Below are 56,588 nucleotides of genomic sequence, written 5' to 3'. Positions count from 1 at the left end.
CGGCGCGCCCAGCGCGGCCATCAGGTTCAGATGCGTCTCGGTGCCGAGCACCGTCGCCCCGGTCTTCTTCGCCAGGTACGGCACGTCGGCGAGGTGGTCGTAGTGGCCGTGGGTGACCAGGATGTGATCGGCGCGCAGTTCGCCGCTGTCGACATAGCGGTCGATCAGCGCGGTGTCCACGGTGATCGGAGTCTGCGGATCCGCGCCCTCGGCAGTGTAAGTTCCGGTATGAAACCTGGTCAGCCACGGGTCGATGAGCACGGTCTTGCCGCCGGGCAGGCGGATCTCCCAGCTGTTGTTGCCCCACCACCGCAGCGTCACAGCGCCGGACGATCCACCCGCCGAGGCCGGAGCCGCCGCATCGCTGTTCACGGAATCAGTTGTACCGCAAGCCATTAGGCCCGCAAGCGTAGCCGCACCCGCGGTCGCGCCGAAGAATTCACGCCGTCCGAGACCTGTCACGCAGGCACCACACCACACCCGTGACATCCGTGTCCAAGACCTACGCGCGCGCTCACTGATATCGGAACGGATATCGTCGCAGCGTGGATCAGTTGCGCCAACTCCGGTACTTCGTCGCCGTCGCGGAGGAATTGCATTTCGGGCGGGCGGCCGAACGCCTCGGCATCGCCCAGCCGCCGCTGAGCCAGCGCATCCGCCGCCTGGAGGCCGACCTCGGCGCGCGGTTGTTCGACCGGGACAGCCGCCGGGTCGCGCTCACCGAAGCCGGGCAGATCCTGCTCGCGGAGTCCAGGGACCTGCTCGCCCGCTGGGAACGGACGAAATCGCTGGTGGGCAAGGCGCATCGGGGCGAGATGGACGCGGTGCGGATCGGCGTGCCGCCCGAGCTGGCCGGGCGTTTGCTCGCCGCGCTGCTCACCGCGTTCGAGGCCAGGGACGTCCGGGTGGACCTGCAGGAACTCACCACCGCCGAGCAGGTCCGGCTGCTCGCCGACCGTCAACTCGACGCCGGGTTGCTGCAACATCCGGTCGACGCGGTCGGCCTGGAACTCGGCCCGGCGGTTCAGACGCCACTGGGCGTGGTGCTGCCCCGCGATTCGCCGCTGGCGGCACGGTCGACGCTCGAACTGGCCGACCTCGCCGGGCACGGCTTGGTGATCTTCCCGCGCGCCGCGGCGCCCGGACTCTACGACGCCACGCTGCGCCGATGCTGGGAACACGGCTTCCGTCCGACGTCGGTACAGCACGCGCGCAACCCGGAATTCGTGCTCGGGATGGTGCTCTCCGGCCGCGGCGTGGCCTTCGACCAGGGCATGGTGGCGCAGAAGGAACCACGGGTGGTCTGGCGGCCGCTGCCGGAGGGAGCACTGAGTCACCGGCTGTCACTGGCCTGGCCGGTGGGCGTGGCGCATCCCCTGGTGGGTGAACTGGCCGAACTGGTCGTGACGGTCCTGCAGGACGACGGCTCGTCGCGGCCCGCAACGGTCGCGGATTCGCCGCAACGGCCGTGGAACGTCGTCTACGGCAGGCCGTGAACGATGCGTCCGATCGCCTCGACGGCGGCGGCGCCGATGGCGCGATCCACCTCGGGCAACCGCTGCGCCAGCGACGCCGCACGCGTGAAAACGGCGACGGCATACCGGGTTCGGTCCGGATATTCGACGACGCCGATCTCGTTGCGCACCCCGGGCAGCGTCCCCGTCTTGGCCCAGACCTGGACCTCCGGCGGAAAGGCCGCCGCGAGGCGGTACCAGTTCACCTGCTGGCGCATCAGGTCGCGAACCCACCGGCACGCCTCCGGGGCGCCTGCTCGATCGAGGGCGATCAGGGTGAGCAGCCGGACCATCTCACGCGGGGTGCTCGCGGTGGTTTGCCGCGGGTCCAGCGCCCTGGTGCGCAGCACCTGCTCGGCGGTCAGCTCGGGGAACCGGCGGGCGAACTCGGCCGCGTCGTCCGCGCCGATGTCCTCGGCCATGGACCGCACGACCGCGCGTGGCGGACCGACGACCCGGGTGGCGGTGAGACCGAGTTCGCGCAGGAGCGAGCGCACGTTGTCCAGCCCCACCCGGTCGAACAGCAGGTCGGCGGCGGTGTTGTCGCTGACGGTGAGCGCGAGGTACGCCGCGTCGCGCAGGCTGAGCTCGACATCGTCGGCGCAGCCCGCGGTACCGACGCCACCGAGCCGGTCCGACGCCCGCGCCCGCACCCGGTCGGTGGGGTCCAGTTGTCCCGCCGCCACCTGCCTGGCGAACTCCAGCACCAGCGGCACCTTCACCACCGACGCCAGCACCACCGGCTCGTCCGCCCCCGAGCCCGCCTCGGCGCCACAGCCGACGCATCGGGCATAGACCCACCCCTCGACGCCCTCGGCCCGAAAGATCTCCTGCACCGATGCAGCATCCCCGTCCCGAGTGGCGGGTACCGCACCGGGGTCGCGCGAGCGGGCGGGACCCCTCAGAGCTCGCCGAGCCGGGTCCGCGCGAGCCGCTGTTCGAGCTCGGCGATGCGCTGCCGGTAGCCGGCCAGTTCGCTGAGACGAGAACCCATCTCGTCGGTCAGCTGCGCGATCCGCCCGAGGTAGCGGTGCGCGGGGCGATCGGCCCAGTGGGCGCCCGCGCGGCCGTACTCCACCGCACGCTCGACGTCGCCCGCGGCGACTCCCGCCGCCTTCGCGTCCGTCATCGCCGCCGTGAGCGCCGCCTCCAGCTGCTCGGTGCGCAGTCGCGTCGCCTGATCGTGGCCGCCGGTCCCGAGCGCGGCGCGTTCGGCGGCGAGGTCCTGGATCTCCCGCAGGTACCCGGCGTTCTGGGCGTCCTGTACGGCCATCAGCTCGTAGTCGTGCTTGATCGGCGCGGATCGGACCCGGTCCGGGATGAGAGCGGCGCGCGGCTGCATGTCGTTGCCGAAGACCGGAATCCGCTCTCCCATTGCGGAATTCGGCTTCTTCCTGATCACCGGCACCGTGTATTCCGCGCTTCCGGCATAGACGTTCGTCATCGTCGCTCGACCTCACCTATGGCTGCCGCGCGGTGGTTCGGTGCGGCCTGCCATGCTCTGCCCCTCTGTCCGCACGCGACGGACAGGTCATCGGTTCCGCGCGGCGTCCCGCGCCGGTTGCTGCGGTGCAGCATGGGGATATCCTGGCCAATTCCTCCGGCTTCGGCGCGTGCCACTATCCTCACTGGCGAGAAGATCACTCGGACAGCTTCTTTCGCGCGGTGCGGTGCTGAAGTCCGGCCCGGCACAGCCACTGTGCGGGACGCCGAGCGCATCCGGAACACGCGGCCGGAGGCCCCGGGCTCGTCAGCATTTCATCCGCAATCTCGGTGGCACACGTCCGCGATCCGGCGGTCGCCGTCCGAACGCTCTCGGCGACCCGGCCCGGACGGGCGCCCGGTTCGATCGGCGATCGCCCCGCCGCGTCGACCCACCGCGCACCGGCAGGTGGGCCGTGCCGCACCGCGATCCGCATCGTCGCAGGTGGCGCCGCAGAGCGGCGGTGTGGTCCGGAATGCGGGGGCGGCAACGGCTCCGGACGGGGGGACCACAACACGAGGCTCCTCCGGACCGGCAACTAGGCTGAAGCGAGTGAACACGCACGCACGGCTCGTCCATGACTACGAGGCCGGTATCGGTGTCACCGCCTCGCGCATCTCCCCCTCGCCCGATCCGGGTAGCAATCTCGCCGCGACGCTACCGGTCTGGGCGCTGGCCGCCGGTTCGGTGACAGCGCTGACGGCGGCCGCGAACCGCATGCGCACCGCGCGCGGCCTCGACCCGGTGGCGCACCGCATCGATCCGGCCCGGATCACCGCGGCCTTCTCCAGCGAGCGTCTGTTACGCATCGACGGCCGATTCCCGACGCCGTTCGCCGAGCTGTCCGGTTTCTTCCCCACCTTCGACGGGTGGGTTCGCACGCACGCGAACTATCCGCACCACCGGTCGCTGCTGCTGTCCGCGCTCGGCCTGCCCGAGTCCGCGCCTGCCGACCTCGTGGTCGCCCAGATGGCCATGATGCGCGCCGCGGACCTGGAGGAACAGGCCGCCGCGCACGGCGCCGTCGCGGTCCGCGTCCGCACCGAGGCGGAATGGGCCGCCAGCCCCGAGGGACAGGCCGCCGCGGCGGGTCCGGTGGTCGCGATCACCTCGCGCACCGACCGCGGCGAGCTCGGATTGCCGTCGGGCGCCGCGCCCTTGCAGCCGCTGCGTGGCTTGCGAGTGCTCGATCTGACCAGGGTGATCGCGGGGCCCGTCGCGACGCGGGCACTCGGGCTGCTCGGCGCCGAGGTACTGCGGATCGATCCGCCGCAGCTACCGGAGATTTCCTGGCAGTTCGCCGACACCTGCCAGGGCAAACGCTCCACACTCGTCGACCTGCGCGCACGCGGCATCGACGACCTGATCGCCGCCGCAGACGTGCTGATCACCGGGTACCGGCCGGGTGCGCTGGAGCGCGCGGGCGTGCGCGCCGCCGCCCGGCCCGGCCTGATCCACGGACGGGTCTCCGCCTGGGGTGAGTCCGGTCCGTGGGGCGAACGGCGCGGCTTCGACAGCATCGTGCAGGCGGCCTCCGGCATCTCGATCCTCGAGGGCGCGCCCGCGGTGCCGGGGGCGCTGCCCGCGCAGGCGCTCGACCACGCGTCGGGTTACCTGCTCGCCGCGGGCGTGATCGACGCCTTGGCCGCGCGGGCCGACGACGGCGTCGGACGGGACGTGCGGGTGGCTCTGGCCCGCACGGCGGCCTGGCTGCTCGACGCGCCGGACCGTACACCGGGTCATCCCAAGGCCGCGTTGCCGAGCCCGGCGGAGGTGGTCCGGCACGGGCAGGTCGTCACCGCGCCGCCCGTACTGGCCGAGTACCCGGACTACGCCTGGCCCGCACCTGCCTACGGCGCGGATAGTCCCGCCTGGCCGCTGCCCGCGCACTGACCGTCCCACCGGGGCGCCGCGAAAATCCTTTGCGGCGTCCCGGTCGCGGGCGATGAAATGGCGCTCCTCGTGTCGTCAGAACCGGCATGACGCTCATCGACACCGTTTCCGAAGGGACCCGCGCCGTGGACACCACGCTCGACCGCGTCGCCCAACCGCAGGCGGGCAAGCGCGAGTGGGTCGGGCTCAGCGTGCTCGCCCTCGCCTGCCTGGTCTACGCCATGGACATGACGGTGCTGCACCTCGCCGTGCCGATGATCAGCGCCGAACTGCGTCCGACCAGCTCGCAACTGCTGTGGATCATCGACGTCTACGGGTTCATGGTGGCCGGGTTGCTGGTCATCATGGGCACCCTCGGTGACCGCGTCGGCCGGCGCAAGCTGCTCATGGTCGGCGCGGCGGCGTTCGCGGTGGTCTCGGTCGTCGCGGCGTTCGCGCCGAGCGCGGAACTGCTCATCGCCTGCCGCGCGCTGCAGGGCATAGCGGGCGCCACACTCGCTCCGTCCACGCTGTCGTTGCTGTTCAGCATGTTCCGCGATACCCGGCAGCGGTCGGTGGCGGTCGGGGTGTGGGTCGGCGCGTTCTCCGCGGGCGGCGCGGTCGGCCCGCTGTTCGGCGGCGTGCTGCTGGAGCGGTTCTGGTGGGGCTCGGTGTTCCTGCTCGCGGTGCCGGTGATGGCATTGCTGCTGGTCCTCGGGCCGAAGGTGCTGCCGGAGTATCGCGATCCGGATGCCGCGCGGCTGGACCCGCTCAGTGCCGCGCTGTGCGTGGCGGCAATGATCGCGCTGGTGTTCGGCATGAAGAAGATCGCCCAGGACGGGCTCGGCGGCGCCGCGCTGCTCGCGATCGCCGGTGGCCTCGCCGTCGGCGTCGTGTTCGTGCGCCGACAGCTCGTCGGCCGGGATCCGATGCTCGATCTGCGGCTGTTCCGGCTGAGCACGTTCCGCGTCGCGCTGCTGATCAACATGGTCGGAGTCTTCGTCGCCTTCGGCTACTTCCTGTTCGTAGCTCAGTACTTCCAGCTCGTGCTCGGCCTGTCACCGCTGGCGGCGGGCCTGGTGATGGCGCCGTCCGGGCTCGGCTTCATCGTCGGCTCGCAGCTGGCTCCCCGGATCGTCCGGGTGGTGCGCCCGGCCTACCTGATCGGTTCGGGCCTGGCGACCTCGGCTGTCGGCCTGCTGCTGATGACGCGGATCGGCGTCACCGGCGGGGTGCCGCTCGCGCTGGTCGCCTCGGTGATCATCGCGCTGGGCCTGGCACCGGTGTTCGGCATCACCACCGAGCTGATCGTCGGCTCGGCGCCTCAGGAACAGGCGGGCGCGGCCGCGGGCGTCTCCGAGACGGGGGCGGAACTCGGTGGCGCCCTGGGCATTTCGGTGCTCGGCAGCATCAGCGTCGCGCTCTATCGCGGCGATCTCACCGGCTCGCTACCCGCCGATCTGCCCGGCGAGGCCGGGCGCTCGGTGCGCGACACCCTGGGCGGCGCGGTACACACGGCGGCGGGATTACCCGGCGATCTGGGCGAAGCGGTGCTGCGGGCCGCGCGGGAAGCGTTCCTGCACGGAGTCCACGTGACGGCCGGCGTCGCCGGGGTGGCGGCTCTGGCGGTTTCGGTGGTCGCCGTGCTTCGTTTGCGTCACATCCCGGCCGGGGAGCTGTCGAGCGAGCACTGATCCTCGGTTCCGGCCAGCGCGGCGACCGCCTTCGCGAGGCGGTCGCCGTCCGGCAGTCTCGTTTCCGGAACGATGGTCTGCAGCACCCCGAGTCCCTGGACGAGCACGAAGTACAGCTCCGCGATCGCCTCGGCTTGGTCTTCACTCAGCCGCGGGTGCGCCTCCCGCAGCGCGTCCGCCATGTCGTGATAGGCCCCGGGCAGGCTCTGGGCGAAGAACTTCTGCGACTCCGGCGACCGGGCGACGCGCACCAGGTTCTCCATGCTCGCCAGCATGCTGTCGCGGTTCTCGGTGAACACCGTGGGCATTCCGTTCCACAGCGCGGCGAACGCCGCCAGCGGAGCGGCGCCGCTGCCCTCGCGAATCTTCGCCTCCATGCTGTCGCCGATCGCGGTGCCGAGGGTGTCGGTCAGCGCCTCGGTGATCAATTGCTCCTTGGAGCCGAAGTGGTAGCCGATGGCCGCCAGGCTCACACCGGCCGCCGAAGCGATGTCGCGGGCGGTCGCCTTCGCGACGCCGCGTTCGACGATGACTTTTCGTGCTCCCGCCAGTAGATCCTCGCGATTTCCCATGACCACAGGCTACAACGTCTTAGACAAACGTACTAGACGTATGTACTACCCCGTGCGATCGCCGAGCTACCGGCAACCTCGGCGTCGTGCCCGTCCACCGGCTCGCTAGTCTCGTGCCGTGCGGCAGAAGATCATCCTCGACGTCGATACCGGCATCGACGACTCGCTCGCGCTGCTGTACCTGCTCGGCTCCCCGGAGGCCGAGATCGCCGGAATCGCCGCCACCGCGGGCAACGTCGCGGCGGCGCAGGTGGCGGCGAACAATCTGGCCTGGCTGGACGTCTGCCACGCGCCCGAGATCGAAGTAGCGCTCGGCTCCCCCGTTCCATTGGCGATCCCGCTGCGCACCACCGAGGACACGCACGGACCGCAGGGCATCGGATACGCCGAGCTCCCTGTGTCGGCCCGCCGTGTCTCGGCCCGATCGGCCGCACAGATGTGGGCGGATCTGGCGCGGGCCCATCCCGGCGAAATCGTCGGACTCTGCACCGGCCCGTTGACCAACCTCGCTCTCGCGTTGCGGATGGAACCGGACCTGCCGCTGCTGCTGGACCGCCTGGTGATCATGGGCGGCGCGTTCAACCATCCGGGCAACACCACGCCGACCAACGAGTGGAACGTGCACGTCGACCCGGAGGCCGCCAAAGAAGTCTTCGACGCGTTCGCCACGGCTCCGGCGCGACGCAGGCCGATCGTCTGCGCGCTCGACATCACCGAGACCATCGAGATGCGCCCCGAGCACTTGGTCCGCCTCGCCGAGCGCGCGAAAAGCTTTCCGGTGGAACTCGTCTCGCCGTCCGATCCGCCCTGGGCCCGCTCGGCCGCGAGCAATCCGATCGTCCGGCACGTCACCGACGCCGTGCGGTTCTACTTCGATTTCCACCATGGCTACGAGCTGGGCTATCTGGCTCATATGCACGATCCGTTCGCTGCCGCGGTGGCGCTGGATCCGGCGCTGGCCCGCGTCCGCCCGGCGACGGTGGACGTGGAGCTGGCGGGCACCATCACCCGGGCGACCACGGTCGCCGACTGGACGGGCATGTGGGGCCGGGAACCCAACGCCGACATCGTGATCGGCACCGATCCGGCGCTGTTCTTCGATCGCCTGATCGCCCGGATCGGCGACTTCGCGCGGGCCGTGCACCCGCCCGCGGCTCAGGAGGTCCGGTGACCGGCGCAGACGACACGGCCTACTTACCTGCCTTCCGCGCCCGGCTCGGGTTGCCCGGCATCATCGACGTCCACACCCATTTCATGCCCGACCAGGTGATGCGGAAGGTGTGGGCGTATTTCGACACGGTAGGCCCGCTGACCGGCCGCGCCTGGCCGATCACCTACCGCGCCGACGCGGAGGTCCGGTTGAAAATGTTGCGTGACTTCGGGGTTCGCGCGTTCACCGCACTGGTGTATCCGCACAAACCGGACATGGCGGCCTGGCTGAACGAATGGACCGCCGATTTCGCCGCCCACACCCCCGATTGCCTGCACACCGCCACGTTCTTTCCCGAGCCGCAGGCGGCGGGCTATGTCCGCACAGCGGTCGAGGATGGGGCTCGGGTCTTCAAAGCGCATGTTCAAGTCGGCGGCTACCATCCGGGCGACCCGCTGCTGGACCCGGTGTGGGGCTTGCTGGAGGACGCGCGTATTCCGATCGTCATCCATTGCGGTTCCGGCCCTGCGCCCGGAGTCCACACCGGACCGGAGCCGATTGCCGGTGTGCTGCGCCGCTTTCCGCGCCTGCGGCTGATCGTCGCGCACATGGGCATGCCCGAATACTCCGAGTTCCTCGATCTTGCCGAGGACTACCCGGAGGTACGGCTGGACACCACAATGGTGTGGACCGATTTCGCCGAGGCCGACGTGCCCTTCCCGGTCCACGAGCACGGCAGGCTGAGCGCCTTCGCCGACCGCATCCTGTTCGGCAGCGACTTCCCCAATATCCCACACTCCTATGGTCATTCGATCGAGGCGCTCGAACGCCTCGATCTCGGTGACGACTGGTTGCGCCGGGTCTGCTACCGCAACGCGGCGGCGCTGTTCGGCATCGAATAACCTGGTTCCGAACCGGCTCGGACGGCCTGCGGCACCGTCGCGCGGGCGGAAACAGGTCACATTCCCGCCCGCGCGCCGACTCGTTCAGCTGATGCGGTCGAAGTGGAACGGGCAGCGCGTGCCGCCGAGACCGATCGTGGTCGCATCGCGCGGGTGCCCGCGCGCACGGCGTCGCCGAGCGGTTCCACGAACGCCCGGCGCAGGGCGAACACAGCCACGCCTGACGATCGGGAGCGGGCCGCACTCGACCACCTCCGGCAGCCTCCCGCCACGGACGCCGTTCGCCGCCGGTGTGTTTGAGTATCGAGTGTGATAGCGAAGTCGATTCTGGCCGGAGTCCATCTGCTGGCCTGGATTGCGGCACTGGCCGGTGCCGTGGGGGTCGCGTTGCACTTCAATGGGTCGTCATCCCGAACGCTGGTCTTGGCGGCTTCGGGTGCGCCGTATCTGATGATCTCCGCCTTCGTGGCAGCGGTGGCGTTCGCAGCCATGCGGCACTGGAGCGGTGCCGGAGTCGCAATCGTCGTCGTCGCCATCGCGGCGTGGACGCAAGCTCCGCTGTACGTCGGTCGCTCGGGCGCCGAGGACGGACGCCTGGTGACGGTGATGCAGGCCAATCTTCTCTTCGACGGAGCTGATCCCAAGGCACTGGTCGACGAGGTGCGCACGCGGAACATCGGTGTCCTCACCGTCAACGAGCTCACGCCTGCGGCAGTCGAGGATCTCGGCCGCGCGGGACTCGACCGACTGTTGCCGTATCGATTCGTCTCACCGGGAAGGACAGCGACCGGGACGGGAATATGGAGCAGCTACCCCCTGTCGGAAACCGAAGAGTACGACGGCTTCGTGCTGAATCAGATCTCGGCAACAGCAGACATTCCCGGCACCGGGCCGGTCACGGTCTACGCCTTCCACCCGGTACCACCGGTGTTCGGCACTCCGGTCTGGGCCGACGAGTTGTCCCGCCTGCACGACATTCTCGAACGATCGCCGGCAGATCGACCGGCCATCGTCGGCGGCGACTTCAACGCGACCTACGATCATCGGCAGTTCCGCGCGATGCTCTCCGGCCGCTTCGGCGACGCCGCCGAACAGGCCGGTGCCGGACATCTCGTCACCTATCCGACCGACAAGCGGTGGCCGGCCCTGGTCGGTATCGACCACATCCTCGTCGCAGGCGGGCGCGCGGTCGCGGTGGAGACGGTGCGCCTCCCCGGTGCGGACCACCATGCCTTGGCGGCGCGGGTCCATTTGAACAGCGAGCGGCGGTAACGCACGCAGCGGTGCTGAGCGCGGTATCGTCCGGTCGGCCAGGTCCGGATCCGGCTCGATCAGCGGCCGTCGAAGGCGCGCAGGAGTTCCTCGGCGGCGAGCGCGGCGGTCAGGGTGCCGTCGCGGACCTGCTTTTCCACCTGCGCCCGAATGGCTTTCACCTCCGGATTGTCCGCGAGCCTGCGCAGCAACTGATCGTGCACCATGGTCCACGTCCAGTCGACCTGCTGGCGACGCCGCTGCGCGTCGAATTCCCCGGCGTCGGTGAGCACGCGGCGGTGTTCGAGCACCGTGTCCCAGAACCGGTCCAGGCCGTTGCCTTCCAACCCGCTCATGGTCAGCACCGGTGGCCGCCACAGCGCGTCGTGCGGGTGGATCAGGCGTAGCGCACCGGCGAGCTCCCTGGCGGCGGCTTTGGCCTCGACCTCGTGTTTGCCGTCGGCCTTGTTCACCGCGACCAGATCGGCGAGTTCGAGCACGCCCTTCTTGATGCCCTGCAACTGGTCACCGGTCCGGGCCAGGGTGAGGAAGCAGAACACGTCGACCATGTTCGCGACGGTGACCTCCGACTGGCCCACCCCGACGGTCTCGACCAGGATCACGTCGTATCCGGCCGCCTCGAGCAGCACGATGGTCTCGCGCGTCGCCTTGGCCACGCCGCCGAGTGTGCCCGCGGTGGGCGAAGGCCGGATGTAGGCGTCACGTTCCACCGACAGGCGCGCCATCCTCGTCTTGTCGCCCAGGATCGATCCGCCGGTCCGGGTCGAGGACGGGTCGACCGCGAGCACGGCGACCCGGTGCCCCTGCCCGATCAGGTACATGCCGAGCGCGTCGATGAAGGTCGACTTGCCGACGCCGGGAACGCCCGTGATGCCGACGCGGTTGGACGGAACGCTCCCGGAGCCCGCCTCCGGCGAAACCTTCAGCAGCAACTGCTGCGCCAGCGCCCGGTGATCGGCCCTGGTGGACTCCACCAGCGTGATCGCCCGCGCCAGGGCGGCCCGCTCGTTGGCGCGGACCGCCGTGGCGAGGGCGTCGACATCGATCGTCCGGCGCGCGGCCACCTTCGGGGTGTCCCGCGCCGCGGAACCCGCGTCGCTCATTCCGGCGCGGCGTCGCTGCCGAGTTCGTGACCGAGTTCGGCGCCGAGCTTCTTCAGCAGGTCGATGGCCGCGTCCGCGATCACCGTGCCGGGCGGGAAGATCGCCGCCGCGCCGGCCTGGTAGAGCTCGTCGAAGTCACCGGGCGGGATCACGCCGCCGACGATGACCATGATGTCGGGACGTCCGACATCGGCCAGTGCCTGCCGCAGGGCGGGCACCAGCGTGAGGTGGCCGGCCGCCAGCGACGACACCCCGACGACGTGCACGTCGTTGTCGGCCGCCTGCTGCGCCACCTCTTCCGGGGTCTGGAACAGCGGGCCCACGTCGACGTCGAAGCCGAGGTCGGCGAAGGCCGTGGCGATCACCTTCTGTCCCCGGTCGTGGCCGTCCTGACCCATCTTCGCGACGAGGATGCGCGGCCTGCGACCCTCCGCCTCGGCGAATTCCTCGACCAGCTCGCTCGCCTCGGTGATGTTCGTGACCTTTCCGGCCTCGTCGCGGTACACACCGGAGAGCGTACGGATCTCCGCCTGGTGCCTGCCGTACACCTGCTCCAGCGCATCGGAGATCTCGCCGACGGTGGCCTTGGCCCTGGCCGCGTCGATGGCCAGCGCGAGCAGGTTGTTCGCCATGCCGCCCTCGGAAGAGGCAGCGGCGCGGGTCAATTCGGCCAGTGCCCGCCGCACCGCGTCCGGGTCGCGCTCGGCGCGCAGCCGCTGCAGCTTCTCGATCTGCTCGGCGCGCACCCGCGAGTTCTCGACCTTGAGGACCTCGACCTGCTGGTCCTCTTCGACCTGGTACTTGTTGACGCCGATCACCGGCTGCTGACCGGTATCGATGCGCGCCTGGGTGCGCGCGGCGGCTTCCTCGATGCGCAGCTTCGGGATGCCTTCGCCGATCGCCTGCGCCATGCCGCCGTGCGCCTCGACCTCGGCGATGTGCGCGCGGGCGCGGTTGGCCAGCTGGTGGGTGAGCCACTCGACGTAGTACGAGCCGCCCCACGGGTCGATCGGGCGGGTGGTGTTGGACTCCTGCTGGATCAGCAGCTGGGTGTTGCGGGCGATGCGGGCGGAGAAGTCCGTCGGCAGCGCCAGCGCCTCGTCGAGCGCGTTGGTGTGCAGCGACTGGGTGTGGCCCTGGGTGGCGGCCATCGCCTCGATGCAGGTGCGCGCGACATTGTTGTAGGCGTCCTGCGCGGTGAGCGACCAGCCGGAGGTCTGCGAATGGGTGCGCAGCGACAGCGATTTCGCGCTCTTCGGGTTGAATTTCGCGACCAGCTCGCTCCACAGCAGGCGCCCGGCGCGCAGCTTGGCGACCTCCATGAAGAAGTTCATGCCGATCGCCCAGAAGAACGACAGCCTCGGCGCGAACTTGTCGACCTCCATACCCGCGTCGACGCCCGCGCGGATGTACTCGACACCGTCGGCGAGGGTGTAGGCCAGCTCCAGGTCCGCGGTCGCGCCCGCTTCCTGGATGTGATAGCCGGAGATGGAGATCGAATTGAACTTCGGCATCTTCGCGCTGGTGTAGGCGAAGATGTCGGAGATGATCCGCATCGAGGGCTTCGGCGGGTAGATGTAGGTGTTGCGGACCATGAACTCCTTCAGAATGTCGTTCTGAATGGTTCCGGCCAGCTGCTCGGGTGCGACGCCCTGCTCCTCGGCGGCGACGACGTACAGCGCCAGGATCGGCAGCACCGCGCCGTTCATCGTCATCGAGACGCTGACCTGATCCAGCGGGATGTGGTCGAACAGCTGGCGCATGTCCAGGATCGAGTCGATGGCCACGCCCGCCATGCCGACGTCACCCTGCACGCGCGGGTGATCGGAGTCGTAGCCGCGGTGGGTCGCCAGGTCGAACGCTACCGACAGACCCTTCTGCCCCGCCTGCAGGTTGCGCCGGTAGAAGGCATTCGAGTCCGCGGCGGTGGAGAAACCGGCGTACTGGCGGATGGTCCACGGCTGGTTGACGTACATGGTCGGGTACGGCCCGCGCACGAACGGCGCGACGCCGGGCACGCTGTCGAGCGGATACCCCTCGGCCGCAACGGCATCCCGGTCGGCCTTGGTGAACACCGGCGGCACGTCGATGCCCTCGGGCGTCGCCCACACCAGCTGCTCGGGGGCGTACTGGTTGGCCGCCGCGGCAGCGCGCACGTATTCCGTCACCTGCGCCGCGTCGACCGCGGCGGGCTCCGGTGCGCGCTCGGCCAGCGGCACGTCGGCGAAACTGCCGATCACGTGCTTGATCTCACGAGTAGTCATCAGGCTCCCACCTTCTCCAGCAGGCCGGACAGCGCGGCGACGGCGTCGATGCGCGCGGCGAGGAATCCGTCCGGGCGCTGTGCGTCGTCCAGGTCGGCGACGGCTTTCGCCGCACCGGCCAGCAGCACGGTGGACACACCCGCGGCGCGCAGTTGCTCCACCGCCGCACCTGCTTCGGATCCGTAGCGCGTGTCGGACCCGCACAGCACCGCGATCGGCGCCCCCGCTTCGGTGGCCGCCGCGGCGATCGCGTCCACCGCGAGCGGACCGGGATTGATCGACTCGATGCCGCCCGAGGCCAGCAGATTCGCGATGAAAGTGACCCGTACGTTGTGCTCGGCCACCGACCCGAGCGGGACCAGCAGCGCCTTCGGCCGCGTGCCGTGCTCGGCGAGGTAGGCGTCGGAGCGGTCACGCAACTGTTCGAACGCGGCGCCGTAGCGGGCCACCCGGCCGCCGCGCCGCGCCGCCTCGGACAACGGCTGCTCGGCCAGATTCGGGAATTCGTTCACGCCGGTGACGGCGGTCTTGCGGTGCGCGACATCGGTGTCGCGAGCAGCCTTGGTCGCGGCCACGCGCTCGGCGAGCAGACCGGACTCCAGCGCGGCGAGGTAGCCACCGGCCGCCTCGATCTCCTGGAGGAACTCCCACGCCTTCGCCGCCAACGCGGCGGTGAGGTCCTCGACGTACCAGGAGCCCGCGCCCGGATCCAGCACATGACCGAGATGCGATTCCTCGAGCAGCAGCAGCTGGGTGTTGCGGGCCATGCGGTCGGCGAACGACTTCGAGACGCCGAGCTCACCGGCCGGCAGAGCCGAGTCGAACGGCAGCACGGTCACGATGTCGGCGCCGCCGATGCCCGCGCCGAACGCCGCGAGCGTGGTGCGCAGCATGTTCACCCAGGGGTCGCGTTGGCTCATCATGGCGGCCGAGGTGACCGCGTGCTGGGGGGCGCCGCCGAAATCCGGTGCGCCGCACACCTGCGCGACCCGCGCCCAGAGCTGCCTGGCGGCACGGAACTTCGCGATGGTGGCGAACTGATCATCGGTGGCCGCGAGCCGGAACTCCAGTTGCCCCAGCGCGTCCGCGATGTCCAGGCTCTCGGTGAGCGACCGGAGATAGGCCAGGCCCGCGGCGACGGCCGCGCCCAATTCCTGGGCGTCGGAGGCGCCCGCGTCGTGGAAGACGGTGCCGTCCACGGTGATCGCACGAACCGTCTCCGGCCGTCGGACCGCCTGCCCGGCGAGTGCGACGGCCTCGGTCAGGCCGATGTCGGCGAGACCGGCGAAGCGGCTGGTCAGCGGCGCGGCCCCGAGGGCGATCCGGATGTCCTCGCGTTCGGGCGCCGCATAGCCGTCGAGCACGGTGAACACCTGCGCCGCCGCACCGGCGACGTCGCCACCCGCGTCCAGCGTGAGCGGCGCCAATTCGAACAGCAGACCCGCCAGCGCGGCAGGCAGATCCGCCACCGGCACGCCGCGCTCGCCCGCGCCGAGCCAGATCGCGCTGATCCCGTTCTCCAGCCCCGCGAGGATCTCCCGGTTGGCCGCGGCGGCGTCGCGCTGGGCGACCTGCGCGCTGACGAACCAGCCCCGGTGCACATCCCGGGTGGCATCCCGGCCGCGAACGAAGGGAAAGCTTCCCGGCAGCGGCTGCTCCGGCAACTCGTCGCGCCGGGTATAGAGCGGAGCGACGGTCAGGCCGTCGTAGGTGGTTTCGTCGAGCAGCCGCTCGGGCTCCTCGGGAAGTTCGGTGACATCGACGCGGCGAGCCTTCGCCAGCACCCCGGCAACGCCCTTGCGCCATTGCGCGTAGTCGGGCACCGGATCCGCCCCGGGATCTGAAGCAATCGGCATAGCTTGCTGTTCCTCTTCCTCAACGCGGACGCACCGGCAGTGTGCGCCCGTTTCCCTCACATTCGCCCAGCTCAGCGACTACTTCGGTTAACGAGCATTCGTCCCGCTTCCACTGATGCTAGCGGGCGGATTCCCGGCCGGTTGACCCTGCCCGCCACTACCAACGGGTAACCTGTCGCCGGTGACCAGGCTGCTGCGTGACCCGCGTATCGTCGCCCTGATCGTCGGCGCGGTCGCGTTGTTCGGCGCGGCGCTGCTGGTCCCGCTGCCGTCACCGCGCCAGGTGCAGGAGTGGGCGACGTCGGTCGGCCCCGTCTTTCCCCTGCTGTTCTTCCTGGTCCACGCCCTGGTGACGGTGGCGCCGATCCCGCGCACCGTTTTCACCGTGAGTGCCGGGCTGCTGTTCGGACCGCTGCTCGGCATCGCGCTGGCGGTCGGCGCCACGACGGTCAGCGCGGCGCTGGCGATCGCGCTCGTCCGCGCGCTCGATCGCGATCAGGTCGCCGCCCGGCTGACCCATCCCGCGGTGCGGGCGATCGACGAGCGTCTCGCGCGCCGAGGCTGGCTGGCGGTCGGCTCGCTGCGGCTCATCGCGGCGGTGCCGTTCTCGGTGATCAACTATTGCTGTGGACTGTCCTCGATCCGGTTTCGGCCGTACCTGATCGCCACGGTGCTCGGTGTGCTGCCCGGCACCATCGGCACCGTCATCCTCGGCGACGCGCTCACCGGCACCACCCACCCCGCGATGCTGGCGCTGTCCGGCGTCTGTCTCGCGATCGGCCTGGCCGGCTTGGTCGTCGACGCCCGGTGGAAGACGGCGCCGACCGCTCCGGTGGCTGCCGCCGAGCCCGTCGCTGCCGCCGAGCCCGTCGCTGCCGCCGATTAGGTCGCGTTCAATCCGCGGCCAATTCCACCGGAACCGCGATCACGTCCACCATCGCCCCGTTGCGCAGCACGGTCACAGGTAGTTGCACGCCGATCGCCTCGGCGAACAGCTGCCGCTGGATGCCCTGCGCGTCACGCACTTGCGAACGCGCGACGCTCAGCACCAGATCGCCGCGGCGCAGCCCCGCCCGGTCGGCAGGGCCGCCGCGGACCACCTCCACGATGCGCACCCCCGCGGCCTGTCCGGTGCGCTCCGCGACCGGGTCGGGCAGTGGCGCGGGTACTCCGACCAGGCCGAGATACGCCCGCCGCACACGCCCCTCGGCGTGCAGCGTGCCGATGATCCGGCGTGTCGTCGCGTTGATCGGGATGGCCAGGCCGAGCCCGATTCCGGCGACGGCGGTGTTGATGCCGACCACCCGACCCGCCGAATCCGCCAGCGCGCCACCGGAGTTACCGGGGTTCAGCGCGGCGTCGGTCTGGATCACGTCTTCGATCACCCGTCCGGCGCGGCGGGAAGCGACCGGCACCGCGCGTCCGAGCGCGCTCACCACGCCCGCGGTCACCGAACCCGCCAGGCCGAGCGGGCTGCCCACCGCGACCACCAACTGGCCGACCACCAACTGGTCGGCGTCGCCGAGGGCCACCGCGTCCGGCGCGCCGCCGTGTGCGCGCAGTACCGCCAGATCCGACAGCGGATCCACCCCGACCACGCCGAACCGCGCCTCCACCCCGTCGGCGAAGACCACCTCACCTTCGCTCGTCGCGCCGATGACGTGCGCGTTGGTCAGCAGAAACCCGTCATCGGTGAAGACCACCGCCGATCCGCTCCCCCGCCTGGTCCGCACACTGGCCACGTGCGGCGTCACCGAGGCCGCCACCGCGATCACCGTGCGCGAGTAGGCATCCATCGCGGCGTCGTCCACGCCGACCACCACCCCTGTTTGCCGGAATTGCACTACTCGTCCAGGATGCCCCCGGGGCGGGAACGCCGCACCGTGTTCGCCACAGGCGCAACCGGACTGCGGCGCGCCTGGCGTGTCACCGGGCTGTAGCGCGTCGGCAATGCAGCGGACCACCCTGGATTCGCCGTGCCGGACCCAGCCTTCCCGGAGTTCGGCGGCGGCCGAGAGAGCCGGCCTCGGTCTCGGTGCCGTGATCAGCGGCACCGATTCCCGCGGCAGAAGAGCCGATCCGCAGCCCACCGGCAGAGTGACGTCCGCGGCTGTCAGGCGGAGGGCACCCGGTCGAGAAATCCGTGCACGTTCGTGATCCGGTCGTCGGCCCCGAGGGTGATCACGTCCGAGCCCGCGACCGGGGCGCTGCCATCGGCCTGCGAGACCAGTTCCCAGGAGAAGCGGACGATGTCGTGGTGGCCGTCGACCTCGCCGAGGCGACGGAACTCGAAGCCGGGGAACTGCGCCTGCACACCGCCGATGGCCGCCGCCAGCTCTGCGTGCCCGCTGACCGCCGCGAGCGGATCGGTGTACCCGCCGTCTTCGGCCCACGCGGCCGCGACCGCGGCGGTCCTGGCGTCCCCGTCGGTGGCGTTCCACGCGGCGAAGTACCGATCGACCGCTTCCTCGTAACGCGACATGCTGAATCCTCCTGTGCTGTAACGGTTTTCGTCAGCCGATCCGGATCTTCCGATCGGCTGTCTCCAACCTTGCCGTGCCGGGGGCCCCAGGTCGATTACGCGCGAGGTAATGATCGCCGGAAACCGGTGAAAGCCGCGGCCGGGAGTCAGCGCAGGCGGCCCTGCTTCCCGAGATAGACCAACGGAAGCACCGCGACCAGCCCCATCAGGACGACGGCCACGAGCCGGTACGGCCAGGGTGACTCTGGCATCCAGGTGAAGTTCACGCCGAAGCAGGTGGCGATCAGCGTGGGAGGCAGCAGGACCGCGGACAGGTTGGTGCAGGCCTCGACGATCCGGTTCCGTTTCACCTCCAGCCGGCCGATGGCCGATTGCTGCAGGTAGCGGACCTTGTCGTGCTCGACCCCGGCGTGCTGTCGCACCCCGTCGATGTCGGCGATGAGGATGCCGATCGCACCGTACGGCTCGTGGCCGGGCGGCGTGTCTGCCATCAGGTGGCGCGCGGCGCGGGCCAGTTGCAGCTGCGTCTCCCGGACGTGCGAGACAACCTGTTCGGTCGCGTCCATCCGCGACATCGTGCCGCGCACGTCGGCATCCGCACTCTCCCGCTCGTGGCCGTGGACAGCGCTCGCGATCTCCTCGCGCACCTCCTCCAGCGTGTCACCGGCGTGGTGGAGCACCCGCTCCGATGCCTCGTTCAGCGCCCACAGCAGCGCGTACATCACACCGTGCGCGGAGCCGGCGAGCGCCGTGTTGCGCCGCATCTTCGCGACCGCTTTGTCGAACGGGAGGAAGTGCTCCGACGGCTGCAGCGTCACCAGGAACTCACCGCCCAACGCGAAGACGATCGTCGCGCGTTCGATGGTTTCGCCGCGCTGGTAGGTGGCGACCACCGGAATGTAGAGGAAGTTGTCGGTCTCCCGGACCTGGTTGCCTACGGCGGTGAAGTCGATGCCGAGCCGTTCCCGTAGCACGGCCGCGGTGTCGGCGTCGTCGGCGGCGAGGGGAATCCAATGCTGCTGGAGCACTTCGGTGTCGAAGTGGTCGGCGGTCACGGCGCTGAGAAAGGTCGTCATCGGCTACTGCCGCCCGAGAGAGCGCGCACGGGCGAACCCGAGGACGGACCCGCCTGCTGTCGCGGACGGCCGTAGCGCATGCTCGCCGTGGGCAAACGGTGCGGACCGAGTGCGCACCGGATCGCCCCTTCCGGACTCGGTGGGCGAGGCGATATTTCGGCTTTTTCGGGCAATGTGGCCATAGCGGGGGCTCCAATACTTACTATCGTGCGGGCTGGCGCGCCCCTCCGGAGACGGGCGCACGGGTGCGGGCAGCGTCGAGCCGCGACGACACCATGCCTGGGTCGCCCGCGGACAAAGGACCACGCACCGGTCGAACCCGGAGGCGCTGTCCTTACGCGTCGAAGAAATGACGAGGGTGGATTCGTGCCGCGGCGGCCGATCGCGGCGCCGTTGCCCGGCCGCCGATCACGCACACAGATCAACGACGCGCCGGCGCAACCCGTTTCGCGAGAGAGGCCCAGCTGTAGACGTCGATACTGTCATCCGGCATCTGCCGCTCACCTCGCTTCGTGGGTCGACCGGCGCACGAATTGCGCCATCCATCATTAGAAACCCGCCGATCGGGGTACGTCAATCAGTTGCGCAAGTATTCGACCGCGCGCCACTCGGTGGAAACCCAGCGGCGCGCGGTGACCCGGATAACCGGGCACGACAGCGGTTTTCGCGGTGCGCGGCGCCGGGCCGCTCATCGGCCGCCGGGCGGTTGCACAACCGGACACGGTCGTGCCACCCTACCGACAGCTTTGGAGGCGGACGTGACCGAGCACGGCGAGCCGCCGGGCCCCATCCCGGAGGACCGATTACAGGACACCGCAGCGGTTTTCGGCATGCTCGCGGCCACCGCGCGCCTGCAGATACTGTGGCTGCTCGCGCAGGGCGACCGCGACGTCGGCACGCTCGCCGCCGCCGTCGGCCACTCCGTGCCCGCCGTCAGCCAGCACCTGGCCAAACTCAAACTCGCGGGGCTGGTCCGCGCCCACAAAGACGGCAGGCGCCACGTCTACACGATCGCCGACCCCGACATCGCCGACCTCGTCCGCCTGGCCTTCCGCCACCACCGTGAGCACCCCGGCTGACCGGATGTCATACGACCCCCGCTCGTCGACTCTCGCGTCTCAGTGACTTCGGTAGTACTCGGCCAGGGCCCCGAAGGCGGCCTTGGGCTCCCACGGGAGGTCCGGGTAGGTGTCACCCCGGCTGCCTTCGAGGACTTTGACTATGCCGTAGCTCGCCAGGTCCAGGTCGTCGCGTGGGTCACCGCCGGGGCGGTGCACGTGGTCGTAGAGCGCGAGGATGAACACGAACGCGCTGTCGACACCCTCGGCGTCGAAGACTTCCAGTAGCTCACGCAGATAGGCCGCCTGCCCGGCCTCGTCGCGGGCGTACTCGCCGTCCAGCCGGATCGGTCCGTGGGCGTCGTATTCGACTATCTCGAGACCCTGGGCGCCCACGTCGCCGGCGCCTTCGAAGGTCGCCGCGCCGAACTCGGTGATCGCGAGCGGCTTTCCCTGCGCGACAAGGCTACGAACGCCGTCACCGAATCGCTCGGCGACCTCGGCCGTCCGATACAGATCCACCGACACGATGTCGAACGGTGTCCAGTCGACGCGCTCGAGCGGGATGGAAGCGTAGGTGACGCGGCCGCCGAAACGCTCGCGGACGACGGCCACCGCCTTGCCGAGGAAGTCGTTCACACGCGCACTGGCTTCGCCGACCCGCTCGCCCAGATCCTCCGGCCGGGTGGTCAGCAACCGGACGCGCTCGTCGAGAGTGTCGCCGGGGAGAAAGCCGGGGTGCATCAAGCTCAGTTCGGCGCCGGTCACGAACACGACCTCGGCCCCCCGCCGCCGGATCCGCTCCGCGCGCTCGGCGCAGTCCGCGAACAGCGCCAGCATCTCCTCGGCGGTCGATTCGAGAGGGTACGGCGAGAACCATACCTCGAGGCCGAGATCGGCGGCGCAGGTCGCGGCGAGTCCCAACCGTTCGGGATCGCCCCCGATGATCCGCACCGCATTGCAGTGCAGGTCGTCACGAATGATACGCAGCTCGCGGGCCACGGTCTGCGGATCGAAATCGACGCGGGCGAATTGCCCGTCACGCAGGAAGCCGGTCTCGTAGCTGATGCCTTTGGCGCGCATGGCAGCCGTCCTTTCCTTCAAAATAAGGTACGTTCAGTACCTTAAAGGTCCGGGGTGCACCGGGCAAGCCCAGGATCGGGAAGTACGATCGGCACCGACTGCGGAAAGGGGTCGTCGTGGAGGATGCGGTGCGGCAAGCCGGCGCCGGGCAGACGCGCCGGCGCGGACCCGCCCTCGAAGGGGCGATACTGCGGGCCGCGGCGGACGAACTCGTCGAATCCGGATACGCCGCACTCACCATGGACAAGGTCGCCGCCCGCGCAGGCACCAACAAGAACGCCATCTACCGCCGCTGGCCGAACCGGCTGACGCTCGGCATCGCCGCCTACCGGCAACTGGCCACGACGGCGCAACCGCCAGACACCGGCGATCTGCGCGAAGACGTGCTCGAACTGCTGCGGCGCGTCAACCGCCATTGGAGTTCGCCACTGGGCGCCGTCCTGCGGGAACTCATGGCTGCCGCCGGTGGCGCCTCGGAACTCTTGGCGCAGCTGCCGGACCAGTCCGGCGAGGCCACCGCCGCACCGTGGCTCACCCTCCTCGGCCGCGCGGTCGCCCGGGGTGAAGCCGCTCCCGAAGCGCTGCATCCGCGCGTCGCCACAGTGGCCCTCGTTCTGCTCCGCAACGAATTCGTCGTCCGCGCGGCGCCGACCGCGCCCGACGACGTCCTGGTCGAGATCGTGGACGAGGTCTACCTGCCGCTGATCCGCCGACGGGATCCGGCATCGAGCTGACCCGAAGCCGTCCACCGCGCCACCCATCCGTTGCTGAAGTGGTCGGCCGTCCAGCTCGAGCGCGCCGCACCGCACGGCCGGGCGCTCTCGGCAACTCTTCCGCAGGTCGCTTCCCACAGCGCCCGGCCGGGTCGTTCGCGCTGGACAGCGGACCCCTCCGCCTCTCGCGCTCCAACGTGGCAGCGCACCACCAGCGCCGCGGGCACCGAACCCGCGAGTAGGGTTGACCACGGCGTTGCCAGCCCGGATGCTCTACCTTGGCCGACCATCTCGAACATTCGAACGATCCGCATCGTCGTAGCTTCGAGCGTGGCGGCGACGACGCCGCGGATCTGCTCCGGCGTCCGGAACTCGAGGGGAGAATCGCGTGACCTACCGCCTGGACGACATCGACTGCGTGAGTGCACGGGGGCACTCCGCACTAGGGGGAACCCTGGCGATACAGGCGGTGTGGCGTTACGACCGCCCGGTGGACCTGGCCGCGCTGAAGAATTTCCACGAGGCATTGCGGCACGGCAGGCTCGGTCGAGCGGTCGCGCCCGCGATGATCCCCGCCGCGGGGGATCGCTGGACCACCCGCGCCGAATTCAGCCCACTCGAGGTCGCGGACGCCCCCATCCCGCGCGGCCGATTGGAAGCCTGGATCGCCGAGCAGGGGCATGCGGAGTTGCGCACCTACGGCGGGCCCGCGTGGCGGTTGGCGTCGACTCAGCTCGACAACGGGGAAAGCGCGGTGTCGCTGCTGGTTTCGCATACCCTCGCCGACGGCCAGGCATTCTGCGCGGCGGTCGCGGAAGCGGTCGCGGACAAGCGGCTCGATCTGACCTACCGGTCCGACGATTTCGGCCGGATGCGATTGCTGTCCAACGATTTCCGCGATGCCGCGCGGCGCGCCCGGTCGCTGCCCTCGGCGGTCGGCTTGGCGCTGCGGTTGGGCCTGACCCGGCGCGGCGCGGGTCGGCCCGACGCGGACGCCGAGGACTTCCGCCTGCCGACGGTCACCGCGACGGTCCCGGCGCAGCTGTGGCAGGCGGCGGCGCGGACCCGGGGCGGAACCGGCACCACGTTGGCGGTGGCGATGATGGCGGACATCGCCACGGAGATCGGTCGCACCGACGAAGAAGGCCGGGTCCGCATCATGATGCCGGTCAGCACCCGCACCGCCGACGACCTTCGCGCGAACGCCTTGACCTCCATCGATTTCGAAGTCGATCTGCGCGAGGGCCGAGCGGCCGACCTCGCCCCGCTGCGTGCGGTGATGAAGGAGAAGCTCAGCGCGGCCGCCGCGAAAGGACAGAACGTCCCACCGCTGATCCCGGTAGCGGTCGCGCTTCCACGCGGGCGCTACGCCGCGCTCGCGCGGCAAGCCGCTACCGATCCGATTTCCACGGTGTGCTCCAGCCTCGGCAAGCTCGACCCCGAAATCCTCCGCATCGACGGTAGCCCGGCCTCGGCGATGATGATCGGTTTGGTGAATCAGAGCCTGAATTCCCCTGCCGTCCTGACCGAACGCGGCGGCAACCTGTACGTCGCGCTGGTCGAATCCGCCGAGGGAATCACGCTGCGCATCAATGGTTTCCACCCGCCGAAGCTCACCGATGCCGAGCAGCTCGGCGAACTCGTACAGCGTGTGCTCGCGCAGTACGAACTCTCGGCGACGTTCTGGTAGCGGTCGCCCGGGCTCCGCGTTGCGCGGGGGGATCACCGTCGGTGCGGATCCCTGTTGCGCACGCGCGGGCCCGCTCAGCGGCTCCCCAGAATCCGCAGCGCCCGTTCGGAAGCCGAGCCCGGTTCGGCGGCGAACAGGTCCAGCCCGCAGCACGACGGCTCGTCGGGCAGCGCGACGAGCTCGCCGTGCAGGGTCAGCTCGCCCACGACGGGGTGGCGCAGCAGGTACGTCCGGGACCGGACCTGCGCGACCGGGCGCTCGGCCCACATCCGCCCGAAATCCGCGTTCCGATCCCGCCAGTGCTCGATGTGCGACGCGAGCGCGGAGTCCCCGCGATACCGTCCGAGCAGAACGCGCAGATGCGCCACGTGTTCGCGTGCCGCCCGCTCCCAATCGCCGCCGAACAGCGCACGGGAACGGGGTTCGCCGAACAGCAGGTGCGAGAAGGTCCGGCTGTTGTCCGGCAGGGCGGAGAAGTCACCGAACACCGCGACCGCGAGCCGGTTCCAGCCCACGATCTGGGTGTGCCTGCCGACCAGCAGCGCGGGCGTCAGCGCGAAGGAGTCCAGCAGGTGCCGCATGCCGGGCGTCACCTCGGGCTCGGCGGCCCGCGCGCAGGGCCGCGGCCGCCGGGCGATCCGGTGCAGATAGGCCAATTCGTCCCGGTCCAAGCGCAGTGCCGTGCCGATGGCGTCCAAAACCTGGTCGGACACGCGGTCACCGTCGCCCTGTTCCAGACGCGTGTAGTGGGCGATGCTCACGCCCGCCAGCCGCGCCAGCTCCTCCCGCCGCAGACCCGCGACCCGGCGCACCCTGCCGTAGTCGCGCAGCCCGACGTCCGCCGGGCGCACCCGGGCCCGGCGTGATTTGAGGAACTCGCTCAGCTCGGTGCGATCGTCCACCCGACAACCCTATGCACGCCGCGGCGCCGGAAGGTGATCACGTCGTGAGTACCCGGCGCATCGGGCTGGCCGGCCGGATCGAGCCGTTCCACGCTGGAACGCGAGTCACTGTGCGACCGGCTCGGATTCCGTGCTTGCACGCGCTCGGCTCTCCTCGCGGCATCCCACTCACGAATGGAGCGCATCCTTGTCCCGAACCCTCGGACTCATCGGCAGCGGCATGATGGGTTCCGCCCTCGCCCGCCTCGCTGTCGCGGCCGGCCTCGAGGTCGTCCTCAGCAACTCGCGCGGCCCGCAGACGCTCGCCGGTCTTGTCGCCGATCTCGGCGGACTTGCCCGCGCGGCCACCCCGGCGGAAGCCGCGCGCGCCGCAGACCTGGTGGTGGCGGCCATCCCGCTGCACGCCTACGAACACCTTCCCGTCGACGCGCTCAACGGCAAGACAGTGCTGGACACCGCCAACTACTACCCTGAGCGGGACGGTCACCTGGCCGAGCTGGAGGGCGGGGAACTGACCTCCAGTGCACTGCTGCAGCGTCATCTCGTGGGTTCCCGAGTGGTCAAGGCGTGCAACAACATCACCCCGCATCAGCTGGTGTCCCTCGCCCGTCCCACGGGCGCGCCCGACCGCAGCGCCCTGCCCATCGCCGCCGACGACGCGGATGCCAAGGACGAGGCAGCCCGGCTGCTGGACCTCCTCGGCTACGACACGGTGGACATCGGCACGCTCGCCACCAGCTGGCGCAGCGAACCGGACACACCGGTGTACATCCGGCCCTACCTCGGCGAGATACCCGCTATGAGCGTCGATGCCTTCCTCCGCTGGACCTTCCGGACACCCGGCATCGTCGTCCCCGCGACCCGGATCGCCGAACTGACCGAGATCGCCGTCCGCCGTCCCGCAGGCGAGGCCGAACTTCCGAGCGACTCGCCCGGCCCCGGCCACCCGATTCCCGACGCTCCCCCTACTCTGCGCTGACCATCTACTCTCCTGCCGCACGGGCCGCGGCCGCCGACGACCTTCCGTCCACGCGGACAAGGAGCCCTCGGCGGTCACCGGAACGTAGATACGAGTAGCCGCCGGTGGCGGGGCGGTCGGGCGCCGACGTGTTGGACACCCGACCGATCGTCCCCCCGATGTGGCACCATCTGGTAGGTGACCAGCAAACCCGCCGGAGCGCCGCAGCTGCGCGACCTCGCGCGATTGCGTCGCGTCCGCGACCGCATCGACCGGGAATACGCGCAGCCGCTGGACGTCGAGGCGCTCGCGCGCGACGCGCACATGTCGGCCGGGCACCTCAGCCGCCAGTTCCGGCTCGCCTACGGCGAGTCGCCGTACTCCTATCTGATGACGCGGCGCATCGAACGGGCGATGGCGCTGCTGCGCCGCGGCGACCTCAGTGTCACCGAGATCTGCTTCGCGGTCGGGTGCTCGTCGCTGGGCACCTTCAGCACCCGCTTCACCGAGCTGGTCGGTATACCGCCGAGCGTCTATCGGCGCGAGGCCGAGCGCGCGACGGCCGGGATGCCGTCGTGCGTCGCGAAACAGGTGACCAGACCGATCAGGAATCGAGAAGCGCCTGCCGGCCAGCCGCAATTAGCCTGATCGCCATGGACATCACCATCAACGCGAGCTTCCTGCCGCACGACGACCCGGACGCCGCCCTCGCCTTCTATCGCGACCTCCTCGGCTTCGAACTCCGCAAAGATGTCGGGTACGAAGGGATGCGCTGGCTCACGGTCGGCCCCGCCGATCAGCCCGGCACCTCGATCGTTCTGCACCCGCCGGGGGCCGACCCCGGCATCACCGATGACGAGCGCCGCACCATCACGGAGATGATGGCCAAGGGCACCTATGCCGGCATCCTGCTGGCAACAAAGGATCTCGACGGCGCCTTCGAACGGCTCGCCGCCGGTGACGCCGAGATCGTCCAGGAGCCCACCGAACAGCCGTACGGCATTCGCGACTGCGCCGTCCGCGATCCCGCGGGCAACCTCGTCCGTATCCAGGAGCTGCGCTGAGTTCTCCGGCTCTCCCACGCGGATACCGCACACGACGGCGGTGACGGCCGCCGTCACACCGGACACCGGCCCACCCCGGGCGAAGACCTCCGGGAACCGGTGCCTCGGTGGACGCTGCCCACGGTAGCGCAGTGCCTCGCCCCCCGACAGAGGTAAGCAGACCTACCGGGCGAAGCTGGTTAGATCGAGCCAGGCGACGCCGACGGAGACCGCGCAGGCGGCCCCGCCCGACAGATGGAGACACGATGAGCACGGCCACGAGAACGCATACGCAGTCGCCTGCGCAGCACGCCGCCGACAGCCACGATCTGATCCGCGTGCACGGCGCGCGCGAGAACAACCTGAAGGACGTCAGCATCGAGATACCGAAGCGACGGCTGACGGTGTTCACCGGCGTCTCCGGCTCGGGCAAGAGCTCACTGGTGTTCAGCACGATCGCCGCGGAGTCGCAGCGGCTGATCAACGAGACCTACAGCGCCTTCGTCCAGGGCTTCATGCCGACGCTGGCACGGCCCGAGGTCGATGTGCTCGAGGGACTGACCACCGCGATCATCGTCGACCAGCAGCGCATGGGTTCGGACCCGCGCTCCACGGTCGGCACCGCCACCGACGCCAATGCCATGCTGCGCATCCTGTTCAGTCGGCTCGGACAGCCGCACATCGGCTCGCCGCAGGCGTTCTCCTTCAACGTCGCCTCGATCAGCGGCGCGGGTGCGGTCTCGGTGGAGCGCGCCGGGCAGACCGTCAAGGAGCGCCGCAGCTTCAGCATCACCGGCGGCATGTGCCCGCGCTGCGAAGGCAGGGGCTCGGTGTCCGATATCGACCTCACCCAGCTCTACGACGACTCGAAGTCGCTCGCCGAGGGCGCGTTCACCATTCCCGGCTGGAAGTCCGACAGCTTCTGGACGGTCCGGGTGTACGCCGAGTCGGGATTCGTCGACCCGAACAAGCCGATCCGCAAGTACACCAAGCGGGAGATGCAGGACTTCCTCTACAAAGCGCCGACCAAGGTCAAGGTCGAGGGTGTCAACCTCACCTACGAGGGCCTGATCCCCAAGATCCAGAAGTCTTTCCTGGCCAAGGACCGGGAGGCGATGCAACCGCACATCCGGGCGTTCGTCGACCGGGCGGTCACCTTCGCCACTTGTCCCGAGTGCGACGGCACCCGCCTCAGCGAGGCGGCTCGCTCATCGAAGATCGCCGGGATCAATATCGCCGACGCCTGCGCGATGCAGATCAGCGACCTGGCCGAATGGGTGAGCGGCCTCGACGAGCCGTCGGTGGCGCCGCTGCTGGCCGCGCTGCGGCACACCCTCGACTCGTTCGTGGAGATCGGGCTGGGCTACCTATCCCTCAATCGCCCCTCGGGCACGCTGTCGGGTGGTGAAGCACAGCGCACCAAGATGATTCGTCACCTCGGATCCTCGCTCACGGACGTCACCTATGTCTTCGACGAGCCCACCATCGGCCTGCACCCCCATGACATCCAGCGGATGAACGATCTGCTGCTGCGGCTGCGGGACAAGGGCAACACGGTGCTCGTCGTCGAGCACAAACCGGAGACGATCGCGATCGCCGACCATGTCGTCGACCTCGGTCCCGGAGCAGGCACGGCGGGCGGCACCATCTGCTTCGAGGGCAGCATCGAGGGGCTGCGGGCCAGCGGCACCGTCACCGGCCGTCATTTCGACGACCGCGCCGCACTCAAGCAGTCGGTGCGCAAGTCCGAAGGGGCGCTGGAGATCCGCGGCGCGAAGGCGAACAACCTGCGGGACGTCGACGTCGACATTCCGCTGGGGGTGCTGGTCGCCATCACCGGCGTGGCCGGCTCCGGTAAGAGCTCGCTCGTGCACGGGTCGATCCCCGCGAGCGAAGGCGTGGTCTCGGTGGACCAGGCGCCCATCCGCGGCTCGCGGCGCAGCAACCCGGCCACCTACACCGGCCTGCTCGAGCCGATCCGCAAGGCGTTCGCGAAGGCCAACGGCGTGAAACCGGCGCTGTTCAGCGCCAACTCCGAGGGCGCGTGCCCCACCTGCAACGGCGCGGGCGTAGTCTTCACCGACCTGGCGATGATGGCCGGTGTCGCCAGTACCTGCGAGGAGTGCGAGGGAAAGCGGTTCCAGGCCTCGGTGCTGGAGTACCACCTCGGCGGCCGCGACATCAGCGAGGTGCTCGCGATGTCGGTGCTCGAAGCCCGGGAGTTCTTCGGCGACGGTGCGGCGCGCACTCCGGCCGCGCACGCCATCCTCGGCAGGCTCGCCGACGTCGGGCTGGGTTACCTCAGCCTCGGCCAACCGCTCACCACGCTGTCCGGCGGCGAACGGCAGCGGCTCAAGCTGGCCACCCACATGGCCGACAAGGGCGGCGTCTACATCCTCGACGAGCCGACTACCGGTCTGCATCTCGCCGATGTGGAGCAGCTGCTCGGCCTGCTCGATCGGCTCGTCGATTCCGGCAAGTCGGTCATCGTCATCGAGCACCACCAAGCGGTGATGGCGCACGCCGACTGGATCATCGATCTCGGTCCGGGGGCGGGCCACGACGGCGGCCGGGTCGTCTTCGAGGGCACACCCGCCGACCTCGTGGCCGCTCGCTCCACCCTCACCGGCGAGCACCTCGCGGCTTACATCGGCGCCTGATCGGCACTCTCCCGAACACCGTGTGACGGCGACCGCGCCGCTGAACCGAGCCCGAGCAATCGGGCGGTCAGGGCGAGGACGCCGTCACGGTGATGTTGCCGGGAGATCATGTCGGCGATCTCCGGGCGCATGGCCAACTGGACCAACAGGGTTCCGATTCCCCCGCCCCGGCCTCCACCGGCACGGTGTCCTCGGGCCCGATCTCGGCGGCTTCGATCACTCCCACCGCCGTCGCGCCCTGCCCGAGCAGCGCGAGTGCCAGGTGTTCGCCGAGGCGTTCGTCGAGCGGGACGGCTGCCGCTACCGCCAAACGGGCAGGGGCCCGAATCGTCGCAGGCGCGAGCGGGAGCGCGAAGCGGAAGTTGGCCGCCGACCTGGGCGCCGATGCGACCGTGGATCACACACGACCGGGCTGGCCCGGCGAGCCGAGGAATCGACCGTGCGCGGCGAGCTCACGCCGGTCATCGGGACGGTGCTGCCGCTGGCCGAAGCGGCGGCAGCGCATCACGCGTTCGAAACCCGCACGGCGATCGGCAAGACCATCCTCACCATCTGAACCGCGACAGCGCCTACCGGCCGCGATGCCGCCGGGAAAGGCGCGTCCGTGTCCGCGCGCCGACGTGCGAGCCCGGATTCCCTTGCGAGTCCGTCAGTTCCAGTTGTCGATCTTGACGTCGTAGGGCTCCGGTGCGCCTTTCCCGGTTTCGATCAGCGACTTCAGGCTCAGCAGAAAGACCGCCCACTTGGTGCTGCAGTGGTACATGGACTCCACCGGCTCCTTCCAGCCTTGATGCTTGAAGAGAACGATGGTGTAGTCGTCGGTCCGGCCGAGGTTCCAGTCCAGCTGCGTGCCGACCCAATCGTCAGGTCCGTCGATCACCTCCCACAGCACGCGCTTGCCCGGCTCGAGCGCGCGGACCCGCATGTCGAATCCCCCGGCCCCGAACCGGAATTCGATCACGCCGCCGACCTCACCGGCTTTGCCCCGAGTGTCGGTCGTCCACCAACCGGCAAGCCCCTCGGTGGTGGTCAAGGCGGCGTAGACCTCGGACACCGGCGATTGGATTCCGACTCTGTGCAGAATGTCGACCATTTTCGGTTCCTCTTTCTTCGGTTCTTGTCCGGCAGCGGGAATTCACTGCTGGTCTTGCGTGCGCTGGATCGCTTCGGCGATCCGCTTGATCCGACGGAGCCTGGCGTCCCAAGCCGCCCCCACCGACGACAACTGGGCGACCGCGCGAGCGAGTTGCGCCTCGTCCACCCGGTACCTCCGTTCCCGACCGGCAGGCGTGCCGTGCACCAGGCCGACACGGTCGAGCACGACGAGATGTTTCGCGACCGCCTGCCGCGTGACGGGCAGTCGCTCGCTGAGACCGGTGGCCGTGCCCTCCCCCTCCGCCAGGAGCAGGTCTAGCATCCGGCGGCGCGTCGGATCCCCGATCGCGGACCACAGGTCGTCATCGACGACGACGGTCACGGCGTCGACACCAGCCGCACGATGTACTCCCCCAGCCGGGGAACATAGGTGTCCCATCCCACGGTGTGTTCGCGGTACTGCTCGGCCAGCTTCGCGGCCTCCCAGCCCATCTCGCGGAACCCGACCTCGGTGAGCCGAATCCGGGTGCCCGCGCCCGAGGGGGTCAGCTCGAAGGTGACCAGCAGCGAATCGGCCGAGTCGTCGACCGCGCCGCCCGGATAGCACCATCGGAAGGAGAACAATCGGGGCGGCTCGGCCTGCACCACCATGATCGGGACGACCTGCGCCCGGTCACCCCAAATGAGCTCACCGACCGCACCGGGAGCCACTTCGAACTCGGCGTCGTCGCTCCACCATTCCGACATGTGCTCCGGGCTGCTGACGACCCCGTAGACCACCTCGGGCGAGGCGTCGACGTGTATCTCCCGTTCGATGCTGCCGTACTCCATGCTTTACCTCCATATGCAACGTTTGGTTGCGCATGACGCTAGTTGAGATTCGGCAATTACGCAACCATCGGTTGCTTATCTCCGACGGCATCGGGACGAGCGCGCCCATCGAACAGCCCTTGAATGCGACATGTGCGACAACTAAGGTAATTTCGTCGCACAGAACTGAGAGGGCTCGATGATGACCGCACACCTGGGAACCGCGCACGACGAGGCCGTGCGGGAAGACCCGCAGCTCGGGCCCGGCACACTGCTGTGGCGTTACCTCGGTGACCTCCGACTGTTCCTGGTCGCCGCGCCCTACGGCCTACTGGAACTGATGCACCCTGCCGTCGGGGCCGGAGTCACTCAGCATTCCGACTTCTTCGGCGATCCCTGGGATCGGGTATTGCGATCGATTCCCGAGATCATCGGCACGGTCTACGATCCCGTCGAACGCGGCACCGGCACCAGCGTGCGGGACTATCACCGCGACATCAGGGGCACCGACGCCCACGGCGACCGGTACCACGCCCTCAATCCCGAGGTCTACTACTGGACACATGCCACGATGGTCCAGGCGGTCATCGACATCGCCGACGTGTTCGGCGACGGCCTGACAACGACCGAGCGCGAGCAGCTGTACCAGCAGAGCAAGACCTGGTTCCGGCGATACGGCGTCAGCGACCGGCCGATGCCCGCCGATTACGCCGCTTTCCAGCGGTATTTCCACGCCGTGTGCCGTGACGAGCTGGAAGCCACCGCCTCGGCGCGCTGGTTGACCGACCGGCTGCGATTCACCAGCGATATGCGACTGCCGTACCTGCCGCAACCGGTCGAACGGGTGCTGCGGCCGGTGATCATGTCCGAATACCGGGTGATCACCACCGCGATGCTGCCCGAGCCTGCCCGCGACAAACTGGGGCTGCGCTACAGCAAGATCGATCAGGCACACTTCCGCGCCGCCGCGACTCTGATTCGCAACGCCTGGTCGCTGGTCCCCGAACCCCTGCGCTACCACCCCCGAGCGCGGGAGAGCATGCGGCAGGCCCGCGCACTCGGGCAGGATTAGGTTCATGCGCAGTGCCCGGCAGACGACCGCCGCCTTCGATGTCGACCAGCTCACCGCCGAGGTCGAAGGCGACCCGCAGGCCACCCGGATCCTCGACGCGGCCCTGGGCGAGTTCCGCGACCACGGCATCGACCGGGTCCGCATGGAGCACATCGCCCGCCGCGCCGGCCTGCACCGCGCCACCGTCTACCGGGCCTTTCCCAGCAAGGACCTGCTGGTCACCACCGCGCTGACCAGGTGGCTGCAGCGCGTCCTGTCCGGCATCACCACTGCCGTCGCCGATCACACCGACGTCCGCGACCGCGCGGTCGAAGGCTTCGCCATCGCCCTGCGCACCCTGCGCAACGACCCGCTCACCAACCGCATCCTGCTCGCCGACGAAGGCGGCCAACCCTTCGTCATCACTTACGGCGCGACGCTTCTCGCCGCCGCGCGCGCGTTCTTCGCCGAACAACTGCGCCGGGCCGACGATCTCGGCGACATCGATCCCGACGCCTCCGCCGAGATCGCCGCCCGTCTCTCCCTCACCCTGCTGCTCATCCCGGACAGCTACTTCTCGCTCGAGACCGACGAAGACGCCCGCGTCTTCGCCCGCCGCCACCTCATTCCCACCGCCATCCGATAGCACCGGCCAGAGGCGAGAGTTCACTTGGCGCCGTCGGCGCCCGAACATTCGTCGGCGGATCGAAATGCCCTGCCCCGCCGTACTTCGCGTCGTTCGCACACCGATCGGTAGTCTCGAGCGGGTGAGTAGCTGGGTGCGCCGGAAGTTCCACGGCATCGGACGAATCGATCGAGTGATCGGCGGCGCGGTCGCCGAGCTGCCCGCCTCGGCCGTCGACCACGGCTTGTTGCGGATCACCAGCAGTGCCAACTTCAGCGGGCTGTGGCTGGCTCTCGCGGGACTGCTCGCCACCCGGCAGGGTGCGCCGCGGCGCGCCGCGTTCCGTGGCGTCGTCTCGGTCGCGGGCGCCAGTTTCCTCGTCAACGTCGTTCTCAAGTCGCTGGTCGCTCGCCGCCGCCCCGCAGCCGAACTCTTGCCCGTGCACCGGCGACTCTCCCCCGCCCCGACCTCTTCTTCTTTCCCCTCTGGTCACAGTGCCTGCGCTGCGGCATTCGCCACGGCGGTCGCTCTGGAAAGTCCCCGTACCGCACTGGTTGTCGCCCCGCTTGCGGCCACCGTCGCCTATTCGCGGGTGCACACCGGCGTGCACTGGAGTTCCGATGTGCTCGTGGGAGCGGCAGTGGGTTCCGGTGTCGCACTCGCCACCCGGCGCTGGTGGCCGGTGCGCGAATCGGATGAGGCGCAGGCCCGCCCGGTCCGCGAGGTCCCCGCGCTGGTGGAGGGCAAAGGGCTGGTGGTCATGGTGAATCCGATTTCCGGCGATCCGAACTACGATCCCACCGACGACGTCGTCGCGGCGCTGCCCGCCGCCACCGTGCTGCGCACCCGAGCCGATCTGGACTGTGCCGAACAGCTCGAGCAGGCCATCGCCGAACACGGCGAACCGGTTATGGCCGTCGGCGTCGCGGGCGGCGACGGCACGGTGGCCGCTGTGGCCGCGGTCGCGCTGCGCCACGAGCTGCCCCTGGTCGTCATTCCCACCGGCACGCTCAACCACTTCGCCCGCGACCTCGGCGTCTACGATCTGCGCGAGGTGATCGACGCCACCGGTATCGGCGAGGCGGTCGCGGTCGACATCGCCGGAGTCGAGTGCGAGGACGAAACCGGTTCGCGCACGCGGCACCTGATCAACACCGCCAGTCTCGGCACCTACCCGGATCTGGTGCAGCTGCGCGAGAAGTGGCAGTCACGCTGGGGCAAATGGCCCGCCTTCGCCGCTGCGCTCGTGGTCACCCTGCGCCGGGCCGAACCGATCGAGATCTGCCTGGACGGGCGCTGGCAGCGGGTGTGGTTCCTGTTCGTCGGCAACGGCCCCTACCATCCGCACGGGGCCGTGCCCGCCTTCCGCGACCGGCTCGACGCCGGACTGCTCGACATCCGCTGGCTGCGCGCCGATCTGCGCTGGTCGCGCACCCGCGCGGTGCTGGCGCTGCTACTGGCGGCGATCGGTCACAGCAAGGTCTACGGCGAGCGCCAGCTACCCGAATTGTTCGTGCAACTCCCCAAGCCGGAGGCATTGGCCACCGACGGCGAGGTGGTCGGCAAAGCCAGCCGCCTGCACTTCACCATCGCTGGCCAGCTCGCGGTCTACCGCCGCGACGAATCCAATCCGCTCTGGGCCGACCGCAGCCGCCCCCATCACCGCCGAGCCCCTTGGCTGCGGGACGCGTTCCGGGCCCGCCTCCCGTTTCAGCGTCGAGCAGGCGAGGACTGAGCGAGTACTCGCCGGTTCGCTTACCTCATCGAGCGCAGCAACCCGAGTTCGGGCTCCAGCGCGCCATCCTGGCCCAGGGACAGGAAGTCCGCCTCGACCGCGGCCCGCTCCAGGACCCCAGCCCGCACCGCCTGGTAGCGCACCACCGACCAGACGAAGACATCGAGGTCGTCGAAGCGGGTGCCTTCCTCGACGACTTCCTCCTCGTGGAACCAGATTCCGATCTGCCCGTTGGTGAGCACCACGTACAGGTTGCCGCCGCCGTCCGCGCCGATGGAGTACACGTCGTCGTCGGTGAGTTCGGTCTCGTAGTCGGAGTCGCGGATCCCGCAGCTATCGGCCGCGAAGTCGAATCCGTATGACCAGGAGTAGATGTCGAGGAACTGCGGCATCCGCCCCGAGCGCACCCGGCGATCGAAGGCCGCCAATGCCGCCGCGTCCGCGGGGGCCAGCCGTTCGAGGAAGGGCGTCACGGGCCGGGTCCCTTCCGGCACGGCGACCGAAGGCCGACCGGGAAACCATCGCGCCAGATCGGCGTCGAAGTCGCGCTCGACATAGCCCGTCAGGTCGTCACGAGTAAGTGGCACAGCCGAATCCTAGACGCCCCCAATGATATTCACCGAAGCGGCAGGGAGATGGAGTAGCTCGCGGTCGCCCTTCCCGCAATGGGACCCGGACAACCGCTGCGGATCCCGGAAGCACACGTCGATCGTCATCGGACGGTTAATCCAGTTGACCTCGACGGTGCGGCAATGTTCAGTGTCACGGGACATGACGATCACCGTTCTCGATACCTACTCGGCGATGAAAGAGATCCTCCGGGCTCCCGCCGCGGATCGCGCCGCCTTGCTGCACACGATGCTCGAGCCCGTGACGGGCATGTACCGGTACTTCCCCGGAGACGTCGACCTGGTTGCCATGCATCATCATTCGTCCGGGTTTCCGCTGGACCGTGACGCGGAGCGCTGTCTCGACGCGCTCGAGACGCTGGCGGCCGCCGGGGCCTGGGACCGGATCCGTCGCGCTCTGGACGACGCCGTCGCCGTGCAACTGGCGGCGACGCCGAAGCTGGAGGTCCCGGACATCACCGTGCTGTTCGTGCTCGGCGACCCCGGCGACGCCCACTTCATGGGTCCCGCCCTCGGCTTGACCGGCAGCGGCGGAATCTCCGGCTACATCGTCATCACGCTGTGGCCCTTCCCCGAGAACGTGCAGCGACTGGAGGCGTCCGTCGTGCACGAACTCAACCACAATCTGCGCTACGGCCCGGGTGGGGTCGTCTGGGACCCGGCGACCGTCACGGTCGGCGAGCACGTGGTCTCCGAAGGCTTGGCCGATGCGTTCGCCCGCCAGCTCTACGGCGACGAACTCGGCTACGCGCGCATCGGCGTGCCCCATCTACGCGACGACGCGGTCTTCGCCAAGGTCGTGTCCGGACTCGGCGTGACCGGCATGCAGAACTTCACGGCGTGGGTGCACGGCGACGCGACCGCGGAACGGTTCGGCGCTGCCCCGGTCGGGTTGCCCACCGGGGCCGGTTACGCCGTCGGCAACAGGCTGGTCGACGCCTACCTGGCGGCGACGGGCCAGACCGCCGCACAGGCTCTGCACGCTCCCGCCACGGCGATCATCAATGCCGCGCTGCACCGAGAGGGCTGATCACCGGTAGCGCGATGCGGGCTAAGCTCCTGCACCTATGGCACTCAGCGCGACACTGCACAACTTCGCCGTCCACCTGGCCGACGTCGATCGGGGCGTCTACCAGGAGTTGGAGTTGCGGGTAGCGCGGCATCCGTCCGAATCCGCCGAGTTCATGCTGACGCGCGTGCTCGCCTATTGCCTCGAGTACGAGGAGGGCATCGGCTTCAGCGACGGCGGGGTGTCCTCCACCGACGAGCCCGCGGTGCTGGTGCGTGATCTCACCGGACGCCTCACCGCCTGGATCGAAGTCGGCGCACCCGACGCGGAGCGCGTGCATCGAGGCAGCAAGCTGGCCGAACGCGTCGCCGTCTACACCCACCGCGACCCCGCCAAGGTGCTGGCGCAACTCACCGGCAAGCGCATCCATCGCGCCGAAGCGATTCCGCTGTACAGCTTCGATCGCGACTTCATCGATTCCGCCGTCCCGGCCATCGAACGGCGCAACACCATCACCCTGTCGGTCACCGAACGCCTGCTGTACCTGGATCTCAACGGCACCGGGCTGAGCACATCGATCGAGGAGCACCGGCTCGGATAGGCGCCCCCGGACAGCAGAGGTCATCCCCGTTCGATCGCGCGGCCGAGTAGGTACGGATCGTGTGCGTTGACGAGGAGGAGGTCGGGCTCGGCGGCTGCCCATAGCTGGGCCAGCCGTCGGTGGTTGGCCCGGACCTTATGCCAGTCGTGGGCGACGACGCGTTCCATCGCGGTGAGCGCTCTGGGCGCGGAGTCGGTGCCGTCGAGTTGGCCGTGATGATAGAAGGAATCCCCCACGTGCAGGATCCACTGCTCACCGGCGTCGACCGCGACGGCGGCGTGACCGCGGGTGTGGCCGGGCAGGTTGATCAGCACGATGCCTGCCGCGATATCGGTGAGCTCCTCGGCGCCGGGGAAGCCGCGCCACGACTCGCCGGAACTCGGCTCGTGCTGAACGAGCGCCGGGTTGTGGGCGCGTTGCGCGGGGCGGTAGCGCTCTCGTTCGATCAGCGTCCGGGGATGCCGCGCGGCGAACGCTTCCGCGTTCGTCAGATGCACTCGGGCCCAGGGAAAGTCGGCGAGACCGCCGGTGTGGTCGGTGTCGAAGTGGGTGAGCACGATGTGCCGGACATCGTCCGGGGCGTAGCCGAGTTGCCGGATCCGGTTGATCGCGGCTTCGTCCGGATCGAAGGCGGGGCGGACGTAGAAGCGGCCCCGGCCGAAGCGCCGGGTCGGTGCTTCGGCGTCGCGCAGGCCGATGCCGGTATCGATCAGGACGAGACTGTCGTCGGTCTCGATGAGCAGGACGTGGCAGACCAATCCGCCGGGCGTGGCGGGCGGTCGCATCGTGCCGCAGTTGAGGTGATGGACTCTCATCCGCCGGATCAGGCCGTGAGGTCGGCGGGTTGGGTGTCGACCAGCCGTGGGTCGGGGTTGCTCGACATGGCGAGCAGTCCGCGCAGGCTGCGGATGACCAACGGCCATGTGCGCGGGTTGCGCAGGTTCAGGCCGCCGATGAGCTGTCGCAGCAGCGACAGCGTGTCGAAGTAGATCCGCTCGATGATCAAGTTCTGGTCGTCGTCGAAGACGAAGTACGCCGTCATCCGGGTGCGGTGCCGGGAGCCGGTGGGCGGAATGGGGCCGAGCGGTCCCGAATGCGTGCCGAGCAGCCAGAATTCGACGATGACCGCGTCGGCGCTGTGGCGCAGGGCGATGATCTCGTGATCCTGATCGGGGAAGGCGACGCGCGTGTCGTGGTAGTAGCCGCGGACCTCGGCGTCGCCGTCGTGGACGGTGAGGGTGGGAATGATCTCGTAGTGCGGATGCGGGAACGTGGCCAGCACGTCGTCCCACTCCTGCCGCACCTCGTCGTGGAAGTGGTCGAGGACGAGCTTCTCGCGGGCCCGCAGCACCTCGATGGGCGGGATGGCGAAACCGTCGGTCATGGATTCTCCTGCGGGTTCGGCGGTGGGTGATCGCACCGTGGGTGAAGGTGGGAAATCGCCCAGGTGATCGACACGCGAGCCGACGCTCGCCAGGTCCAGCACCTCACCGTGTCCCCATGGCAGCTGCATCCGACATCCCATCTCGCACATTAATCCCACGTCGTGGAATTAATGTGCAGAGTAAACCCACAGTGTGGAAATACGCAAGGGTAGGGAACAATGAAGGCCATGACAGGTCCGGCCACCTCGACCCCACCCGCGAGCGCGCCCCGCCGGGGACGGCCGCCGAAGGCCGAAACACAGCTCTCACGTGCGGCGATACGGGAGGCCGCCCTCGCGGTGATCGACGCCGACGGCATCGGCGCCGTGAGCATGCGCACCGTCGGTCGCGTGCTCGGCGTGGACGCCAAAAGCCTCTATCACCACGTCGCGGGCAAGGACGACCTGCTCGACGCCATCGCCGAGCACATCCTCGGGCAACTGCGGGTGCCTGCGCCGACGGACTCTGTCGAAGACGACCTGCGAGCGCTGGCGCACGAGTTCCGCCGGGTCACGCTCTCGCACCCGCAGGCGGCGATTCTGGTCCTGACCCGTCAGCTGTCGTCGCAGGCCGGCCTCGCGCCGATCGAAGCGGTCCTCACCGTGCTGCGCCGAACCGGGAACTCCGCCGAAGAAGCGGTGCACCTACTGCGTACTCTGCTGGCCACCCTGGTCGGAACCCTGCTCCGCGAAGTCTCCGCGGGACCGACGTTCGGCACCAGCGACGCCGACGGAATCGCCGAACGAGAGCGCAGCCTCGAAGCGTCCGGGCTGCCCCAGGTCGTCCTCGCCGCCCCCCACTTGGCGCGCTTCGACCGCGACCGCGAATTCGACTACACCGTCGATCTTCTCGTCCGCGTCGTCACTTCTCGCCTCGACACCGCCGAGTAGCGAGGGGATTCGATCTTCCGATCGTGGCACGACTCATCGGATGCGGCGTTCGCATTCTTCGAACGCGGCTCCCGTTTCGAAGCAGTCGTAGAGTCCGCTCTGAATGTCACCACTGGTAGGCGGCTCGCCGCAGAGAACCCCGCAGCGCTGGTAGTTCGGGACGCGGGCGCCGTCCGACCCGAAGCAAGCGTCACTGCCGCAGGCGTAGTCGCGCGTGTTGGGATCGAGCGGAATCGGGTCCCGACGGTAGGACCACACGTACGCGTCGGTGCGCTGCACCTGCGTGCAATAGACGGTCCGGCCGTCGGCGAGGCGGCCGACCGCGCCGTGCTCGTAGCAGTAGTCGTTCAACTCGACCGCAGGATCTCCCGAGGACTGCGTTCCACCCGACCCGGACGGCACCGGCGCGGCCGCCGAGGTCGCGAAGATCGTGGCCAAAAGCGTCACCGCCCCGACGACTCCCACGGCCAGTCGACGCCGCACCCCTCGCTCAACTGGTCGAGGCATGCCGTCCTCCCTTCCTCTAGCTCCGACGAGCCACCGGACCATACACCCCGCGAGGGGCACATGAGCGAGAACTCTTCTCGGGGTTCACCAACCATCCGCACTAGAAGAGGAAGTAGCGTTGGGCCATCGGGAGTTCGGTGGCCGGGTCTTCGCGCCAGACCTCGCCGTCGATGCGGACGGTGAAGGTGTCCGGCTCGACTTCGATGCGCGGCATGGCGTCGTTGTGCGGCAGGTCCGTCTTCGTCACGCCACGGACGTTGCGCACCGGCACGAGTCTGCGCTGGACCCGCAGCCGGTCGGCGAGGCCGTCCTCGATCGCCTGCTCGGAGACGAAGTGCAGCGAGGTCGCGGCCGCGGCCGCCGCAGCGGCGCCGAACATGGGGCGCGGCAACACCGGCTGTGGCGTCGGGATGGAGGCGTTGGCGTCGCCCATCGCGGCCCAGGCGATCGCCCCGCCCTTGAGCACCGCGTGCGGGCGGACGCCGAAGAACGCGGGCTCCCACAGCACCAAGTCGGCGAGCTTGCCGACCTCGACCGAACCGATCTCGTGGTCCAGGCCGTGCGCGACGGCGGGGCAGATGGTGTATTTCGCGACGTAGCGCCGCACCCGGGCGTTGTCGGCGGCGCCGTCGCCCGGCAACGGGCCGCGGCGGCGCTTCATCACGTGCGCGGTCTGCCAGGTGCGCAGCACGACCTCGCCGATGCGGCCCATGGCCTGCGAGTCGCTGCCGATCATCGAGATGGCGCCGAGATCGTGCAGCAGATCCTCCGCCGCGATGGTGGAGGGGCGGATGCGGCTCTCCGCGAAGGCCAGATCCTCCGGGATCGACGCGCTCAGGTGATGGCACACCATGAGCATGTCCAGATGCTCGTCGAGGGTGTTGACGGTGTGCGGGCGCGTCGGGTTGGTCGAGCTGGGCAGCACGTTGGGATGGGCGGCGACGGTGATGATATCGGGCGCGTGCCCGCCGCCCGCACCCTCGGTGTGGTAGGCGTGGATGCCGCGGCCCGCGATCGCCGCCAGGGTGTCCTCGACGAAACCGGCCTCGTTCAAGGTGTCCGAGTGCAGTGCCACCTGCACCCCCGCCGCGTCGGCCACGGTGAGGCAGGCATCGATCGCGGCGGGCGTGGAGCCCCAGTCCTCGTGCAGCTTGAACCCCGATGCCCCGGCGCGCAATTGCTCCCACATGGCCTCGGCGCTGACGGTGTTGCCCTTGCCGAGCAGCACGATGTTCACCGGCCAGGCGTCGGTGGCCTCGAGCATCCGCGCCAGATGCCAGGCGCCGGGCGTCACGGTGGTCGCCTTGCTGCCCTCGGCCGGACCGGTGCCCCCGCCGATGAGGGTGGTGATGCCGCCGCCGAGCGCCTCCTGGAGCAGCTGCGGGCAGATGAAGTGCACGTGACAGTCGATCGCGCCCGCGGTGAGGATGCGGCCGTTGCCCGCGATGATCTCGGTGGACGGGCCGACGACCAGGTCCGGGTGCACCCCGGTCATGGTGTCCGGGTTGCCCGCCTTGCCGATCGCGCTGATCCGCCCATCGCGAATCCCGACATCCGCCTTGATGATTCCCCAGTGATCGATGATGACCACGCCCGTGATGACGGTGTCGGGAGCGCCCTCGGCACGCGTCGCGCGGGACTGTCCCATGGATTCGCGCAGCACCTTGCCGCCGCCGAAGACGGCCTCGTCGCCCGCGCGCCCCGGTCCCCCGCTGCGGTCCTCGGTGATCTCGATCAGCAGATCGGTGTCCGCCAATCTGATCCGATCGCCCGTCGTCGGCCCGAACAGCTCGGCGTACCGCGCCCGGCTCAGCTCACTCATCGCGTCCTGCCTCCTGAGCCCGCGTACGAATTCCCGCATACCCCGGCCGGGCACCCGGACTAGTCATCGAGACGGCCCGGTGGGGTCAGGGAGATCCCGTGGACCTCGCGGGCGCCGCCCAACGGCACGAGCCGGACGCGTTGACCGAGACCGGGTTCGAACCGCACCGCGGTCCCGGCCGGGATGTCGAGCCGACGGCCGTGCGCGGCCGCTCGGTCGAAATCCAGCGCCGCGTTCGCCTGGGGGAAGTGCACATGGCTGCCGACCTGCACCGGCCGGTCGCCGGTATTGATCACGTCGAGCTCAAGACGATCCGCGCCGGAGTTCAGTTCGACGACGCCCTCGGCGCAGAAGTATTCGCCGGGAATCATGCCGGACCTCGACTCGCTCCGCGCAGAACCTCGCTCGGGTAGCGCATACCGCCCGCCTAACCGATCGGGTGGTGCACGGTCACGAGTTTGGTGCCGTCCGGGAAGGTCGCCTCGACCTGGACGTCGGGGATCATCTCCGGCACCCCTTCCATCACGTCGGCGCGGGTGAGGACCGTCCGCCCCGACGACATCAGCTCGGCGACGGTGCGGCCGTCGCGCGCGCCTTCCAGCACATGGTCGGTGATCAGCGCCACCGCCTCCGGGTGGTTCAGCTTGAGTCCGCGGGCCTGCCTGCGCCTTGCCAGCTCGGCGGCGTAGCTGAGCAGCAGACGTTCCTGCTCGTGCGGTGACAGTCGCATCCGGGCTCCTCACCGGTTCGCAGTGGCAGGTGACGGACATTCTGGCACGCCCGTTCCGCCGTCGCCGGACGAGCGCTCAGGAACGACGCGGCAGATTCTGCAGCCGCACCTGGCCGCGGGCCACGGTGCGCCCCTCCTCGTCGGTGATGACGACCTGCCACAGCTGCTGCAGCCTGCCGCGATGCAGCGGGGTCGCCTCACCCGACAGCGTGCCCTCGCGCACCGCGCGCAGGAAGTCGGTGTTGTTGTTCACGCCGACCACCGTGCCCTGGTCACCGAACCAGACGCCGCCTGCGATGCTGGCGAGCGTCTCGATGACGGTGCAGTACACGCCGCCGTTCTGGATGCCCGCGGGCTGGTACAGATGCGGCTTGACCACCCACTCGCCGCGCACGCGGTCGGGGCTCAGCTCGGTGTAGCGCAGGCCGATCAGGTCCGCGAAGGTGCCTTCGCTGTAGGCGTTCATCTGCTCGGGCGTGACATCCGCCAGCGAGCCGACCTGCTGGGTCTCCTGCTGTGTCATGTAATCACTGTCGCACAGCACGCACCGCCCGCCGTGCGGGCCTCACCCACCGGCCAGCGTGACCGCCCGTCCGTTCAACGGCTGCGTCGGCCGATTGCTGTGCGCGAACAGCGTCCGGTACCGGTCCGCGTCGGCGGTGTTCACCGCGACCGGACTGCCCAGCACCGTCCACGAGACGCCCTCGCTGCACGGCGGGGTGGTGAGCGAACCCTGATAGCGGTATTGATCGGCGACACCCGGCAGCATCGAGCGCAGGTCGATCGGGCCCGGCACGACGGTCGCGGCGTCCACCGCCTGCGGTGCGACCGAGAGGATCGGCGCGAAGGCCGACGGTCCCGGCGCGGCTTGCAAGAGCACGGCGAGCACGGCTACTTCGCCCGCCGCGCTCTTGTGCACGAAGTGCGCTTCCATCGTCGTGCCCACGCCGTCCACGGTGTGTTCGCTCGGCAGATGGAAATGGAACTGCGCGAGTTCGAACGGCACGCCGTCGACGACGACGCGATTCCCGTTGCCCGCCGGGAGATTCGCCTGCACGGTGTGCCCGTTGTTCAGCAGGGCCACCGCGGGCACGGAGTGATAGTCGATGGTGATGTGTTCGGACAGTTCGAGCCGGGCATGCCCCGGGAGATCGACGGGCGACTGCTGATGGCCGCTCTTGCAGGTCAGATAGTCCCGATCCAGATCGGCCCAATGGTCGGGGCCCTCGGCGTCGTAGTCCCAGTGCGGCGCGACGTGCGGGGGCGGGGGCGCCGGGCTGTGCGCCTGCTGCGCGCCGGAACCGCAGGCGGGCAGCAGGAGTACCGCGGCAAGCACGGCCAGCAGGGACCGGGAGGGTCTGATGGTGGGCAAGTGGCACAACCCCTCGAGCTACCGGTGAGCCATCGTGAACGCCTGCGCGGCAAGGCGAACGAGCGTATCGACGGCTCGGATAGGGCGCGCGGCGGTGCGCGCCGATGATCGCGACACAGCACCGGCGCATCCGCGGCGCGGCGGTGACCCGCCGGGGACAGCCGGACGACGAATACCCTTGGTGTGCAGCGGGTTCAGCGTTCGTGTCGGCGTCAGCGTAGATCCGGGACCGGCGGCGCGCCAGAGCCGGGCGACGTACTTCACATCGGAACAGAGCGGCGGGCCCCACCCGAGGTGGAGCCCGCCGCGGCACGGGATCGGGGGTCACCGCAGCCCTCGGGACTCTCTCGCGATCCGTACGCCGAGTATGAGTATAGGTCAGGCTTACCTAACTAGGCAATACCCCGAGCGGCGCACCGGAAGTCCACGTCCGGCCATGGCCGCCAGCAGTCCCTGCCCCCGCCGCACCCCGGCAGCGGAATCGGTCCGAGCGAGATCGGGCACGTAAGTCGAAGCGCCCGCAACGGATTCACCGACCAGAGACCAGAACCGGCGGGCGCTCAAACCCGAGCAGCGTGCCATGTTCTGCTGAACGACGGTCAGCGCCGACTCGCAACGATGCGCGAGCCAGACGTACATCGCCTCCGGGCAGGGCAGAGCGACCACGCCCGCCTCGCCGGCCAGCGGATCGCCGTCGAGCACGCGAATCGTGGTGTCCGACAGCCCCGCCCAGTCGATTCCGCCATCGTTGTCGGTATGAATCCAGAGGTTCTCCAACCCCGGGTCCCACGCCCGCCCCTCCGCGACGAGCAAGGCGACCACCCGTCCGACGATCGCGTGGATCAGGGCCGTGGCAACCACTTCCGCCGCGATGTCGGCACTGATCATCTCCGCCGCGTGCCGCCGGTACATAAGTTCGACGCGCCCCTCGCGCACGCCGTCCGACAGCTGCCACCAGCGCCGTTTGCCCTGCTCGGCCATCGCCGCCACGGCGTATACCCGCGGATGTTCCGGTTGCAGCGCGCGGAGCCGGGCACAGGCGCGGCCGAACGCCGTCGTGGATCGATATGGCGTGGTGATGAGCTCGGTCATCGGACCTCCTCAGGAGTCGGCTCCGTCGCGCGGCGCGGCGGACAATCGGCCATGCCCGTTAGTCAGCGAAAGATAGGTTAGGCTTACCATTCTTAGCAACCGTACCGCTGATTTCAGGAGCACCTCGTCGCTGTGACCTTCCTTGCCACCGTGCGGAGGCGACGTCTCTGCGGACTTCTCGTCTCGACCGTCCTGCTCCTGCTCGCCGTACTCGCCGGCGTGGCGGTCGGCGCGCGCTCGCTCGCGCCGGGAACCGTGTACGACGCCGTGCACCATGCGCTCACCTGCCCCGGCGGCCCCTTCACGTGCGCGGCCGACTCCACCGAGGAACAGATCGTGCGCGCGCTGCGGCTCCCCCGCACCGCGCTGGCGCTGGTCTGCGGATCGGCCCTGGGCATAGCGGGCGCGCTCATCCAGGGCTACACCCGCAACCCGCTCGCCGACGCCGGGCTGCTCGGACTCAACGCAGGCGCAGCGTTTCTCGCGGCGCTGAGCGTGTACCTGTTCGCCTTCAGCGCGCCGGAGGAATACATCTGGTTCGCCTTCGCCGGAGCGCTGATCGCCGGACTGGTGGTGTTCGGCACCGCCTCGGTGGGTGGCGGCAAAGCGAGCCCGCTGAGCCTGGTGCTCGCCGGCGTCGCGATCACCGCGTTCCTGCAGGCGATGACGAACGCCGTCGTGCTGTTCGACGCGCAGGTGCTGGACACCTACCGATTCTGGGTGATCGGCACGGTCGCAGGCCGCGATGCCGCGGTGTTCTGGCAGGTGCTGCCATTCCTGGCGGTAGGCGTGCTGCTGGCGGTCCTGGCAGCGCCCGGACTGAACCTGATCGGCCTGGGCGAGGACGTCGCGCGCGGGCTCGGCGTGCATATCGGCCGGGCCCGCGCACTCGGGCTCGCGGCCATCGTGCTGCTGACGGGCGCGGCGACAGCGGCCGTCGGGCCGATCGCCTTCCTCGGTCTCGTCGTTCCGCATCTCGCGCGGATATGCACGGGACCGGACTATCGGTGGCTGGTCCCGTATTCCGGCCTCTTCGGCGCATTGCTGCTGCTGATCGCCGATGTGGCCGGACGTCTGGTCGCCCGCCCGGGCGAGCTGGAAGTGGGTGTGATGCTGGCCGTGCTCGGCGTGCCGTTCTTCCTCGCATTCGTCCGCAGGCGGAAGCTGGTGAACCTGTGACGATTTCGCGGCGAACCACGAATGCGCGACCCGCTCTGCGCGTCGGCCCGGTGTCGGCGGTATTGCGACCGCGGATGGTGCTGATCGTCGCGATACTGATCGTGCTGGCGCTCGGACTCTTCTGCCTGGACATCGTGGTGGGCGAATCCCACCTGCCACCAGCGCGCGTGCTGGACGTGCTGACCGGCGGCGGCACCAGGGCACAGCGGTTCATCGTGCTGGAATCCCGGCTGCCGCGCGCGCTCACCGCGCTCGTGGTCGGCCTGGCGCTCGGACTCTCGGGCGCGATCACCCAGTCCATCCTGCACAACCCGCTGGCCGCTCCGGACATGCTCGGCATCACCTCGGGCGCGAGCCTGGCCGCGGTCGCCGTGCTGGTCACCACCGGCGCGAACACCGGGCTGGCCGCTTCGGTCGGCGCGCCGCTGGCGGCGCTGGCGGGTGGTCTGCTCACCGCCGCGGCCATCTACCTGCTCGCCTGGGGCCGCACCTCCACCGGCGCTTACGGCGCCACCGGGCTGCGACTCGTGCTGATCGGCGTCGGAGTCAACGCCCTGCTGATGGCGGGCATCAACTGGCTGCTCACCCGCGCCGGCCTGGCCGACGCCCAGCGCGCGCAGCTGTGGCTGAACGGATCGCTCAACGCGGCCGACGCCGCCCATCTGGCGCCCGCGACGATCGCCGCGGGCGTCGCCGCTCTCGTCGCGCTGGTCTCGGCCCGCACCCTCGCCGCGCTGCGCCTCGGTTCGGACACCACGCGCGCGCTCGGGGTGCGGATCCAGACCCAGCAGGCCATCCTGATCGGTGCGGCCGTCGTCGCCGCCTCGGTGGCCACCGCCGCGGTCGGGCCGGTCGGTTTCGTCGCCCTCGCGGCGCCGCAGATCGCGCGACGCCTGTTGCGGACCCCGGGCGAACCGCTCGTCGGCTCCGCCGTGTTCGGCGCCATCCTGGTGGTCGGCGCGGATATCGCGTCCCGCACGCTGTTCCCGGTCGACCTGCCCGTTGGCGTCGTGACCGCGGCATTCGGCGGCCCGTTCCTGCTGTATCTGCTCGTGCGTATGAACCGGAAGGCGACGCTGTCATGACGATCGCGGACATCACCACACCCGACGCCCCAGGGCAGGCGGGCGCTCCGGAGCACCGGCTCGGCGCCGAGGGCGTCACGCTCGGCTACGGCGACCGCGTGGTCGTCGACGGGTTGAGCTTGACCATCGCCCCCGGCGTGGTCACCACCGTCATCGGACCGAACGGTTGCGGGAAGTCGACCCTCCTGCGCTCGCTCGGCCGCCTGCTGCGCCCGCGGGAAGGCCGGGTCCTGTTGGACGGCAAGGCCATTTCGACGATGAAGACCAAGGACGTCGCCCGCATCGTCGGCATGCTGCCGCAATCGCCGGTCGCTCCGGAAGGACTCACCGTCGCCGATCTGGTCACCCGCGGACGCCACCCGCACCAGTCCTGGTTCCGGCAGTGGTCGGGCACCGACGAGTCCGAGGTGACGACCGCGCTGGCACAAACCGGGATCGCCGACCTCGCCGACCGCGCGCTCGACGAGCTGTCCGGCGGCCAGCGCCAGCGCGCCTGGATCTCCATGGCGCTGGCCCAGGGCACCGACATCCTGCTGCTCGACGAGCCGACCACCTACCTGGATCTGGCCCACTCGATCGAGGTGCTCGACCTGGTCGACCGGTTGCACGCCGATCTGGGCCGCACCGTCGTCATGGTGCTGCACGATCTCAACCTCGCGATCCGCTACAGCGACCAGTTGGTGGTCATGCGCGACGGGCGTGTCGTGGCCGCGGGCGCGCCGGAGGAGGTGATGTCGGTCGAGCTGCTGCGCGAGGTGTTCGACCTGGACGCCACGGTGCTCGAGGACCCCGTGTCGGGCCGGCCGATGATCGTGCCGATCGGCGCGAGGCACGTGCGCGGAAAAGTGGGCGGACCTGCCGCGACGGCAGCCGAAACCGCGCGCTATGAGAAATGACACACCAGCTACTTCATAGTTACGACACCCTGTAGTACGCATCCTCGTCGTTGAGTCCCTAAAATTGTGGGATGGCAGGTCTTGGTGAACTCGAGAAAGCGGTCATGGACCAGTTGTGGTCGGCCGACGAACCACAAACGGTCCGGCAGGTGCACGAGGCGCTCGCCGCACGCCGCGAGCTCGCGTACACCACGGTGATGACCGTGCTGCAACGCCTCGCGAAGAAGAACCTCGTGGTGCAGCGGCGCGACGACCGCGCGCACCGCTACGCGCCGGTGCACACCCGCGACGAACTCGTGGCCAGTCTGATGGTCGACGCGCTGCAGCAGGCCGACGCGGCGGGCAGCCGCGCCGCCGCGCTGGTGCACTTCGTGGAACAGGTCGGCAAGGACGAGGCTGCCGCATTGCGCGAAGCACTCGCTAAGCTCGAAGCAACCGAGGACTCGGCACCGCCGCCGCAGTAGACTCCTCGGGCGCCCTGGCCCCACAACGCAGTGAGCTGAGTCGATGAACGCAACCGCGCCGGTCTTCGCCGGACTCGCATTGCTTCTCGCAGGGCCCGCCCCTGCCTTACTCAGCCGGGCGACCTGGACTTATCGGACGCCCCGCGCAGCGCTGGTGCTCTGGCAGGCCATCGCGCTCGCCGCCGTGCTCAGCGCGTTCGGATCCGGGCTGGCCATCGCCGCCGAGCTGCTCGTGCCCGGCCCCGACGGCCGCCCGACCACCGCGCCGACCCGGGAGATCGACGCGCTCGGCCTGCCCCTGTGGCTGGCCTACGTGTTCGTCTTCGCGCTGACGCTGCTGGTCGGCGCCCGGTTGATCTACGCCGTCGTCCGGGTCGGCGTGCACACCCGCAGGCGGCGGGCGCGCCACCGCATGCTCGTCGATCTGCTGGACCAGAGCGGTCCGCACCGGCGCGCCGCCGACATCCGGGTGCTGGCCGCCACCGAGCCCATCGCCTACTGCCTGCCCGGCCTGCGCCAGCGCGTCGTGCTCAGCGAGGGCACCCTGACCAACCTCGCCGACGCCGAGGTCACCGCCATCGTCAGCCATGAGCGTTCACACCTGCGGGCCAGGCACGATCTCGTACTGGAGGCGTTCACGGCGGTGCACGAGGCATTCCCCCGGGTGGTGCGCAGCAAAGCCGCCCTCGGCTCGGTGAAATTGCTCATCGAATTGCTCGCCGACGACTCGGCCGTCAAGGTCACCGGGCCGAAGCCGCTGGCACGCGCCCTCGTAGCGTGCGCGAAGTCCACCGCGCCGCAAGGCGCTCTCGCGGCGGGCGGTCCCACCACGCTCATCCGCATCCAGCGGCTCAGCGAGCGGATCGGTGACCTCCGCATCGCCACGGCCGCCTATCTCGGCTCGGCCGCCATTCTGGTGGTGCCCACGCTCGCCGTGGCCGTACCCTGGCTGGTGGAGCTGAGTCGGCTGTTCAACGGCTGACGCACGAACACGTATCCTGGACACTCGGTCCACTTCGGTCGGCCGCCCCTCTCGTTCCACGCGGCGCGCGTCACGACCCGAGCCGCAGCGCGGTGAACGGTATCGTGCACCCGCTCTTCATCCCACCGAACAGCGCGTTCGCTGCCGAACGCGCTGTGCGACGAAAGGCACACCCACCTCGTGACCCCCTCGACCACCGTCGCCGTGGCGCCCGCCGCGACCTTCGCGGACCTCGGCCTGCCCGCCGTGCTCGTGCAAGCACTGCGACGCGACGGCATCGAGACGCCGTTCCCGATCCAGGCCGCCACGGCGCCGGACGTCCTTGCCGCCAAGGATGTGCTCGGCCGCGGGCCGACCGGTTCCGGGAAGACCCTGGCCTTCGGCCTCCCGATGCTCGCCCGCCTGATGGGCGCCTCGGCCAAGCCGGGCCGCCCCCGCGGACTCGTGCTCGTGCCGACCCGCGAGCTGGCCGCGCAGATCGAGCGAGCGCTCGACGAACCGGCGCTCGCGCTGGGCTTGCGGGTGGCCTCGGTGGTCGGCGGCGCCCCGATCAAGCGCCAGGCCGACCGGCTCGCCCGCGGCGTCGACCTGCTCATCGCCACCCCCGGGCGACTCGCCGACCTCCTCGCACAGGGTTCGGCCGACCTGTCCGAGGTGATGATCACCGCGCTCGACGAGGCCGACCACATGGCCGACATGGGCTTTCTGCCGCAGGTGACCAAGCTGCTGGACCGCACGCCGCGCGACGGTCAACGCCTGCTGTTCTCGGCCACGCTGGACGGCGAGGTCGACAAGCTGGTCAAGCGCTACCTGCGCGCCCCCGTCACGCATTCCACCGCCCCTGCCTCGGCGTCGGTCACCACGATGTCGCACCACCTGCTGTACGTCGGCGACAAGGTCGCCAAACGGGCGATCGCCACCGAGATCGCCGCCCGCGACGGGCTGACCATCATGTTCGTCCGCACCAAGCACGGCGCCGACCGGCTCGCCAAACAGCTGCGCGGCGCGGGCATCCCCGCCGGCGCGCTGCACGGCGGCAAGGCGCAGAACAACCGCACCCGCACCCTCGCCGCGTTCGCCGACGGCTCGGTGCCGGTGCTGGTCACCACCGACGTCGCGGCGCGCGGCATTCACGTGGACGGGATCTCCCTGGTCGTGCACGTCGATCCGCCGCCGGAGCCGAAGGCCTACCTGCACCGGGCCGGGCGCACCGCCCGCGCGGGCGAGGACGGCGTGGTCGTCACGCTGGTGATGAACGAAGAGCGCCGGGAGGTCGAGGCGATGGCCCGCAAGGCCGGCGTCGAGATCGACGGCGTCGAGGTGCGCCCCGGCGACCGCACGCTGATCGAGATCACCGGCGCCCGCCGCCCCTCCGGCATTCCGATCGCGGCTGCGGCCGCGCCCGTGGCCGCGGCCGCCACGGCCCCCGCGAAACCCGCGCGGCGCAAGCCGGGTAGGCGCGGTGAGCCGACAGCGGCCGGTGGCCGTGGCGGCGGTTCGGCGAAGCAATCCGGAGGACGGTCGGCCGCCGGGTCGGGCCGCGGCGGCGAATCGGCCACCGCACCCGCGCGTCGCCGGGGCACCGCGAAACCCGCTGCGAGCAACACCGTCGGACGCGGCGCGAGCCCGACCACCGGCGCTCCCACCCACGGTTCGGGCGCCACGGGCGGGTTCTCCGGTCGCTCCGCCACTCCTACCTCTGGCGACACGCCCGGCCGGACACGGCGACGCGCCGCGCGAACCCAGCAGCCACCGAATCGCGGCAATCGGGCAGCAAACTAGTCTGGTGTCCACCCATCCGGCTGCCGCCGTCGTCTGCGCCCTACTGGCGGCGCTACTGTTCGCGGTCGCCGCGGTCGCGCAGCAGCATGCGGCGGCCGCGGTGCCGGAGGGTGAGTCGCTGATCCGCGCGCTGATGCGCAGTCCCCGCTGGTGGGGCGGCGTCGTCGGCGATGCGGGCGGATACGCGATGCAGGTCGCCGCGCTCGCCCTGGGCGCGGTCCTGCTGGTGCAGCCGATCCTGGTGAGCGCGCTGGTGTTCGCGCTACCGCTGTCCGCGCGGATCAATCACCGCCGCGTGCCGCCCCGCACCTGGGCGACCGCCTTGGCGCTCACCGCCGCGCTGGCCTGCTTCCTGCTCGTCGGCAATCCGACCGCGGGCAATGCCGATGCGCCGCTGAGTGATTGGCTCATCCCGCTGGGCATCCTGCTCGGCCTGATCGCCGCCGCTACGGTCGGCGGCGTCACCGCGCGCGATCCCGGGCTGCGCGCGCTGCTGCTGGGCGTGGCGAGCGGTGCGCTGTACGGGCTGGCCGCCGCCGTCACCTCCTACGTCACGGATCTGTTCGACCACGGCGTCGGCCACGTGCTCGGCGCCTGGCAGACCTGGGCGCTGATCGCGGCCGGCGTCGCGGGCGTGTACCTGCAGCAGCGCGCGTACCAAGTCGGCCCGCTGACCGCGTCGCTGCCCGCCGTCACCATCGCCGAGCCGCTCGCCGCGGCATTCATCGGCTTCGCCGTGCTGGACGAGCGGTTGCAAACCGGCGCGGGCGGGCTCGTCGTCGTCGCGGGCGCCGTGCTCGTCATGTGCGCCACCGCCGTCTCGCTGTCCCGCTCCCAGGCGACCGCCTGAGGCGCTCGCGCAGAAGAGCCCGCGCCGGTCGGCTCCCGGTTATGATCGGTCGAGTGCGCTTTCTCCCCGGTCATCAGCCGCCGTACGACCTGACCTACGACGACCTCTTCCTCGTCCCGAACCGGACGGACGTCGCGTCGCGCTTCGACGTCGATCTGTCGACCACCGACGGGTCCGGCACCACCATCCCGATCGTCGTGGCCAACATGACCGCCGTCGCCGGGCGCAGAATGGCCGAGACCGTGGCCCGCCGCGGCGGCCTCGTCGTCCTTCCGCAGGACCTGCCGATCACCGCGGCCGCCGACACCATCGCCTTCGTCAAGAGCCGCTCGCTCACCGCCGACACCCCCGTGACCCTCGACCCCGACCGCTCGGTCTCCGAGGCCGTGGCCCTCATGCACAAGCGCGCGCACGGCGCGGTGGTGGTGACCGACGGCGGACGCCCGGTCGGTGTGGTGACCGAGGCCGCCTGCGCCGATGTCGACCGCTTCGCCCGGTTGCGTGAGGTCGCGGTGACCGATTTCGTGCGGGCTCCCGCCGCCACCACCCCCCGCGATCTGTTCGACCTGCTGCACGCCGAGCACGCCGAGTTCGCCGTGCTCACCGCCGAGGACGGCACCCTCGCCGGGGTGCTGACCCGCACCGGCGCCCTCCGCGCGGGCATCTATCAGCCCGCCGTCGACGCCACGGGCAAGCTGCGCGTCGCGGCCGCGGTGGGCATCAACGGCGACGTGGCCGCGAAGGCCAAGTCCCTGGTGGATTCGGGCGCCGACCTGCTCGTCATCGACACCGCGCACGGTCACCAGGCCAAGATGCTCGAAACCCTCGCCGCGGTGCGCGATCTCGGGCTCGGCGTCCCGCTGGTCGCGGGCAACGTGGTCTCCGCCGAGGGCACCAGGGATCTCGCCGAGGCGGGCGCGGACATCATCAAGGTCGGCGTCGGCCCCGGCGCCATGTGCACCACCCGGATGATGACCGGCGTCGGCCGCCCGCAGTTCTCCGCGGTGGCCGAATGCGCGACCGCCGCCGCGGAACTCGGCGTGCACATCTGGGCCGACGGCGGCGTGCGCCATCCCCGCGACGTGGCGCTCGCGCTGGCCGCGGGCGCGTCCAACGTGATGATCGGCTCCTGGTTCGCCGGTACCTACGAGTCCCCCGGCGACCTGCGCGTCGATCGCGACGGCAACGCGTACAAAGAGAGTTTCGGCATGGCGTCCAAGCGGGCCGTCGCCGCACGCACCGCCTCCGACAGCGAATTCGACCGCGCGCGTAAGGGGCTGTTCGAAGAGGGCATCTCCAGTTCGCGGATGCGGCTGGACCCCGAGCGCCCCGGCGTCGAGGACCTCATCGACCACATCTGCTCGGGTGTGCGCAGCGCGTGCACGTACGCCGGGGCGCGCACGCTCACCGAATTCCACGACAAGGCCGTGCTGGGTGTGCAGTCCGCGGCCGGATTCGCCGAGGGTCGCCCGCTGCCCAGCGGTTGGTGAGCGCCGACACGCGCATTACACCGGCACCGGCCCACGCTGCTCGGCAGGTGGGCCGGTAGCATGGTGGTTGCCGGACACCGGCACCACGACTCATTTGCGAAAGGATCCAGTTGTCACCCGCGTCCGAGGGCGCCGTACAGGAGGGCTCCTCTACCGAGCCGGGTGACGACCCCGGCGTCCTCCTCCCCGCAGTAGTCCCACCCCGCACAGGCTGTCTCCCGGCACCGCTCAGGTGGTGCTGACGATGTCCATCGCGCTCACCGCGCTCAGCCTGATCGGGTTCATCGCACTCACCGTCGGCACCGCCCTGTTCGTCGCCGCGGAATTCTCCCTCACCGCGCTGGAGCGCAGCACCGTCGAGGCGCACGCCCGCACCGGTGACGTCCGCGCCCGGATGGTTCGCAAGGCGCATCGCACCCTGTCGTTCCAGCTGTCGGGCGCCCAGCTCGGTATCACCATCACGACGCTGATCACCGGTTACATCGCCGAACCGGTGCTGGCCAGGCTGCTGAATCCGGTGTTCACCGGTCTCGGACTCAGCGATGCCGCGGCGAGCGGCGTCGCCTTGACGCTGGCCTTGATCCTGGCCACCTCGCTGTCGATGATCTACGGCGAGCTGGTGCCCAAGAACATCGCCATCGCCAAGGCGCTGGCCACCGCCCGCGTCACGGCCGGGCCGATGATCGCGTTCTCGGTGGTGTTCAAATGGATGATCCACTTCCTCAACGGCACCGCCAACTGGGTGGTCCGCAGGCTCGGCGTCGAGCCCGCCGAAGAGTTGCGCTCGGCCCGCTCGCCCCAGGAACTCGGCTCCCTGGTGCGCACTTCCGCGCTGCGCGGCGCGCTCGACCAGCCCACCGCTCAGGTGATGGATCGCTCGCTACAGTTCGGCGAGCGCAGCGCCGAGGAACTGATGACGCCGCGGGTGAAGATCGAAGCGCTGGACAAGGACGGCACCATCGCCGATCTGATCGATGCGGCAGGCCGCACCGGCTACTCCCGTTTCCCGGTGATCGATGGCGACCTCGACAACACCCTCGGCTTCGTGCACGTCAAGCAGGCATTCACCCGCCCGGCGCACGCGCGCAGAACGTTTCCCCTGCACCGGCTCGCCCAGCCGGTCCCGATCGTGCCCGCGAGCCTGGACGGCGACGAGGTGCTCGAGCGCGTCCGCGCCGACGGCATGCAGGTCGCTCTCGTCGTGGACGAGTACGGCGGCACCGCAGGCATGGTCACCATGGAAGACATCATCGAGGAGATCCTCGGCGACGTCCGCGACGAGCACGACGAGGAGGAGCGCGACGTGCGGCGCGTCTCCGACGGCTGGGACTGCTCGGGCCTGCTGCGCATCGACGAGGTCTCCCGGGCGACCGGATACGACGCCCCCGAAGGCGAGTACGAGACGCTGGGCGGCCTGGTACTGACCAGGCTCGGCCGCATCCCGGTGACGGGCGACGAGGTCGTGCTGCCGAATCCACGCTCGCAGCAGTGGACGGTGACCGAAAGCCCCGACGAAGGCGGCTGGATCGCCCGCGTGGAGCGCATGGACGGACGGCGCATCGACCGGGTCCGGCTGATCCCGGTCGACGCCGACGCCCTCGCGACCAAGGAGCACAGCCATGGGTGACCTGTTCGGCATCCTGCTGACCGTCGTACTGCTGGCAAGCAACGCCTTCTTCGTGGCCGCCGAGTTCGCGCTCATCTCCGCCCGCCGCGACCGATTGGAAGCGCTTGCCGCACAGGGCAAGCGGAACGCGAACACCGTCATCCGGGCGGGCGAGAACCTCTCGATGATGCTCGCTGCCGCACAGCTGGGCATCACGATCTGCTCGATCCTGCTCGGCCGCGTCGGCGAGCCCGCCGTCGCGCACCTGCTGGAAGGACCGTTCGAGTTGCTCGGCCTGCCCGAGCAGCTGCTGCACCCGGTGGCGTTCGCGATCGCGCTGACCATCGTGGTGATCCTGCACATCCTGTTCGGCGAGATGATCCCGAAGAACATCGCGCTGGCCGGGCCGGAGCGCAGCGCGCTGCTGCTGGTACCGGTGCACTTGATGTGGCTGCGGCTGGCCCGCCCGCTCATCGCGTTCTACAACCTGGCCGCCAACCTGTCGCTGCGCCTGCTGCGGATCGAGCCGAAGGACGAGCTCGAGGCCACCGTCTCCACGGTCGAGCTGGCCGAGATGATCGGCGAGTCCCGCTCCGAGGGACTGCTCGACGAGGAGGAGCACCGCCGCCTCACGCAGGCGCTCGGCACCAGTGACCGGGTGGTCGCCGACGTGATGGTGCCACTGGACGCGACCCGATCGATCCCGCTGCGCGGCAACGGGACCACGCTCGGCGACACCGAATCCGCCGTCGCCGAGACCGGGTTCTCCCGCTTCCCGGTGCGGGCGAGCGACGGTTCGCTGGTCGGCTACCTGCACGTCAAGGACGTGCTCGACAAGGTCGCCGACGAGAGCGCCGGGCCGACGACACCGATCCCGCGCACCGATATCCGCCCGCTGCCCACGGTCGGCATGAACACCACGCTCTACGAGGCACTGGCGCGGCTGCGCCGCACCAACAGCCATCTCGGCCGCGTGGTGGACGAGCGGGGCAACACCACCGGCATCGTCGCGCTGGAGGACCTCGTGGAGGAGTTCGTCGGCACCGTCCGAGACGGCACGCACCGGGTGGGCGAATGACGCCCGGGGCAGCGAACGTCACCGGACCGGCCGGAGCGGAGTGACCATGCTGGTGTTGTCCGGTGCGCAGTGGCGGGTCCGCGCCGCCGCCCACCGGGCCCGCCTGGACGAGTTGGTGGGGCCCTATCTGGAGCGGCGGGCGCAGGGTTCGTCACATCCGGTGATCGACTTCTTGTTCACCTACTACGGGAACAAACCCGCCCAGTTGCGGCGCTGGCACCCGGGCTACGGCACCGGGCTGGCGGATGCCCCCGAGTATCACGGCGCACGGGGGTATCACCTCGTCGTCACCGACCGCGGTTCGGGTGCCGAGGGCGCCGCGGCGGGCAGCTACACAGCCGACCCCGCCTACCTGGCCAAACGCCGCGACACCATCGCGTTCGTCGCGAACCTGTTGCGCGCCACCGCGTCTCGGCCCGCCCAGCTGTCCTGCTTCG

The 56,588-nt window shown here is 69.9% G+C and carries 57 protein-coding genes (2 of these 57 cut by a window edge); 32 read left to right on the top strand and 25 right to left on the bottom strand.

Going from position 1 to position 56,588, the window contains the following annotated elements:
- On the bottom strand, window positions 1–372 hold the 5' portion of the coding sequence (locus tag IU450_RS24130) for an MBL fold metallo-hydrolase (protein ID WP_324197793.1). 519 nt of this gene lie to the left of the window's left edge; only the first 372 of its 891 coding nucleotides appear in the window; it begins with the start codon at window positions 370–372; the stop codon falls past the left edge of the window.
- A 173-nt stretch (window positions 373–545) separates the two neighbouring features.
- Between IU450_RS24130 and IU450_RS24125 the strand changes: the two genes are divergently transcribed.
- Complete coding sequence (locus IU450_RS24125; RefSeq protein ID WP_195152022.1) at window positions 546–1,496, top strand: LysR substrate-binding domain-containing protein; 951 nt, start codon at window positions 546–548, stop codon at window positions 1,494–1,496.
- Here the strand turns inward: IU450_RS24125 and IU450_RS24120 are convergent.
- A complete protein-coding gene (locus tag IU450_RS24120) occupies window positions 1,481–2,350 on the bottom strand; it encodes a serine hydrolase (RefSeq protein ID WP_195152021.1) in 870 nt (289 codons plus the stop codon). The genes IU450_RS24125 and IU450_RS24120 overlap by 16 nt on opposite strands.
- Before the next feature lie 65 nt (window positions 2,351–2,415).
- Entirely contained in the window at window positions 2,416–2,958 is a 543-nt protein-coding gene (locus IU450_RS24115) for a hypothetical protein (RefSeq protein ID WP_195152020.1), read from the bottom strand.
- A gap of 591 nt (window positions 2,959–3,549) precedes the next feature.
- Here IU450_RS24115 and IU450_RS24110 point away from each other — a divergent pair.
- Window positions 3,550–4,890, top strand: coding sequence for a CoA transferase (locus IU450_RS24110; protein WP_324197792.1), 1,341 nt, complete (start codon window positions 3,550–3,552; stop codon window positions 4,888–4,890).
- 86 nt (window positions 4,891–4,976) lie between these two features.
- Window positions 4,977–6,563 (top strand): MFS transporter, encoded by a 1,587-nt coding sequence (locus IU450_RS24105; protein WP_195152018.1) that lies wholly within the window; start codon window positions 4,977–4,979, stop codon window positions 6,561–6,563.
- Here IU450_RS24105 and IU450_RS24100 read toward each other — a convergent pair.
- Window positions 6,527–7,135, bottom strand: coding sequence for a TetR/AcrR family transcriptional regulator (locus IU450_RS24100; RefSeq protein WP_195152017.1), 609 nt, complete (start codon window positions 7,133–7,135; stop codon window positions 6,527–6,529). The two genes, IU450_RS24105 and IU450_RS24100, sit on opposite strands and share 37 nt — an antisense overlap.
- Window positions 7,136–7,253: 118 nt before the next feature.
- On the opposite strand from IU450_RS24100, the gene IU450_RS24095 reads away from it, so the two are divergent.
- The 3 genes from IU450_RS24095 (at window position 7,254) to IU450_RS24085 (ending at window position 10,459) form a co-directional block, all read left to right on the top strand.
- Window positions 7,254–8,306, top strand: coding sequence for a nucleoside hydrolase (locus IU450_RS24095; protein WP_195152016.1), 1,053 nt, complete (start codon window positions 7,254–7,256; stop codon window positions 8,304–8,306).
- A complete protein-coding gene (locus IU450_RS24090; protein WP_195152015.1) occupies window positions 8,303–9,187 on the top strand; it encodes an amidohydrolase family protein in 885 nt (294 codons plus the stop codon). The genes IU450_RS24095 and IU450_RS24090 overlap by 4 nt, the downstream gene beginning before the upstream one ends.
- A gap of 309 nt (window positions 9,188–9,496) precedes the next feature.
- A complete protein-coding gene (locus tag IU450_RS24085; RefSeq protein ID WP_324197791.1) occupies window positions 9,497–10,459 on the top strand; it encodes an endonuclease/exonuclease/phosphatase family protein in 963 nt (320 codons plus the stop codon).
- A 59-nt stretch (window positions 10,460–10,518) separates the two neighbouring features.
- Here IU450_RS24085 and meaB read toward each other — a convergent pair whose 3' ends face one another.
- Genes meaB through IU450_RS24070 form a run of 3 tightly spaced genes read right to left on the bottom strand, consistent with a single transcriptional unit; the run spans window position 10,519 to window position 15,682 of the window.
- The gene (meaB, locus tag IU450_RS24080) at window positions 10,519–11,562 is read right to left on the bottom strand and encodes a methylmalonyl Co-A mutase-associated GTPase MeaB (protein ID WP_195152014.1); all 1,044 of its coding nucleotides are present in this window, start codon (window positions 11,560–11,562) and stop codon (window positions 10,519–10,521) included.
- The gene (scpA, locus tag IU450_RS24075) at window positions 11,559–13,826 is read right to left on the bottom strand and encodes a methylmalonyl-CoA mutase (RefSeq protein WP_195152013.1); all 2,268 of its coding nucleotides are present in this window, start codon (window positions 13,824–13,826) and stop codon (window positions 11,559–11,561) included. The genes meaB and scpA overlap by 4 nt, the downstream gene beginning before the upstream one ends.
- The gene (locus tag IU450_RS24070) at window positions 13,826–15,682 is read right to left on the bottom strand and encodes a methylmalonyl-CoA mutase family protein (RefSeq protein ID WP_195152012.1); all 1,857 of its coding nucleotides are present in this window, start codon (window positions 15,680–15,682) and stop codon (window positions 13,826–13,828) included. Before IU450_RS24070 ends, scpA begins: the two co-directional genes overlap by 1 nt.
- Before the next feature lie 181 nt (window positions 15,683–15,863).
- On the opposite strand from IU450_RS24070, the gene IU450_RS24065 reads away from it, so the two are divergent.
- Complete coding sequence (locus tag IU450_RS24065) at window positions 15,864–16,568, top strand: TVP38/TMEM64 family protein (RefSeq protein ID WP_195152011.1); 705 nt, start codon at window positions 15,864–15,866, stop codon at window positions 16,566–16,568.
- A 7-nt stretch (window positions 16,569–16,575) separates the two neighbouring features.
- On the opposite strand, the gene IU450_RS24060 is transcribed toward IU450_RS24065, so the two are convergent.
- The 3 genes from IU450_RS24060 to IU450_RS24050 all read right to left on the bottom strand — a co-directional run bounded on the left by IU450_RS24060 (window position 16,576) and on the right by IU450_RS24050 (window position 19,240).
- Window positions 16,576–17,478: a S1C family serine protease gene (locus tag IU450_RS24060; RefSeq protein ID WP_228835057.1), complete on the bottom strand. Its 903-nt coding sequence runs from the start codon at window positions 17,476–17,478 to the stop codon at window positions 16,576–16,578.
- Window positions 17,479–17,795: 317 nt separating this feature from the next.
- A complete protein-coding gene (locus IU450_RS24055; protein WP_195152009.1) occupies window positions 17,796–18,164 on the bottom strand; it encodes a nuclear transport factor 2 family protein in 369 nt (122 codons plus the stop codon).
- Window positions 18,165–18,310: 146 nt separating this feature from the next.
- Window positions 18,311–19,240: a CorA family divalent cation transporter gene (locus IU450_RS24050; protein WP_195152008.1), complete on the bottom strand. Its 930-nt coding sequence runs from the start codon at window positions 19,238–19,240 to the stop codon at window positions 18,311–18,313.
- A gap of 758 nt (window positions 19,241–19,998) precedes the next feature.
- Here IU450_RS24050 and IU450_RS24045 point away from each other — a divergent pair.
- Complete coding sequence (locus IU450_RS24045) at window positions 19,999–20,319, top strand: metalloregulator ArsR/SmtB family transcription factor (RefSeq protein WP_324197790.1); 321 nt, start codon at window positions 19,999–20,001, stop codon at window positions 20,317–20,319.
- Window positions 20,320–20,358: 39 nt separating this feature from the next.
- On the opposite strand, the gene IU450_RS24040 is transcribed toward IU450_RS24045, so the two are convergent.
- Entirely contained in the window at window positions 20,359–21,381 is a 1,023-nt protein-coding gene (locus tag IU450_RS24040; protein WP_195152007.1) for a hypothetical protein, read from the bottom strand.
- Window positions 21,382–21,497: 116 nt separating this feature from the next.
- Between IU450_RS24040 and IU450_RS24035 the strand changes: the two genes are divergently transcribed.
- Both IU450_RS24035 and IU450_RS24030 read left to right on the top strand, forming a co-directional pair.
- The gene (locus IU450_RS24035) at window positions 21,498–22,115 is read left to right on the top strand and encodes a TetR/AcrR family transcriptional regulator (protein WP_195152006.1); all 618 of its coding nucleotides are present in this window, start codon (window positions 21,498–21,500) and stop codon (window positions 22,113–22,115) included.
- A 367-nt stretch (window positions 22,116–22,482) separates the two neighbouring features.
- Window positions 22,483–23,784, top strand: coding sequence for a hypothetical protein (locus tag IU450_RS24030; RefSeq protein WP_195152005.1), 1,302 nt, complete (start codon window positions 22,483–22,485; stop codon window positions 23,782–23,784).
- Between the two features lie 74 nt (window positions 23,785–23,858).
- Here IU450_RS24030 and IU450_RS24025 read toward each other — a convergent pair whose 3' ends face one another.
- Complete coding sequence (locus IU450_RS24025) at window positions 23,859–24,686, bottom strand: helix-turn-helix domain-containing protein (protein WP_195152004.1); 828 nt, start codon at window positions 24,684–24,686, stop codon at window positions 23,859–23,861.
- A 187-nt stretch (window positions 24,687–24,873) separates the two neighbouring features.
- On the opposite strand from IU450_RS24025, the gene IU450_RS24020 reads away from it, so the two are divergent.
- The 5 genes from IU450_RS24020 to IU450_RS40635 all read left to right on the top strand — a co-directional run bounded on the left by IU450_RS24020 (window position 24,874) and on the right by IU450_RS40635 (window position 29,903).
- Complete coding sequence (locus IU450_RS24020; RefSeq protein WP_195152003.1) at window positions 24,874–25,665, top strand: NADPH-dependent F420 reductase; 792 nt, start codon at window positions 24,874–24,876, stop codon at window positions 25,663–25,665.
- A 177-nt stretch (window positions 25,666–25,842) separates the two neighbouring features.
- Window positions 25,843–26,292 carry a helix-turn-helix transcriptional regulator gene (locus IU450_RS24015; protein WP_195152002.1) on the top strand — a complete coding sequence of 150 codons (450 nt, stop codon included), beginning with the start codon at window positions 25,843–25,845 and terminating at the stop codon, window positions 26,290–26,292.
- 5 nt (window positions 26,293–26,297) lie between these two features.
- Window positions 26,298–26,708 carry a VOC family protein gene (locus IU450_RS24010; RefSeq protein WP_195152001.1) on the top strand — a complete coding sequence of 137 codons (411 nt, stop codon included), beginning with the start codon at window positions 26,298–26,300 and terminating at the stop codon, window positions 26,706–26,708.
- Window positions 26,709–26,953: 245 nt separating this feature from the next.
- Window positions 26,954–29,347 (top strand): ATP-binding cassette domain-containing protein, encoded by a 2,394-nt coding sequence (locus IU450_RS24005; RefSeq protein ID WP_195152000.1) that lies wholly within the window; start codon window positions 26,954–26,956, stop codon window positions 29,345–29,347.
- A gap of 439 nt (window positions 29,348–29,786) precedes the next feature.
- Window positions 29,787–29,903: a zinc-binding dehydrogenase gene (locus tag IU450_RS40635; RefSeq protein ID WP_195151999.1), complete on the top strand. Its 117-nt coding sequence runs from the start codon at window positions 29,787–29,789 to the stop codon at window positions 29,901–29,903.
- A 93-nt stretch (window positions 29,904–29,996) separates the two neighbouring features.
- On the opposite strand, the gene IU450_RS23995 is transcribed toward IU450_RS40635, so the two are convergent.
- The 3 genes from IU450_RS23995 to IU450_RS23985 are packed head-to-tail and all read right to left on the bottom strand — an operon-like array spanning window position 29,997 to window position 31,273.
- Complete coding sequence (locus IU450_RS23995) at window positions 29,997–30,440, bottom strand: SRPBCC family protein (RefSeq protein WP_195151998.1); 444 nt, start codon at window positions 30,438–30,440, stop codon at window positions 29,997–29,999.
- Between the two features lie 42 nt (window positions 30,441–30,482).
- On the bottom strand, window positions 30,483–30,824 hold the full coding sequence (locus tag IU450_RS23990; protein ID WP_324197789.1) for a metalloregulator ArsR/SmtB family transcription factor: 342 nt from the start codon (window positions 30,822–30,824) through the stop codon (window positions 30,483–30,485).
- Entirely contained in the window at window positions 30,821–31,273 is a 453-nt protein-coding gene (locus IU450_RS23985; protein ID WP_195151996.1) for an SRPBCC family protein, read from the bottom strand. Before IU450_RS23985 ends, IU450_RS23990 begins: the two co-directional genes overlap by 4 nt.
- Before the next feature lie 178 nt (window positions 31,274–31,451).
- On the opposite strand from IU450_RS23985, the gene IU450_RS23980 reads away from it, so the two are divergent.
- From IU450_RS23980 to IU450_RS23970, 3 genes are all read left to right on the top strand, one after another.
- Window positions 31,452–32,324 carry an oxygenase MpaB family protein gene (locus IU450_RS23980; RefSeq protein ID WP_195151995.1) on the top strand — a complete coding sequence of 291 codons (873 nt, stop codon included), beginning with the start codon at window positions 31,452–31,454 and terminating at the stop codon, window positions 32,322–32,324.
- A 4-nt stretch (window positions 32,325–32,328) separates the two neighbouring features.
- Entirely contained in the window at window positions 32,329–32,949 is a 621-nt protein-coding gene (locus IU450_RS23975) for a TetR/AcrR family transcriptional regulator (protein ID WP_195151994.1), read from the top strand.
- 121 nt (window positions 32,950–33,070) lie between these two features.
- Window positions 33,071–34,663, top strand: coding sequence for a bifunctional phosphatase PAP2/diacylglycerol kinase family protein (locus IU450_RS23970; protein WP_324197788.1), 1,593 nt, complete (start codon window positions 33,071–33,073; stop codon window positions 34,661–34,663).
- Between the two features lie 20 nt (window positions 34,664–34,683).
- On the opposite strand, the gene IU450_RS23965 is transcribed toward IU450_RS23970, so the two are convergent.
- A complete protein-coding gene (locus tag IU450_RS23965; RefSeq protein ID WP_195151992.1) occupies window positions 34,684–35,250 on the bottom strand; it encodes a hypothetical protein in 567 nt (188 codons plus the stop codon).
- Window positions 35,251–35,434: 184 nt separating this feature from the next.
- Here IU450_RS23965 and IU450_RS23960 point away from each other — a divergent pair, with 184 nt between their 5' ends.
- Both IU450_RS23960 and IU450_RS23955 read left to right on the top strand, forming a co-directional pair.
- Complete coding sequence (locus IU450_RS23960; RefSeq protein WP_195151991.1) at window positions 35,435–36,322, top strand: DUF2268 domain-containing protein; 888 nt, start codon at window positions 35,435–35,437, stop codon at window positions 36,320–36,322.
- Window positions 36,323–36,359: 37 nt separating this feature from the next.
- Window positions 36,360–36,902, top strand: coding sequence for a YaeQ family protein (locus IU450_RS23955; RefSeq protein ID WP_195151990.1), 543 nt, complete (start codon window positions 36,360–36,362; stop codon window positions 36,900–36,902).
- Between the two features lie 20 nt (window positions 36,903–36,922).
- On the opposite strand, the gene IU450_RS23950 is transcribed toward IU450_RS23955, so the two are convergent.
- Entirely contained in the window at window positions 36,923–37,717 is a 795-nt protein-coding gene (locus IU450_RS23950; protein ID WP_195151989.1) for an MBL fold metallo-hydrolase, read from the bottom strand.
- 8 nt (window positions 37,718–37,725) lie between these two features.
- Complete coding sequence (locus tag IU450_RS23945) at window positions 37,726–38,286, bottom strand: ester cyclase (protein WP_195151988.1); 561 nt, start codon at window positions 38,284–38,286, stop codon at window positions 37,726–37,728.
- Window positions 38,287–38,514: 228 nt separating this feature from the next.
- On the opposite strand from IU450_RS23945, the gene IU450_RS23940 reads away from it, so the two are divergent.
- Window positions 38,515–39,216 carry a TetR/AcrR family transcriptional regulator gene (locus tag IU450_RS23940; RefSeq protein WP_195151987.1) on the top strand — a complete coding sequence of 234 codons (702 nt, stop codon included), beginning with the start codon at window positions 38,515–38,517 and terminating at the stop codon, window positions 39,214–39,216.
- Window positions 39,217–39,249: 33 nt separating this feature from the next.
- Here IU450_RS23940 and IU450_RS23935 read toward each other — a convergent pair whose 3' ends face one another.
- The 7 genes from IU450_RS23935 to IU450_RS23905 form a co-directional block, all read right to left on the bottom strand.
- Window positions 39,250–39,723 (bottom strand): hypothetical protein, encoded by a 474-nt coding sequence (locus tag IU450_RS23935; RefSeq protein WP_195151986.1) that lies wholly within the window; start codon window positions 39,721–39,723, stop codon window positions 39,250–39,252.
- A gap of 100 nt (window positions 39,724–39,823) precedes the next feature.
- Window positions 39,824–41,545, bottom strand: coding sequence for an urease subunit alpha (locus IU450_RS23930; protein WP_195151985.1), 1,722 nt, complete (start codon window positions 41,543–41,545; stop codon window positions 39,824–39,826).
- A gap of 59 nt (window positions 41,546–41,604) precedes the next feature.
- A complete protein-coding gene (locus tag IU450_RS23925; protein ID WP_195151984.1) occupies window positions 41,605–41,916 on the bottom strand; it encodes an urease subunit beta in 312 nt (103 codons plus the stop codon).
- 56 nt (window positions 41,917–41,972) lie between these two features.
- Window positions 41,973–42,275: an urease subunit gamma gene (locus IU450_RS23920; RefSeq protein ID WP_040778027.1), complete on the bottom strand. Its 303-nt coding sequence runs from the start codon at window positions 42,273–42,275 to the stop codon at window positions 41,973–41,975.
- A gap of 76 nt (window positions 42,276–42,351) precedes the next feature.
- Window positions 42,352–42,741, bottom strand: a complete 390-nt coding sequence (locus IU450_RS23915) for a PaaI family thioesterase (protein WP_227955040.1) — start codon at window positions 42,739–42,741, stop codon at window positions 42,352–42,354.
- 99 nt (window positions 42,742–42,840) lie between these two features.
- Window positions 42,841–43,647, bottom strand: a complete 807-nt coding sequence (locus IU450_RS23910) for a carbonic anhydrase (protein ID WP_228835024.1) — start codon at window positions 43,645–43,647, stop codon at window positions 42,841–42,843.
- A gap of 384 nt (window positions 43,648–44,031) precedes the next feature.
- Entirely contained in the window at window positions 44,032–44,739 is a 708-nt protein-coding gene (locus IU450_RS23905; RefSeq protein WP_195151983.1) for a hypothetical protein, read from the bottom strand.
- Window positions 44,740–44,871: 132 nt separating this feature from the next.
- Between IU450_RS23905 and IU450_RS23900 the strand changes: the two genes are divergently transcribed.
- From IU450_RS23900 to IU450_RS23850, 11 genes are all read left to right on the top strand, one after another.
- Window positions 44,872–45,918 carry a FecCD family ABC transporter permease gene (locus IU450_RS23900; RefSeq protein WP_195151982.1) on the top strand — a complete coding sequence of 349 codons (1,047 nt, stop codon included), beginning with the start codon at window positions 44,872–44,874 and terminating at the stop codon, window positions 45,916–45,918.
- Between the two features lie 74 nt (window positions 45,919–45,992).
- Window positions 45,993–47,003, top strand: coding sequence for an iron chelate uptake ABC transporter family permease subunit (locus IU450_RS23895; RefSeq protein WP_195152175.1), 1,011 nt, complete (start codon window positions 45,993–45,995; stop codon window positions 47,001–47,003).
- On the top strand, window positions 47,000–47,899 hold the full coding sequence (locus IU450_RS23890; protein WP_195151981.1) for an ABC transporter ATP-binding protein: 900 nt from the start codon (window positions 47,000–47,002) through the stop codon (window positions 47,897–47,899). Before IU450_RS23895 ends, IU450_RS23890 begins: the two co-directional genes overlap by 4 nt.
- A 71-nt stretch (window positions 47,900–47,970) precedes the next feature.
- The gene (locus IU450_RS23885; protein ID WP_039797864.1) at window positions 47,971–48,363 is read left to right on the top strand and encodes a BlaI/MecI/CopY family transcriptional regulator; all 393 of its coding nucleotides are present in this window, start codon (window positions 47,971–47,973) and stop codon (window positions 48,361–48,363) included.
- A gap of 43 nt (window positions 48,364–48,406) precedes the next feature.
- Complete coding sequence (locus IU450_RS23880) at window positions 48,407–49,345, top strand: M56 family metallopeptidase (protein ID WP_195151980.1); 939 nt, start codon at window positions 48,407–48,409, stop codon at window positions 49,343–49,345.
- A 180-nt stretch (window positions 49,346–49,525) separates the two neighbouring features.
- Window positions 49,526–51,127 carry a DEAD/DEAH box helicase gene (locus IU450_RS23875; RefSeq protein ID WP_195151979.1) on the top strand — a complete coding sequence of 534 codons (1,602 nt, stop codon included), beginning with the start codon at window positions 49,526–49,528 and terminating at the stop codon, window positions 51,125–51,127.
- Window positions 51,128–51,131: 4 nt separating this feature from the next.
- Complete coding sequence (locus IU450_RS23870; RefSeq protein WP_195151978.1) at window positions 51,132–51,977, top strand: DMT family transporter; 846 nt, start codon at window positions 51,132–51,134, stop codon at window positions 51,975–51,977.
- Window positions 51,978–52,030: 53 nt separating this feature from the next.
- Window positions 52,031–53,467, top strand: coding sequence for a GuaB1 family IMP dehydrogenase-related protein (locus tag IU450_RS23865; RefSeq protein ID WP_195151977.1), 1,437 nt, complete (start codon window positions 52,031–52,033; stop codon window positions 53,465–53,467).
- 244 nt (window positions 53,468–53,711) lie between these two features.
- Complete coding sequence (locus IU450_RS23860; RefSeq protein ID WP_195151976.1) at window positions 53,712–55,094, top strand: hemolysin family protein; 1,383 nt, start codon at window positions 53,712–53,714, stop codon at window positions 55,092–55,094.
- On the top strand, window positions 55,087–56,151 hold the full coding sequence (locus tag IU450_RS23855) for a hemolysin family protein (RefSeq protein ID WP_195151975.1): 1,065 nt from the start codon (window positions 55,087–55,089) through the stop codon (window positions 56,149–56,151). The genes IU450_RS23860 and IU450_RS23855 overlap by 8 nt, the downstream gene beginning before the upstream one ends.
- 46 nt (window positions 56,152–56,197) lie before the next feature.
- Window positions 56,198–56,588, top strand: the beginning of a protein-coding gene (locus tag IU450_RS23850) for a 3-methyladenine DNA glycosylase (RefSeq protein ID WP_195151974.1). The gene runs 539 nt beyond the window's last position; the window shows 391 of its 930 coding nt (coding positions 1–391); the start codon lies at window positions 56,198–56,200; its stop codon lies off the right edge, out of view.

Origin of the sequence: Nocardia abscessus (assembly GCF_015477775.1) — a bacterium.
Lineage (GTDB): Bacteria > Actinomycetota > Actinomycetes > Mycobacteriales > Mycobacteriaceae > Nocardia > Nocardia abscessus_A.
This window is presented reverse-complemented; position numbering and strand designations above follow the sequence as displayed.

Excerpts from the sequence above, each read along its gene's own strand:
- IU450_RS24115 (WP_195152020.1), bottom strand. The coding sequence starts at position 2,958 with ATGACGAACGTCTATGCCGGAAGCGCGGAATACACGGTGCCGGTGATC.
- IU450_RS24105 (WP_195152018.1), top strand. The coding sequence starts at position 4,977 with ATGACGCTCATCGACACCGTTTCCGAAGGGACCCGCGCCGTGGACACC.
- IU450_RS24100 (WP_195152017.1), bottom strand. The coding sequence starts at position 7,135 with ATGGGAAATCGCGAGGATCTACTGGCGGGAGCACGAAAAGTCATCGTC.
- meaB (WP_195152014.1), bottom strand. The coding sequence starts at position 11,562 with ATGAGCGACGCGGGTTCCGCGGCGCGGGACACCCCGAAGGTGGCCGCG.
- scpA (WP_195152013.1), bottom strand. The coding sequence starts at position 13,826 with ATGACTACTCGTGAGATCAAGCACGTGATCGGCAGTTTCGCCGACGTG.
- IU450_RS24070 (WP_195152012.1), bottom strand. The coding sequence starts at position 15,682 with ATGCCGATTGCTTCAGATCCCGGGGCGGATCCGGTGCCCGACTACGCG.
- IU450_RS24060 (WP_228835057.1), bottom strand. The coding sequence starts at position 17,478 with ATGGATGCCTACTCGCGCACGGTGATCGCGGTGGCGGCCTCGGTGACG.
- IU450_RS24055 (WP_195152009.1), bottom strand. The coding sequence starts at position 18,164 with ATGTCGCGTTACGAGGAAGCGGTCGATCGGTACTTCGCCGCGTGGAAC.
- IU450_RS24050 (WP_195152008.1), bottom strand. The coding sequence starts at position 19,240 with ATGACGACCTTTCTCAGCGCCGTGACCGCCGACCACTTCGACACCGAA.
- IU450_RS24040 (WP_195152007.1), bottom strand. The coding sequence starts at position 21,381 with ATGCGCGCCAAAGGCATCAGCTACGAGACCGGCTTCCTGCGTGACGGG.
- IU450_RS24010 (WP_195152001.1), top strand. The coding sequence starts at position 26,298 with ATGGACATCACCATCAACGCGAGCTTCCTGCCGCACGACGACCCGGAC.
- IU450_RS24005 (WP_195152000.1), top strand. The coding sequence starts at position 26,954 with ATGAGCACGGCCACGAGAACGCATACGCAGTCGCCTGCGCAGCACGCC.
- IU450_RS23995 (WP_195151998.1), bottom strand. The coding sequence starts at position 30,440 with ATGGTCGACATTCTGCACAGAGTCGGAATCCAATCGCCGGTGTCCGAG.
- IU450_RS23985 (WP_195151996.1), bottom strand. The coding sequence starts at position 31,273 with ATGGAGTACGGCAGCATCGAACGGGAGATACACGTCGACGCCTCGCCC.
- IU450_RS23980 (WP_195151995.1), top strand. The coding sequence starts at position 31,452 with ATGATGACCGCACACCTGGGAACCGCGCACGACGAGGCCGTGCGGGAA.
- IU450_RS23975 (WP_195151994.1), top strand. The coding sequence starts at position 32,329 with ATGCGCAGTGCCCGGCAGACGACCGCCGCCTTCGATGTCGACCAGCTC.
- IU450_RS23960 (WP_195151991.1), top strand. The coding sequence starts at position 35,435 with ATGACGATCACCGTTCTCGATACCTACTCGGCGATGAAAGAGATCCTC.
- IU450_RS23955 (WP_195151990.1), top strand. The coding sequence starts at position 36,360 with ATGGCACTCAGCGCGACACTGCACAACTTCGCCGTCCACCTGGCCGAC.
- IU450_RS23950 (WP_195151989.1), bottom strand. The coding sequence starts at position 37,717 with ATGAGAGTCCATCACCTCAACTGCGGCACGATGCGACCGCCCGCCACG.
- IU450_RS23945 (WP_195151988.1), bottom strand. The coding sequence starts at position 38,286 with ATGACCGACGGTTTCGCCATCCCGCCCATCGAGGTGCTGCGGGCCCGC.
- IU450_RS23940 (WP_195151987.1), top strand. The coding sequence starts at position 38,515 with ATGACAGGTCCGGCCACCTCGACCCCACCCGCGAGCGCGCCCCGCCGG.
- IU450_RS23935 (WP_195151986.1), bottom strand. The coding sequence starts at position 39,723 with ATGCCTCGACCAGTTGAGCGAGGGGTGCGGCGTCGACTGGCCGTGGGA.
- IU450_RS23930 (WP_195151985.1), bottom strand. The coding sequence starts at position 41,545 with ATGAGTGAGCTGAGCCGGGCGCGGTACGCCGAGCTGTTCGGGCCGACG.
- IU450_RS23925 (WP_195151984.1), bottom strand. The coding sequence starts at position 41,916 with ATGATTCCCGGCGAATACTTCTGCGCCGAGGGCGTCGTCGAACTGAAC.
- IU450_RS23920 (WP_040778027.1), bottom strand. The coding sequence starts at position 42,275 with ATGCGACTGTCACCGCACGAGCAGGAACGTCTGCTGCTCAGCTACGCC.
- IU450_RS23915 (WP_227955040.1), bottom strand. The coding sequence starts at position 42,741 with ATGAACGCCTACAGCGAAGGCACCTTCGCGGACCTGATCGGCCTGCGC.
- IU450_RS23905 (WP_195151983.1), bottom strand. The coding sequence starts at position 44,739 with ATGACCGAGCTCATCACCACGCCATATCGATCCACGACGGCGTTCGGC.
- IU450_RS23895 (WP_195152175.1), top strand. The coding sequence starts at position 45,993 with ATGGTGCTGATCGTCGCGATACTGATCGTGCTGGCGCTCGGACTCTTC.
- IU450_RS23890 (WP_195151981.1), top strand. The coding sequence starts at position 47,000 with ATGACGATCGCGGACATCACCACACCCGACGCCCCAGGGCAGGCGGGC.
- IU450_RS23885 (WP_039797864.1), top strand. The coding sequence starts at position 47,971 with ATGGCAGGTCTTGGTGAACTCGAGAAAGCGGTCATGGACCAGTTGTGG.
- IU450_RS23880 (WP_195151980.1), top strand. The coding sequence starts at position 48,407 with ATGAACGCAACCGCGCCGGTCTTCGCCGGACTCGCATTGCTTCTCGCA.
- IU450_RS23860 (WP_195151976.1), top strand. The coding sequence starts at position 53,712 with ATGTCCATCGCGCTCACCGCGCTCAGCCTGATCGGGTTCATCGCACTC.
- IU450_RS23855 (WP_195151975.1), top strand. The coding sequence starts at position 55,087 with ATGGGTGACCTGTTCGGCATCCTGCTGACCGTCGTACTGCTGGCAAGC.